The sequence below is a fragment of the Variovorax sp. LG9.2 genome (assembly GCF_035018885.1).
GTDB lineage: Bacteria > Pseudomonadota > Gammaproteobacteria > Burkholderiales > Burkholderiaceae_C > Variovorax.
Map to the genome: position 1 here is coordinate 400,576 of NZ_JASJXB010000001.1, position 55,773 is coordinate 456,348.

Annotated in this window: 53 protein-coding genes (1 of these 53 only partly in view); 31 read left to right on the forward strand and 22 right to left on the reverse strand. The window is 62.8% G+C overall.

Annotation, left to right across the window (positions count from 1 at the left end):
* From QN413_RS01805 to gmd, 5 genes are all read left to right on the forward strand, one after another.
* Window positions 1-237, forward strand: the end of a protein-coding gene (locus QN413_RS01805) for an ABC transporter permease (protein ID WP_323494958.1). Its footprint begins 567 nt before the window's first position; only the last 237 of its 804 coding nucleotides appear in the window; the start codon falls outside the window, past its left edge; the stop codon is at window positions 235-237.
* Between the two features lie 3 nt (window positions 238-240).
* Window positions 241-942 carry an ABC transporter ATP-binding protein gene (locus QN413_RS01810; protein ID WP_323494959.1) on the forward strand — a complete coding sequence of 234 codons (702 nt, stop codon included), beginning with the start codon at window positions 241-243 and terminating at the stop codon, window positions 940-942.
* A gap of 186 nt (window positions 943-1,128) precedes the next feature.
* Window positions 1,129-2,874, forward strand: a complete 1,746-nt coding sequence (locus QN413_RS01815; RefSeq protein WP_323494960.1) for a glycosyltransferase family 2 protein — start codon at window positions 1,129-1,131, stop codon at window positions 2,872-2,874.
* On the forward strand, window positions 2,871-4,628 hold the full coding sequence (locus QN413_RS01820) for a glycosyltransferase (RefSeq protein ID WP_323494961.1): 1,758 nt from the start codon (window positions 2,871-2,873) through the stop codon (window positions 4,626-4,628). Before QN413_RS01815 ends, QN413_RS01820 begins: the two co-directional genes overlap by 4 nt.
* Before the next feature lie 52 nt (window positions 4,629-4,680).
* Window positions 4,681-5,721, forward strand: a complete 1,041-nt coding sequence (gene gmd / locus QN413_RS01825) for a GDP-mannose 4,6-dehydratase (RefSeq protein ID WP_323494962.1) — start codon at window positions 4,681-4,683, stop codon at window positions 5,719-5,721.
* Between the two features lie 65 nt (window positions 5,722-5,786).
* Here gmd and QN413_RS01830 read toward each other — a convergent pair whose 3' ends face one another.
* The 6 genes from QN413_RS01830 to QN413_RS01855 all read right to left on the reverse strand — a co-directional run bounded on the left by QN413_RS01830 (window position 5,787) and on the right by QN413_RS01855 (window position 14,774).
* Window positions 5,787-8,720 carry a methyltransferase domain-containing protein gene (locus tag QN413_RS01830; protein WP_323494963.1) on the reverse strand — a complete coding sequence of 978 codons (2,934 nt, stop codon included), beginning with the start codon at window positions 8,718-8,720 and terminating at the stop codon, window positions 5,787-5,789.
* A 70-nt stretch (window positions 8,721-8,790) separates the two neighbouring features.
* The gene (gene rfbC, locus QN413_RS01835; protein ID WP_323494964.1) at window positions 8,791-9,336 is read right to left on the reverse strand and encodes a dTDP-4-dehydrorhamnose 3,5-epimerase; all 546 of its coding nucleotides are present in this window, start codon (window positions 9,334-9,336) and stop codon (window positions 8,791-8,793) included.
* Complete coding sequence (rfbA, locus tag QN413_RS01840) at window positions 9,333-10,220, reverse strand: glucose-1-phosphate thymidylyltransferase RfbA (protein ID WP_323494965.1); 888 nt, start codon at window positions 10,218-10,220, stop codon at window positions 9,333-9,335. Before rfbA ends, rfbC begins: the two co-directional genes overlap by 4 nt.
* A 28-nt stretch (window positions 10,221-10,248) precedes the next feature.
* Complete coding sequence (gene rfbD / locus QN413_RS01845; protein WP_323494966.1) at window positions 10,249-11,139, reverse strand: dTDP-4-dehydrorhamnose reductase; 891 nt, start codon at window positions 11,137-11,139, stop codon at window positions 10,249-10,251.
* A complete protein-coding gene (rfbB, locus tag QN413_RS01850) occupies window positions 11,136-12,227 on the reverse strand; it encodes a dTDP-glucose 4,6-dehydratase (RefSeq protein ID WP_323494967.1) in 1,092 nt (363 codons plus the stop codon). Before rfbB ends, rfbD begins: the two co-directional genes overlap by 4 nt.
* 717 nt (window positions 12,228-12,944) lie before the next feature.
* Window positions 12,945-14,774, reverse strand: a complete 1,830-nt coding sequence (locus QN413_RS01855) for a beta-galactosidase (protein WP_323494968.1) — start codon at window positions 14,772-14,774, stop codon at window positions 12,945-12,947.
* Between the two features lie 679 nt (window positions 14,775-15,453).
* On the opposite strand from QN413_RS01855, the gene QN413_RS01860 reads away from it, so the two are divergent.
* Genes QN413_RS01860 through QN413_RS01875 form a run of 4 tightly spaced genes read left to right on the forward strand, consistent with a single transcriptional unit; the run spans window position 15,454 to window position 17,797 of the window.
* Complete coding sequence (locus QN413_RS01860; protein ID WP_187054230.1) at window positions 15,454-15,900, forward strand: phasin family protein; 447 nt, start codon at window positions 15,454-15,456, stop codon at window positions 15,898-15,900.
* A 58-nt stretch (window positions 15,901-15,958) separates the two neighbouring features.
* On the forward strand, window positions 15,959-16,666 hold the full coding sequence (locus tag QN413_RS01865; RefSeq protein WP_323494969.1) for a TetR/AcrR family transcriptional regulator: 708 nt from the start codon (window positions 15,959-15,961) through the stop codon (window positions 16,664-16,666).
* 41 nt (window positions 16,667-16,707) lie between these two features.
* The gene (locus QN413_RS01870; protein ID WP_416352113.1) at window positions 16,708-17,505 is read left to right on the forward strand and encodes a hypothetical protein; all 798 of its coding nucleotides are present in this window, start codon (window positions 16,708-16,710) and stop codon (window positions 17,503-17,505) included.
* Between the two features lie 28 nt (window positions 17,506-17,533).
* Window positions 17,534-17,797, forward strand: coding sequence for an acyl-CoA-binding protein (locus QN413_RS01875; protein WP_323494971.1), 264 nt, complete (start codon window positions 17,534-17,536; stop codon window positions 17,795-17,797).
* A gap of 23 nt (window positions 17,798-17,820) precedes the next feature.
* Here the strand turns inward: QN413_RS01875 and QN413_RS01880 are convergent, their stop codons facing one another.
* The 5 genes from QN413_RS01880 to argE are packed head-to-tail and all read right to left on the reverse strand — an operon-like array spanning window position 17,821 to window position 23,981.
* Window positions 17,821-18,156, reverse strand: a complete 336-nt coding sequence (locus QN413_RS01880; RefSeq protein WP_323494972.1) for a polyhydroxyalkanoic acid system family protein — start codon at window positions 18,154-18,156, stop codon at window positions 17,821-17,823.
* Window positions 18,149-19,330, reverse strand: coding sequence for an aminopeptidase (locus QN413_RS01885; RefSeq protein WP_323494973.1), 1,182 nt, complete (start codon window positions 19,328-19,330; stop codon window positions 18,149-18,151). Before QN413_RS01885 ends, QN413_RS01880 begins: the two co-directional genes overlap by 8 nt.
* Window positions 19,331-19,348: 18 nt before the next feature.
* Window positions 19,349-21,433, reverse strand: a complete 2,085-nt coding sequence (locus tag QN413_RS01890) for a molybdopterin oxidoreductase family protein (protein WP_323494974.1) — start codon at window positions 21,431-21,433, stop codon at window positions 19,349-19,351.
* Window positions 21,434-21,484: 51 nt separating this feature from the next.
* Window positions 21,485-22,708, reverse strand: coding sequence for a DUF445 domain-containing protein (locus QN413_RS01895; protein WP_323494975.1), 1,224 nt, complete (start codon window positions 22,706-22,708; stop codon window positions 21,485-21,487).
* Between the two features lie 58 nt (window positions 22,709-22,766).
* Entirely contained in the window at window positions 22,767-23,981 is a 1,215-nt protein-coding gene (argE, locus tag QN413_RS01900) for an acetylornithine deacetylase (protein WP_187054222.1), read from the reverse strand.
* Window positions 23,982-24,081: 100 nt separating this feature from the next.
* Here argE and QN413_RS01905 point away from each other — a divergent pair, with 100 nt between their 5' ends.
* The 3 genes from QN413_RS01905 to QN413_RS01915 all read left to right on the forward strand — a co-directional run bounded on the left by QN413_RS01905 (window position 24,082) and on the right by QN413_RS01915 (window position 27,670).
* The gene (locus QN413_RS01905) at window positions 24,082-25,275 is read left to right on the forward strand and encodes a glycerophosphodiester phosphodiesterase (protein ID WP_323495018.1); all 1,194 of its coding nucleotides are present in this window, start codon (window positions 24,082-24,084) and stop codon (window positions 25,273-25,275) included.
* Between the two features lie 89 nt (window positions 25,276-25,364).
* Window positions 25,365-26,564 (forward strand): M20 aminoacylase family protein, encoded by a 1,200-nt coding sequence (locus QN413_RS01910; RefSeq protein ID WP_323494976.1) that lies wholly within the window; start codon window positions 25,365-25,367, stop codon window positions 26,562-26,564.
* Window positions 26,561-27,670 carry a M14 family metallopeptidase gene (locus QN413_RS01915; protein WP_323494977.1) on the forward strand — a complete coding sequence of 370 codons (1,110 nt, stop codon included), beginning with the start codon at window positions 26,561-26,563 and terminating at the stop codon, window positions 27,668-27,670. Before QN413_RS01910 ends, QN413_RS01915 begins: the two co-directional genes overlap by 4 nt.
* A 27-nt stretch (window positions 27,671-27,697) precedes the next feature.
* Here QN413_RS01915 and QN413_RS01920 read toward each other — a convergent pair whose 3' ends face one another.
* Both QN413_RS01920 and QN413_RS01925 read right to left on the reverse strand, forming a co-directional pair.
* Window positions 27,698-28,483, reverse strand: coding sequence for a type III pantothenate kinase (locus QN413_RS01920; protein WP_323494978.1), 786 nt, complete (start codon window positions 28,481-28,483; stop codon window positions 27,698-27,700).
* Window positions 28,484-28,508: 25 nt separating this feature from the next.
* On the reverse strand, window positions 28,509-28,946 hold the full coding sequence (locus QN413_RS01925; RefSeq protein WP_323494979.1) for a rhodanese-like domain-containing protein: 438 nt from the start codon (window positions 28,944-28,946) through the stop codon (window positions 28,509-28,511).
* A gap of 91 nt (window positions 28,947-29,037) precedes the next feature.
* On the opposite strand from QN413_RS01925, the gene QN413_RS01930 reads away from it, so the two are divergent.
* Genes QN413_RS01930 through QN413_RS01945 form a run of 4 tightly spaced genes read left to right on the forward strand, consistent with a single transcriptional unit; the run spans window position 29,038 to window position 33,712 of the window.
* A complete protein-coding gene (locus tag QN413_RS01930) occupies window positions 29,038-29,472 on the forward strand; it encodes a CopG family transcriptional regulator (protein WP_323494980.1) in 435 nt (144 codons plus the stop codon).
* 52 nt (window positions 29,473-29,524) lie between these two features.
* Window positions 29,525-30,745, forward strand: coding sequence for a PHB depolymerase family esterase (locus tag QN413_RS01935; RefSeq protein ID WP_323494981.1), 1,221 nt, complete (start codon window positions 29,525-29,527; stop codon window positions 30,743-30,745).
* Window positions 30,746-30,801: 56 nt separating this feature from the next.
* Window positions 30,802-32,160 (forward strand): glutathione-disulfide reductase, encoded by a 1,359-nt coding sequence (gene gorA / locus QN413_RS01940; protein WP_323494982.1) that lies wholly within the window; start codon window positions 30,802-30,804, stop codon window positions 32,158-32,160.
* A gap of 34 nt (window positions 32,161-32,194) precedes the next feature.
* Window positions 32,195-33,712, forward strand: coding sequence for an AMP nucleosidase (locus QN413_RS01945; RefSeq protein WP_323494983.1), 1,518 nt, complete (start codon window positions 32,195-32,197; stop codon window positions 33,710-33,712).
* A gap of 15 nt (window positions 33,713-33,727) precedes the next feature.
* On the opposite strand, the gene QN413_RS01950 is transcribed toward QN413_RS01945, so the two are convergent.
* From QN413_RS01950 to QN413_RS01965, 4 genes are all read right to left on the reverse strand, one after another.
* Window positions 33,728-34,504: a sulfite exporter TauE/SafE family protein gene (locus QN413_RS01950; protein WP_323494984.1), complete on the reverse strand. Its 777-nt coding sequence runs from the start codon at window positions 34,502-34,504 to the stop codon at window positions 33,728-33,730.
* Window positions 34,491-35,276: a helix-turn-helix transcriptional regulator gene (locus QN413_RS01955; RefSeq protein ID WP_323494985.1), complete on the reverse strand. Its 786-nt coding sequence runs from the start codon at window positions 35,274-35,276 to the stop codon at window positions 34,491-34,493. The genes QN413_RS01950 and QN413_RS01955 overlap by 14 nt, the downstream gene beginning before the upstream one ends.
* A gap of 103 nt (window positions 35,277-35,379) precedes the next feature.
* Window positions 35,380-36,333: a pyridoxamine 5'-phosphate oxidase family protein gene (locus QN413_RS01960; RefSeq protein ID WP_416352117.1), complete on the reverse strand. Its 954-nt coding sequence runs from the start codon at window positions 36,331-36,333 to the stop codon at window positions 35,380-35,382.
* 32 nt (window positions 36,334-36,365) lie between these two features.
* Window positions 36,366-37,046, reverse strand: a complete 681-nt coding sequence (locus tag QN413_RS01965) for a glutathione S-transferase (protein ID WP_323494987.1) — start codon at window positions 37,044-37,046, stop codon at window positions 36,366-36,368.
* A 116-nt stretch (window positions 37,047-37,162) separates the two neighbouring features.
* Between QN413_RS01965 and QN413_RS01970 the strand changes: the two genes are divergently transcribed.
* From QN413_RS01970 to QN413_RS01980, 3 genes are read left to right on the forward strand one after another with little or no spacing between them, the layout of a single operon-like run.
* Window positions 37,163-38,053 carry a LysR family transcriptional regulator gene (locus QN413_RS01970; RefSeq protein WP_323494988.1) on the forward strand — a complete coding sequence of 297 codons (891 nt, stop codon included), beginning with the start codon at window positions 37,163-37,165 and terminating at the stop codon, window positions 38,051-38,053.
* Window positions 38,054-38,076: 23 nt separating this feature from the next.
* Window positions 38,077-39,015, forward strand: coding sequence for an ATP-binding cassette domain-containing protein (locus tag QN413_RS01975; protein ID WP_323494989.1), 939 nt, complete (start codon window positions 38,077-38,079; stop codon window positions 39,013-39,015).
* A 2-nt stretch (window positions 39,016-39,017) separates the two neighbouring features.
* Window positions 39,018-39,857 (forward strand): ABC transporter permease, encoded by an 840-nt coding sequence (locus QN413_RS01980; protein ID WP_323494990.1) that lies wholly within the window; start codon window positions 39,018-39,020, stop codon window positions 39,855-39,857.
* A gap of 61 nt (window positions 39,858-39,918) precedes the next feature.
* On the opposite strand, the gene QN413_RS01985 is transcribed toward QN413_RS01980, so the two are convergent.
* Window positions 39,919-40,236: a hypothetical protein gene (locus QN413_RS01985; RefSeq protein ID WP_187054207.1), complete on the reverse strand. Its 318-nt coding sequence runs from the start codon at window positions 40,234-40,236 to the stop codon at window positions 39,919-39,921.
* A gap of 259 nt (window positions 40,237-40,495) precedes the next feature.
* Between QN413_RS01985 and QN413_RS01990 the strand changes: the two genes are divergently transcribed.
* Window positions 40,496-41,938 carry an NAD-dependent succinate-semialdehyde dehydrogenase gene (locus QN413_RS01990; protein ID WP_187054206.1) on the forward strand — a complete coding sequence of 481 codons (1,443 nt, stop codon included), beginning with the start codon at window positions 40,496-40,498 and terminating at the stop codon, window positions 41,936-41,938.
* A 131-nt stretch (window positions 41,939-42,069) separates the two neighbouring features.
* Here the strand turns inward: QN413_RS01990 and QN413_RS01995 are convergent, their stop codons facing one another.
* Window positions 42,070-43,362, reverse strand: a complete 1,293-nt coding sequence (locus QN413_RS01995) for a DEAD/DEAH box helicase (protein ID WP_323494991.1) — start codon at window positions 43,360-43,362, stop codon at window positions 42,070-42,072.
* Window positions 43,363-43,412: 50 nt separating this feature from the next.
* Between QN413_RS01995 and QN413_RS02000 the strand changes: the two genes are divergently transcribed.
* The 3 genes from QN413_RS02000 to QN413_RS02010 all read left to right on the forward strand — a co-directional run bounded on the left by QN413_RS02000 (window position 43,413) and on the right by QN413_RS02010 (window position 44,649).
* The gene (locus QN413_RS02000; RefSeq protein WP_323494992.1) at window positions 43,413-43,796 is read left to right on the forward strand and encodes a translation initiation factor Sui1; all 384 of its coding nucleotides are present in this window, start codon (window positions 43,413-43,415) and stop codon (window positions 43,794-43,796) included.
* 5 nt (window positions 43,797-43,801) lie between these two features.
* Window positions 43,802-44,038 carry a DUF3820 family protein gene (locus QN413_RS02005; protein WP_323494993.1) on the forward strand — a complete coding sequence of 79 codons (237 nt, stop codon included), beginning with the start codon at window positions 43,802-43,804 and terminating at the stop codon, window positions 44,036-44,038.
* A 176-nt stretch (window positions 44,039-44,214) separates the two neighbouring features.
* Entirely contained in the window at window positions 44,215-44,649 is a 435-nt protein-coding gene (locus QN413_RS02010; RefSeq protein WP_187054202.1) for an RNA recognition motif domain-containing protein, read from the forward strand.
* Between the two features lie 115 nt (window positions 44,650-44,764).
* Here the strand turns inward: QN413_RS02010 and QN413_RS02015 are convergent, their stop codons facing one another.
* Genes QN413_RS02015 through QN413_RS02025 form a run of 3 tightly spaced genes read right to left on the reverse strand, consistent with a single transcriptional unit; the run spans window position 44,765 to window position 48,359 of the window.
* On the reverse strand, window positions 44,765-45,703 hold the full coding sequence (locus tag QN413_RS02015; protein WP_323494994.1) for an alpha/beta hydrolase: 939 nt from the start codon (window positions 45,701-45,703) through the stop codon (window positions 44,765-44,767).
* A gap of 60 nt (window positions 45,704-45,763) precedes the next feature.
* Window positions 45,764-46,996 (reverse strand): formate-dependent phosphoribosylglycinamide formyltransferase, encoded by a 1,233-nt coding sequence (gene purT, locus QN413_RS02020; RefSeq protein WP_323494995.1) that lies wholly within the window; start codon window positions 46,994-46,996, stop codon window positions 45,764-45,766.
* Window positions 46,997-47,051: 55 nt separating this feature from the next.
* Window positions 47,052-48,359 (reverse strand): transposase, encoded by a 1,308-nt coding sequence (locus QN413_RS02025; protein WP_323494996.1) that lies wholly within the window; start codon window positions 48,357-48,359, stop codon window positions 47,052-47,054.
* A 188-nt stretch (window positions 48,360-48,547) separates the two neighbouring features.
* On the opposite strand from QN413_RS02025, the gene QN413_RS02030 reads away from it, so the two are divergent.
* From QN413_RS02030 to QN413_RS02065, 8 genes are all read left to right on the forward strand, one after another.
* On the forward strand, window positions 48,548-49,396 hold the full coding sequence (locus tag QN413_RS02030; RefSeq protein ID WP_323494997.1) for a 3-hydroxybutyryl-CoA dehydrogenase: 849 nt from the start codon (window positions 48,548-48,550) through the stop codon (window positions 49,394-49,396).
* A gap of 118 nt (window positions 49,397-49,514) precedes the next feature.
* Complete coding sequence (locus QN413_RS02035; protein ID WP_323494998.1) at window positions 49,515-50,330, forward strand: crotonase/enoyl-CoA hydratase family protein; 816 nt, start codon at window positions 49,515-49,517, stop codon at window positions 50,328-50,330.
* 14 nt (window positions 50,331-50,344) lie between these two features.
* Window positions 50,345-51,676 (forward strand): serine hydrolase, encoded by a 1,332-nt coding sequence (locus tag QN413_RS02040; protein ID WP_323494999.1) that lies wholly within the window; start codon window positions 50,345-50,347, stop codon window positions 51,674-51,676.
* Window positions 51,677-51,791: 115 nt separating this feature from the next.
* The gene (locus tag QN413_RS02045) at window positions 51,792-52,241 is read left to right on the forward strand and encodes a MarR family transcriptional regulator (protein ID WP_323495000.1); all 450 of its coding nucleotides are present in this window, start codon (window positions 51,792-51,794) and stop codon (window positions 52,239-52,241) included.
* Window positions 52,242-52,306: 65 nt separating this feature from the next.
* A complete protein-coding gene (locus tag QN413_RS02050; RefSeq protein ID WP_323495001.1) occupies window positions 52,307-52,732 on the forward strand; it encodes an organic hydroperoxide resistance protein in 426 nt (141 codons plus the stop codon).
* A 115-nt stretch (window positions 52,733-52,847) separates the two neighbouring features.
* Window positions 52,848-53,945 carry a DUF2855 family protein gene (locus QN413_RS02055; RefSeq protein WP_323495002.1) on the forward strand — a complete coding sequence of 366 codons (1,098 nt, stop codon included), beginning with the start codon at window positions 52,848-52,850 and terminating at the stop codon, window positions 53,943-53,945.
* 90 nt (window positions 53,946-54,035) lie between these two features.
* Window positions 54,036-55,094: a serine/threonine protein kinase gene (locus QN413_RS02060; protein WP_323495003.1), complete on the forward strand. Its 1,059-nt coding sequence runs from the start codon at window positions 54,036-54,038 to the stop codon at window positions 55,092-55,094.
* 50 nt (window positions 55,095-55,144) lie between these two features.
* Window positions 55,145-55,375, forward strand: coding sequence for a hypothetical protein (locus QN413_RS02065; protein WP_323495004.1), 231 nt, complete (start codon window positions 55,145-55,147; stop codon window positions 55,373-55,375).
* The last annotated feature ends 398 nt before the right edge of the window (window positions 55,376-55,773 follow it).

Below are 55,773 nucleotides of genomic sequence, written 5' to 3' on the forward strand. Positions count from 1 at the left end.
CAGATGGCGATGTTCTTGACGCCAGTCTTCTGGCTGCCTGAAAGCCTGCCCGGCCGTGCAAAGTACATCCTGTGGAATCCGCTGGCTCAGATGCTCGATTTGTTGCGCGCCCCGCTGATGGGCAACGTGTCGCCTATGTACAACTGGTACGGCATCCTTGGCTGGACAGCGTTTTGTGTTGTGGCGGCTGCATTGCTGTTCGCCAAATATCGTCGCCGCGTCGTTTACTGGCTCTAGTCCATGGCATCCATTTCCCTCAAAAACGTTTCGGTCAATTTCCCGATCTACGGCGCAGGCGCCAACTCTTTCAAGAAGACGCTGGCAGCGTCGGTCACTGGCGGGCGCTTCGGCAAAGAAACCGGCATTGCTGTAGTCCAGGCGCTGAGCGAGATCAACCTAGAACTCAAGAGCGGTGACCGCCTCGGGTTGATCGGGCACAACGGCGCCGGCAAGTCGACGCTCTTGCGCACACTTGCGGGCATCTACGAGCCGTCTTCGGGTGATTTCAGTCGCGTCGGGTCGGTAGCGAGCCTGATCGATCCGTCGCTTGGCATCGAGGCCGATGCAACGGGCATGGAAAACATCATGCTCCGCGGCCTGGTGATGGGTCTCAGCAAAAGGGAAGTCGACCAGCTTCTGCCCGGAATTTCGGATTTCAGCGGTCTTGGCGACTATCTCGCCATGCCGGTTCGCACCTACTCGACCGGCATGATGATGCGCCTGGCGTTTTCGATTTCGACCAGCGTCAAGGCCGACATCCTGCTGATGGATGAATGGCTTTCTGTTGGCGATGCCGAGTTCACGGAAAAAGCAGAGCAGCGCATGAAAGACATGGTCGCGGGTTCGGGGATCTTGATCCTCGCCTCGCACTCGCCGGACCTCATCGCCAAAGAGTGCAATCGCGTTGCGCGTCTAGAACACGGACGTTTGATCGAGGACTAAAACGCCTCTTGGTAAAGCGGATTTCAAGTGTCGACAAAGAAACCATTCCGCTCCGCGCTTAAACGCAAGGTGCGTGTGTTGCTGGCCCGCCATGCGCCTGACACGCTTCTGCGCCTGCAAAGCTTGCGCAGAATCAGCGATCCATCGAGAACGCTTAGCACCGTGTGGGAGCCGCGTCTTGACGCCTTGAACGCGCCCAGCATCCTGCACCCCGTGTTGGCCGATGCCAACTTGCTGATGCTCGAGCGGCCCGAAGGCCTCGATGCCGAATTCATCCGGCGCAATACGACGCCAGGCAACGAAGCGCTCGAGCACGTCGTCGATCTGAATCAGATGCGTCAGAGCGCCGCGTCCGTTTGCTTCATCGTGCCTGTGCAGCGCAACGACGCGACCGCACTGGAGCACACCGTGCAATCCGTGCTACGCCAGACCGACCCCGATTGGGAGCTGCTACTTTGCAGCGACGAAGACGCGGCCGACGACCTTGGCCGCTGGCTCGAAATCGACTGGCGCGTGCGCAGGTTCACGAGCAGCACGCCACTCGATGAAGCTCGCTTTTTGAAGCAAGCCGCAATTCAGGCGACCACCTCGTTCATCGGTCTGCTGTCGCAAGGCGATGTGGTCGACGACGACCTCGTCAAATCACTGGGCGAAAAGCTGCGCACTGCGACGACGGCCGACATCGTCTACACCGACGAGGCCCGTCGCATGCCCGACGACCGCGTCGGCCTGCCGTTCTACAAACCCGATTGGTCGCCAGAGCACCAGCAGTCTGTAAACATGCTCGGTCGCTTCGTTGCCATTCGCAAGTCGCTCTTGTTGACAGCGGCGGAGCCCTCGGGCATTCAACCGGAAGCGACCGAGTACGCGTTGAATCTCGCACTTGCCTCGAAGGCGCGTCACATCATGCACATTGACGAGCCGCTCTACATTCGCACTTCGGCGTCTCTGTCGACGCCTGTCGGCGGTTTCTTTTCGGCAGACGGCTTGAGCGAAGCTCGTGATGCCCTCGAGGCGCACGTGCGCACCGAGGCCGAACACGCCAGCGTGGTCGCGCGCCCGGACTCGGGCAGCCTACATGTTCGGTGGCCGACGCCGGCGGGCGCACCCATCACCCTGCTCATCCTGACCGGCATGCAGCGGCGCGAACTGCCGGGGCAAGGCGAGGTCGTGCTGGCGACCCACTTCGTTCGATCGATCATCGAGAAATCGAGTGCATCGAACTACAAGATCATCGTGGTCGACGACGGAACCGTCGATCCTGATCTGCAGGCGCTCCTAGACCAGCACGGCCACAGCACCCACACCTGCCCAAAGAGCGAGCCATTTTCTTTTGCCCGAAAAGCCAACTTTGCGACATCGCTGGTCGACTCCGGCATCGTGCTGCTCTTGAACGACGACCTCGAAGTCGTATCGCCCGACTGGATTCAGGAGCTTGCCGGCCAGGCTGCACGCCTCGGTGTCGGCGCGGTCGGCTGCCGCCTTTTGTTCGGCGACGGCACGTTGCAGCATGCTGGCATCGGACTCGGCTTCAACGGCTCTGCCGGCCACATGTTTCATCACTCGCCCGCCGATGGCAGCGAGTACGCCGGGTTTGCATCGATCGACCGCAACTACACCGCAGTCACCGGCGCAGTCATGGGCTATCGCAAAGAAGTGTTCGACTCGGTGGGCGGCTTCGACGAGCAATTTCGCACCGATTACAACGACCTGGACTTTTGCCTGAAGTGCATCGCCAAGGGCTTGCGCGTCGTGTACATCGGCGCTGCAACGCTCTATCACTTTCATAACTCCAGCATCAAGCGAACGCACGACAGCAGCCCGGAGCGTCAGGCGTTTTTGGCGCGTTGGTCCCGCGTCGTCAAGCGCGACCCTTATTTCAGCAAGAACTTTCAGGCGCAGTCGGATGAACTGCCGCTGGTTTCAGCATGAGCACCAAGACGCCTGATCCAGACACTTTCGATGGCGATGCAGATCGCGACGCAGATGTCGATACATCGGCCATGGCCGCGTTGTCGCCCGACGCGTATGGCGCCATGCTGGAAGCGTTGCGTGACCATGCAAAGCGCGAAGCCGCCCGCCTGAATCTCGACTGGGCCGCGCTGATGGAGCAAGGCCCCGACCAACACAGTGCCGCCAGGCAGGCGTTGACGTTGCTGCAACTCGGTCTGTTCGACGCAGAGTGGTACCTCGCGACCTATTCGGATGTCAAAGCCGCCGGCTTCGAGCCGATCGTTCACTACGTCAACTTGGGCGATGCCGAAGGTCGACGCCCCAATGCGTACTTCGATCCGGGCTTTTATCGCTCCCAGCTTACCAGCACGGAACTGCGATCGGTGTGCGCGCTGTACCACTACGCACTCATCGGCGAGCCGCTCGGGCTGAAGGCATCGGGCGCTTTTTCGGGACGTCGCTACCTGGTGTCGAATGCCGCGCTACAAGCGTGGCTGGACAAGCCGCTGACGCACTTTCTGCACCTGGGCAAACAGGGCGGCCTCATGGCCAACCTTCGCTCGCGTTTGTCGAGCACAGACCAAGTCCGGTTCGAAAAGACAGTGTCCCCCCCCTCACCCGGCAAAGTGGATCCTGCTGCGGGCATCAACGTGATAGGGCCGCTCGACCGCGTGTCGGGCCTGGGTGTCAGCGCACGCGGATACCTTGACGGCCTGCGCCGTGCGGGGTTCACAAACCTCGGTTGTCGTGCGCAACAAAACGAGTTTGCGATTCAAAAAAGCATCGCTGGAGCACCTACCTTTCCACCGTATCTGCCCGACGCCAAAGTCAACCTGGTCCATATGAACAGCGATACGCTCCCGGTCACGATCAAGGCGCAGGGCGACGACTTCTTGCGCGGCAAGTACAACATCGCCATCTGGTATTGGGAGCTGCCGACGCTGCGTCCCGAGTGGCAAGCATCGATGAAGTACTTTCACGAGTTCTGGGCACCGACACCGTTCATTGCGCGCGCTCTGCGGCAGTCGACTGACAAGCCGGTGCGCCTGGTGCCTCCTTACCTTGCCTACCTTGCAGACCTGAAAGCCGATGTTCACGAGGATGAAGGCCCGTCGCACTTTGTCTATTGCTTCGATGCCAACAGCATCTTGGAACGCAAGAACCCAGGCGTGTTGCTCGATGCGTTCCTTCAGGCGTTTCCGCCCTCTGACACCAGCGCACGGCTGACCTTCAAGGTGACCTATCCAAATCGAAAGCTGGCCGATGTCGATCGGCTGTATGAAGCTTCTGCCAACGATCCGCGCATTCAGGTGATCGACCGGATGATGTCCGATGCTGATCTGCACGCGCTCATCGGCTCGGCCACGGCCTATGTGTCACCCCATCGCTCCGAGGGGCTCGGGCTCACTGTGATCGAAGCAATGGGCGCCGGCGTGCCAGTGATCTCCACGCCGTTCGGTGGCGTCGATACGTTCGTGACATCGGATGCAGCGTTTCCCATCGACTGCCGGCTTGTCGAACTCGATGGCGATTACATTCCCTACCCGAAGGGTTTCGTTTGGGCAGACCCTGATCGCAACTCGCTAGCGACCCAGCTTTCACTTGTGCATGCTGATCACGGCAAAACGAAGCTTCGTGCGGATACCGCGCGTCAACGCGTCTCTGAGTATTTTTGCTCTCCCGCGCTGGTCAGCAAATACGGTGTCGAGTTGAGCAGGATCGCAAACCTGTAATTGCAGTGCGCGGTTATCGCGCAAAGCGTTTATTTTTTTAGAAGAGGTTCTTATGGCAAAGAAATGTGCGGTGGTTACCGGCATCACGGGGCAGGACGGTGCGTACCTGTCGGAACTCCTGTTGAGCAAGGGCTACAAGGTGTACGGCACCTATCGCCGGACCAGTTCGGTTAACTTCTGGCGCATCGAAGAGCTTGGCATTCAGGACAATCCTGACTTGCATCTCGTCGAGTACGACCTGACCGACCTTGGCAGTACGTTGCAACTTATTAAGGATGCGGCGCCCGACGAGGTTTACAACCTGGCCGCCCAGAGCTTTGTCGGCGTCAGCTTCAATCAGCCTGATGCCACGGCTCAAATTACAGCAATGGGCGCGTTGCATTTGCTCGAAGCGATTCGCCTAACAAATCGCGGTATTCGTTTCTATCAGGCCTCGACCTCTGAAATGTTCGGTAAAGTGCAGGCGATTCCACAGGTCGAAGACACGCCCTTCTATCCGCGCAGCCCTTATGGCGTGGCCAAGCTCTTTGCGCACTGGATGACTATCAACTACCGAGAGAGCTACGACATCTTTGGTTGCAGTGGCATCTTGTTCAATCACGAGAGCCCCCTTCGTGGACGTGAGTTCGTGACACGCAAGATAACTGACTCGGTCGCCAAAATCAAGCTCGGAAAGATCGGTGTTCTTGAGCTCGGCAATATGGGTGCAAAGCGCGATTGGGGTTTCGCAAAGGAATACGTCGAAGGCATGTACCTCATGCTGCAGGCGAAAGAACCGGACAGCTATGTGCTTGCTACTAACCGCACCGAGACTGTCCGAGCGTTTGTCGACATGGCGTTTAAAGCAGCGGGGTACGAGTTGCGCTTCGAGGGTTCAGAGGAGAACGAAGTCGGGATCGATGCCAAGACCGGTAAGACACTCGTTCGTGTGAACCAGAAGTTCTACCGTCCAGCGGAGGTCGATCTGTTGATCGGAAATCCGGCGCGCGCCAAAGAAAGGCTGGGTTGGGAGCCGACTACTACACTGGAACAACTTTGCACGATGATGGTCGATGCTGACCTGCGACGAAACACCGAAGGTCATTCTTTCTAAGCTACGACCAGTAATTAGCTAAGCGCAATTCCGGTGCAGACGCCTTTATCTCGACCAAACACCAATCACTTGAGGAATTTTCGATATAGCAACCGCGCGACACGGAAACTAAATGGGAATCTGTCGCGTAACTCCTCTACCCGTCGCACCAGACCATCGGCCGGTGATGGCAAAAGCGATGGCGACGCTGGCATCGGCCCGGGCGGCGCTACCGCCACTCCCGGCTGAAACTGATAAACGCGCGACATCACCACGGTTCGGGCGTCACAACGCTGAGAGTGGTCGAAGTTACGCGCGGCGCTGTCGACAATCGATAGGACCTGCCGCGCTACGGCCTCCCAATTCGTCGGCGACGTGGGCGCAAATTCTTGCCAGACCGGTGAATCTCCCAGAATGGCCAACAATTCATCGGTCGATTCGAACAGGTGAATATTGACGGCGATAGGCCCCAGCAGTGCTTTGAGCTCCAGGTTTAGCGCCGAACGCCTCGCAACAACAGGGCGCTTGAAATGTAGCGCCTCCATCAACGGGAGGCCAAACCCTTCGTAATACGATGGATATACCACGAACCTGCACGACGAATAGAGTCGCGTGATTTGCTGCTGAGACAAATTTCCCGATTTGTGTATCTGCAGGCGGCCGGAGACTTCTAGTTCCGAGTCAGTCAACACATCAAAATTTAAGGCGCGTATTGTGCCACTTCCCATCAGCAGGCCCATAGTGTGTCGGATATCTTTATGCGGGAATTTATTACCCACCACGAGAACTCGGGCTTCTGCAGTGGGCGACCCGTTAAGCGCCGACGGTCCGTAGTCAGACACATCAAGAGATGGATGGACCACATGTAAAGCCGCGCCCCGTACCGGATATCGGGCGCAAAACGTGCGACGCGAGGCGTCGCTTATAAAGATAATATTGCGATAGACGTGTGTCAGGTCGTTCCAGATGACCTCTGTTAGAGGACTGCGCAAACTTGGAATATCCTGGGCGATCGTGTCAAAGAAAATGTTGACCGAGCAAAGACTTTTTTCCAGCGAACGCAGCAAAATTCCTGGCTCAAACGGCTGGGCCACTCGCAGCAGATTGAAATGGGGCTTCGCATCGTCCGGATCATGGCAAAAGCGCAGTCGACTTAAGGAATGCAATTCTAAGAGGTCGTAAACGTCCTCTCGTATCAAGACTGTAATGACCCGCGCATCGCGGTCATTGCAGGTATTGAGCGCAATCAGCAGATCACGAGCATAAATTGTTGTGCCATTGAGCACTGGAGGAAAGCCATAGCAATCAATTAATATATCATCGCCATGGTGTAAGCGATTGGCAATGCGGTCGACCTGCTGCGCAGGCGACTTCATAAAATCGTGCACTAATGGCAAATAATACGGGTGGCGCTCCAGCAGCATGGCGTGGTGCTTTTCCTTAAGCGCGGAGGCCCTGTCCGAAAAGCTGGAACTGGTTGCATGATTCACCAAGACGTGGTTGGCTAAAGCAGCACGAAAACCTACGGCACCCGCACGCATCACAAAATCGTTTTCTTCCTCATAGCCTGGCGAGAACAATTCATCAAAGCCGTCTAACCGGTCGACCACGGCGCGCGTAATATAGAGGAAATAACCCACGGCCGTCGGCGTGAAATGAAAACGAGGTAGCGTCTTCCGGCGCAGTTCAGGGTCACGAGCCAATACTCCGGTCAAACCAAAGAGCGGATCGCTGTCCGCGCGCGGAAACACAAAACCAATTTGCGTATCTAGGCAACTGATCGCAAATATTTCTTCCAAAATATCTAAAGTGAACTTAACGTCAGAATTAATGCATGCCAAGTTCGTGCCGTGATTTTTAGCAAAACGGTACGCTTGGTTAATTGCCCGGGTATAACCCATATTCTCAATATTTTCCACCAGTTGAACCTTAGGTTCGTGGACCAAGAAGCGCAGACGCGCCGTCAAGGCAAGATCGTCAGGCGAATCGTTAATCAAAATTACCCTGTATACGAGCGGCGACGCAATCAATGCAGGCAAGACCTCGATTATGTTGTCGACCAAATGGGCGTTGCGAAAATAAGATATCCCAATGGTAACCTGCGCGCCGACCAGCAAAGGGCCTTCCAAAGTGGCTAGTTCCGTACACTTTTGCAGCACAAAATGACAATCCTGTCGCTCCAAACCATACCGAGTTTCGACAATCTCAAAAGCGTCGTTCATGTAGTACTGCAGGTCGGAAAAAATTCGGCTCCAGCCATTGGGCGAATAAGTATGCTTGTGAATGGCAAAGCGAAATGCGTTGGCTTTAGAATTGCCGCGTAGCAGATTGCGAAAATCAGGTTTCGCGAATCCGCCTGCGGTGGAAGCATTCGGATCATCGTGGAAGACTTGATGGTCGCCCGACGGATTGCTCAATTCAGGATGGCGCAGCAGCGACGACAAGGCCGCACGGTCGTGCTCTGCGTCATAAATGCCAGGGCTGGTGAATTCATCCACATGGTGCGCGAGTGGATACTCTTGCATCCATTCCTTGTCGACCAAGTAGCGCATGTCGGGTACGGCGATGTAGGCGAGGCCGCCGGGCTTTAGCAAGTCCAGCAGATGTCGCAAGGCGCCAATAACGCCGTCGGAATGCTCCAGCACGTGCGACAAGACGGCGAAATCGAATTGGCCCTTTAGCTCAAGTGGCACCTCGTCGTCGATCGAGTACCGAATGCGAACGTCGGAAGCGCCAAAGATGCTGCCACCGCCCTCAATGTCGGCATAGACCACCGATGCGCCGCCGAAAACAGGCGTGGGCGCGCTGCCCGCGCCAATTTCAATTCCGTTGCCGCGCAGCCAGCGCATTGAAAGATATTCGGCTGTGCTATTCGCCAAGGCGAATACTCGTTGTTCAGCACGTCCGATTTCGATGAAATGCGCCTTCAGCTGCTCGTCGCTCAGATCGCTGGCAGCTAGGTCGGCATTTGATTTTCGATAGACTTCCGCATTAAAACGCTCTGCATCGCGCTGGTTCATTGGAAAGGACCCTGTATTTGGTATCGGTGAATAGAACTGAAAGGCGGCTCAGTCAGTGAGCCGGCGGCGTTCACTCGAACAAGTCGGCAGTGGCCAAGGAATCACCTTTGGCGTCCTTGGCAGACAGTTGTGGCGTAACGCTCGAGGGCCAGCCGATGTTCAATTCGCCGTCGCTCCAGGTTATAGAGCGCTCGTGCGCCGGCGCATAGTAGTCGGTGGTTTTGTAAAGAAAATCAGCCGTCTCGCTAAGTACCAGAAACCCGTGCGCGAAGCCGGACGGCACCCACAATTGCTTGCGGTTTTCTTCGGTCAGTTCTGCCCCCACCCATTGGCCGAACGTGGACGACGATTTGCGAATGTCGACAGCCACGTCGAACACCGCGCCGCGCGCCACGCGCACTAGCTTCCCTTGCGGCTGCTTTAGTTGGTAGTGCAAGCCACGCAGCACGCCCCTTGCCGACCGCGAATGATTGTCCTGAACAAACTCGACATGCCGACCGACAGCCTCGTCGAAAGCCTTCTGATTGAAGCTTTCGAAAAAGAAACCTCGAGCGTCGCCGAACACCTTTGGCTCGATCACAAGCACATCAGGAATCGCAGTGGGCGTAACCTTCACGAGCGCACCTCATCGGCCAGCAGGTGGCTCAGATATTTGCCGTAGCCGTTTTTCTGCAATGGGGCGGCTAGTCGCTCCAATTGCGCGCGATCAATAAAACCCCTGCGCCAAGCGATCTCTTCCGGGCAGGCTATCTTCAAGCCCTGCCGGTGCTCCAGCGTCTGAATGAACTGCGCTGCCTCGAGCAAGCTCTCATGCGTACCCGTGTCGAGCCATGCGTATCCACGCTGCATGATCTGAACGTTGAGCTGCCCGAGGTCTAGGTAGGTTTGGTTGACCGCAGTGATCTCAAGCTCGCCGCGCGCACTCGGCTTCACAGCCTTGGCAATGTCGACTACCTGGTTGTCGTAGAAGTAAAGGCCGGTCACTGCATAGCTGCTCTTCGGCTTGAGCGGCTTTTCTTCAATACTGCTGGCCTTGCCCTTGGCATCGAAAGCGACGACTCCGTAGCGCTCAGGGTCTTGCACGTGATACGCGAACACTGTCGCGCCAGCATCGCTCTCATCCGCGTCGCTCAACAGTTGTTCGAAGTCGTGCCCGTAAAAGATGTTGTCGCCAAGCACGAGCGCGCTTGGCGCATTGCCCAGAAACTTGTCGCCGATGATGAATGCTTGCGCAAGACCGTCGGGGCTCGGTTGCACCGCGTATTGCAGGTTCATACCCCATTGGCTGCCATCGCCAAGCAGTTGCTCGAAGCGTGGCGTGTCTTGTGGCGTGCTGATGATGAGCACATCGCGAATGCCGCCAAGCATCAAAGTGCTCAGCGGGTAATAAATCATCGGCTTGTCATATACGGGCAGCAATTGTTTGCTAACGGCGAGCGTGGCTGGGTGCAGGCGAGTGCCTGAGCCGCCAGCGAGGATGATGCCTTTGCGGTGGGTCATGGATTTATCTCTTCCCTGTGTGTCTTGGTCAAAGGGTCTCGCGCAGCATCCGCGCCACACCCGCTTGCCAATGCGGCAATGTCAGCCCGAAGGTCGACTGCAGCTTGCTCGTGTCGAGCCGTGAATTCTGCGGCCGCCTGGCGGGTGTTGGAAAGGCGCTGGTCGGTACGGCATCGACGGTCGATGGTGACGCCTTCAGCTCGACGCCGGCTTCTCCCGTTTGCTCGATGACGAACTTTGCGTAGCCGTGCCACGAGGTTTCGCCGCCTGCGACGAGGTGATACAGCCCGGTCTTGCTCTCGTCTTCCAAGGTCGTCCGAATCGCGTGCGCAGTGATGTCAGCGAGCAGTTCAGCTCCAGTCGGCGCGCCGAACTGGTCGTCGATGACCGTCAGGCGATCACGCTCCTTCGCCAGCCGCAGCATCGTCTTGGCAAAGTTGCCGCCGCGCGCGGCATACACCCAGCTCGTGCGAAAGATCAGGTGCCTTGGGCAGTTCGCCGCAACCAGTTGTTCGCCTTCGAGCTTGGTGCGGCCATAGACGCTGAGCGGCCCGGTCGCGTCGTCTTCGTGCCAAGGCTTGCTGCCGCTGCCGTCGAAAACGTAGTCGGTCGAGTAATGGACCATCAGCGCGCCGATCTGTTTCGCGGCTTCTGCCACCACACCGGGCGAGGTCGCGTTGAGCTTGCGCGCGAAGTCTGGCTCGCTCTCGGCCTTGTCGACGGCGGTGTGGGCGGCCGCATTGACGATGACGTCGGGGCGCACTTTCAAGACAGTCTCGGCCAGCTGCTCAGGGCGGCCGAAGTCGGCGTTGAGGTCGGTGCTGTCGAAATCGAGCGCGACCAGTTCGCCCAGCGGAGCCAAGCTGCGTTGCAGCTCCCAGCCGACTTGGCCGCGCTTGCCCAGCAGCAGCACTTTCATGCGGCTGCCTTCGTCGACGCCTTGGTGGGTGCAGAGTCGTACTGCTTCTCGACCCATTCGCGATACGCACCGCTCTGCACGTTGCGCACCCACTCCCCGTTCGCCAGGTACCACTCGACCGTCTTGCGGATGCCGGTGTCGAAGGTGTCGGCGGGCTTCCAGCCGAGTTCCTTTTCAATCTTGCGTGCGTCTATGGCGTAGCGGCGGTCGTGGCCGGGGCGATCGGTCACGTAGGTGATCTGTTCGCGGTAACTCTTGCTGCCCGCCTTGGGACGCAACTCGTCGAGCAGCGCGCAAACGGTGTTGACGATCTCGATGTTCGGCTTCTCGTTCCAGCCACCGACGTTGTAGGTTTCACCCAGTCGCCCGGCTTCGAGCACGCGGCGGATAGCGCTGCAATGGTCCTTGACGTAGAGCCAGTCGCGCACCTGCATGCCGTCTCCGTAAACCGGCAGCGGCTTACCTTCGAGCGCGTTGACGATCATCAGCGGGATGAGCTTTTCGGGGAAATGGAACGGCCCGTAGTTGTTCGAGCAATTGGTCGTCAGCACCGGCAAGCCGTAGGTGTGGTGCCATGCGCGCACCAGGTGGTCGCTGGCAGCCTTGCTGGCCGAATATGGGCTGTTGGGCTCGTACTTGTGGTCTTCGGTGAAGGCTGGGTCGGTCGCCGACAAAGAGCCGTAGACCTCGTCGGTCGAGACGTGCAGAAACCGGAAGGCGGCTTTTTGATCGGCCGGCAAAGCAGCCCAGTGGCCGCGAACGGATTCGAGCAGCCTGAAGGTCCCGAGCACGTTGGTCTGCACGAAGTCTTCGGGCCCGTGAATCGACCGGTCAACGTGCGACTCGGCCGCGAAGTTGACGATCGCACGCGGCTTGTGTTCCGCGAGCAGGCGGTCGAGCAAGGCGCTGTCGCCGATGTCTCCCTGCACGAAGACGTGCTTGGCGTTGCCCTTGAGCGACGCAAGCGTCTCAGGGTTACCGGCGTAAGTGAGCTTGTCGAGATTGACGACGGCTTCGTCGCTTTGCGCGAGCCAGTCGAGTACGAAGTTGGCGCCGATGAAGCCAGCGCCGCCCGTAACCAGGATCATGGGGTCTCCCGTTGTTGTCGATGAACGCCCCTCTGGCGACCGTATGAGATTATCCCATCGGCAAATGCGCCGAGAGGCGCCAATGAATGATCTGCGAGACAGGTCTGCCATCGCATGAGTTCAATCAACGGTTTTCAAACGATCTCATGGACGCTTGACAACCATGTGGCAATGCCCAGCCCGCTGCGGTCACCGCCGCCGCCGTTAAAAGTCCGCGACTGGGAGGCTGCGTCGGCAAAGCATGGCGTCGCAAGTGACACCGTAGTTGACCTCATGATCCCACCGCAAGGGAGCCCGCAGTTGCTGCCTACGCCTGAGCTTTATGAGAGCCCAAACCTAGTCAAGCATTTTGGTCATGCCGAGTTGGAATTGGCCCAAGGGCACAGTTAACACCTTGCACGGTCTCCGTCCTGAAACCACGCCTGATGCTTGCGCGTAAAACAAGCTGCACGACTGCGACAAGGCAACGCGTATTGCGCTGAAATGCCCTCGGCATTCACAATGTGTGTTGTTGCTTACTACGCACTGGCGCGGTGGCCATGTAGCTAAAACCTCAGCATGTGGGCAACCAAACTCTAATCGCATATGTTGCGGTCTGGCCTGCCGAGACAAGATGGCTTATCCGATTCGAAGTGTTGCTTATACGAATCCTTCAGGGCCTACAACACTCAGTCCAGGAAAAGACAACTCTTGCTAGTTTTATCGCTATGATTTTTATCAGCGTCCCATCGCATCCTTGATGGACTGCAAGAATCCGTCCGAGCCATAGCGTGCATTGTTCTCTGAAAGGCGGAAGCGATCCAGATCACTACCGGATGGCAAACGGCTTGGGATAATTGAAAGGAAATAAGGAGACAGGAAAACCGCGTTGTTGTTCCGGTGCATTTCATACATGGATCGGTACTGGCCCGGGGAGAGCTTGACGACAGGATGCATCTCGTTTACTGAATATCGATTCCATCCCAGTTCCTTTTTCATGCGCGTAAACGCTTCGCTGAAGGCTGCACCTCCGTAGAGAGTGGTGCCCGGGTTGAAAAGAGCATCCGGCATCTTAGATGCATCCGCAGCGAGCAAGTCACCATTCCAACTGCCCGTCAATGCTGGAGTGATCTGGTGCGAAAAGATCTTTTCTCTAGGAATACAGGAATTGCCTGCGATCACTGCGAATTGTTCGATGTAATTGCGCACAATCACGTTTCGATACTCTAACCAAAGCTGCGCCAACGGGTTATAGAACGCGGAAGCGTTCTGCACTGGGCCATCCAAATATCCCAACAAATCGGGGTCTGAACTTATGGGCTCAGCATTTGTGTCACGGTGAGCAACATCCATTGTCGGCGACTGGATTCGATCAACAAATGAAAGTTTGCGCCGCGCCAATAGTTTAGGCGCTGTACCATTTACTCCGAGCACTATTTCCAACGTATGCACACCGATTTCAAGTTTGCGAAAATCTAAATCAAAGCGAAAGCCGATGCTTGGATCCTTAATGGCGGAGACGGCATCTGTCACATCGGTTCGACTTAGCCCCATTTTAGCCATACCAAGATCCTTTCCATCCAAAATTACATTCACCGTCAAGTCCCGTCGCTTGGTGTCGTTGATCCAACCATAAACCGGAATCTTTCCTGCGGAGTAAATGTCGATGTGGTCGAAAAAGGAACTGAGTGATTCGGTGTGAATGTCTTTTGATGGCGGCATGACACCGTCGAAAGACGCAAAGCTGGCGCCCAGATCATTGTTGAATTTATCAATTTTTCCGTACTTCTGGGTTAGCCACTCCTGGAAGCCGCGAACTGCGATTGGCGAGTAGTCGGTCGTATCGTAAGCCTTCACTCCAAAGCTTGGCCCCTGCACGAAATTTGGGAACAAGTCATGAGCCTCGCCCAACACCGCTATCGCAGCAATTTTTTTGCGACTCGCCTCGGGTAATTCGCAAATCGCTTGCACCGCAGCGCTGAATACCTGCTTTCTCATAAGCGTGATCGGCGCGGTCTGGTCGGACAGCGTCCAAGCGACAACCGGATGATTAAAATAATCATCTGGCACCAAAGGCCCTTTGCGAGTCCACATGAGGTTTCGTTGGTCTCGCGCGAGCTCGTTGCTGAGTTCAACTCCTCCATCAGTGAAGTGGTTGGCTGACAGATAAACCACAACCGGACGATCGACTTCGGTGATAACCTTAAGATTCGCTTTGAGCGTTTCGGCGTCCAATTGCCACACACTGTTGACCTTCTTGAAGTAGCGCATTAGCGGCAGCGAAAGCGTGTAGCCCAGCATGTACTGGCCCGACGGGCTGCTCTTCGGACCGATCTTGTCGAGTGCTGTGGAGATGCGAGATGCTCCAGTCTCACCTTTTGCACCGCAGAACCTAGCAGCGGCCTCCTCGTTCCGAATAGACTCGTTATTTACCGCCGCCTCACAAAAATTGGCCCCGTCAATATGTGGAGCGATTAGAAGCGAGTGGGAAGAATCGTTGGTGCCGCTCTCTTTTGTGCACCCAGTTAGGACTAACAGCATGATGGCGCCAATTGCGAAAGGTTTCATGTTGGACTTGGCGTGAACGTTGGACAATCGTATCAGTCAGCCTGAGTGACAGATCTGAAACAGTCTTTTACACAATGGCTCCGCTTGGAACCGGCCGAGCAGCCCCATCCGTTTCGCAACTCCGGCAATTGCGTCAAGCAAACTACGGGCGGTTCGCGCCAACGAGGTTGCCGGTTAGGTAGGCACCAATGGAATGTTCACAGGCTCGAAGACCGACGACATAGGTGGGGACATCAGTCATGGCATGACTGCCTACCGCTTTGTTTCAGTTACATGCCCAAGGTCTGCCCACCGCCGCGCTAGTGGCCTCGATGCCTCTATGCACTGTGTTGCGAAGGGGCGGATTTCGGTGCGCCTCATCAGCAACACATTGTTGTTGTCACCAATCCGTCCCGCGCATCCGAGATGTAACAGATCAGCGCTGTGTCTTTTGGCTGGATGGCCTCCTCCCCGGCAAGCATTGGAAAAGAAAGATTGCGGCAACCGAAGTCTGGTGTTGAGCGCGGCCCAGGAAACCCCATAACAGCTTAATCGACTCAATGGTAGCCCGATGACCGGCGAAGCGGTCAGCACCGCGTCCATGACCTTCAAGCACGCGCCGCACTTGGCATGCAGCCCTATACGGGCGACATACAACCTCGCTAAAGTCCTCGCATTCATTCAATCAGTGGAGGTCATCTTGCCCACCAAAGACGACGACAAATCCGCCGACCGCGTCAAGGATTCCGCCCAGCAGATCTGGCTTGCCGGCCTCGGCGCCTTTGCCAAGATGCAGCAGGAGGGCAGCAAGGCCTTCGAGGCGCTGGTGAAAGACGGCGCAGGCATGCAGAAGAAGACGCAGCAGGCGGCCGAAGAAACCCTGGCACAAGCGCAGGCACGAATGGCCGGGCTGGCGAGCGACATCGGTACCAAGGCGGCGGGCGGCTGGGGCAAGCTGGAGAACATTTTTGAAGAGCGCGTGGCGCGCGCGCTTGAAAAGCTCGGCCTGCCGTCGGCTGCGGAGTGGACTGCCTTGCAGGCGCGAGTAGCGGCGCTCGAAGCGCAATTGGCGCAATCCGAGCCTAGCCAGCCGACCGACGCCGCGGCAACGCCTCGCCCCGCACGCAAACCAGCGGGTCCGCGCTAACCCCTTTTTCCCGGAGTTGCGCTAGAGTGACCTCAGAGACAAAAACCGAGGCACCGTCATGGCCAAGAAGGCGCCACGCCGAACAGCGCAACGCATCCTCGAAGCAGCACTGGAGCTGTTCAACCGCTTCGGGGAACCGAACGTGTCGACCACGCTCGTGGCGGGCGAACTCGGCATCAGCCCCGGCAATCTCTACTACCACTACCCCGCCAAAGACGAGCTGATCAACCGGCTCTACGAAACCTACGAAGCCGAGCTCGACGAGCTGCTGCACGCCGGTGAGGGCGTGCACGACGTCGAAGACGCCTGGTTCTTCATGCACAGCCTGTTCGAGCTGATCTGGCGCTACCGCTTTCTGTACCGCGATCTGAACGATCTGCTCAGCAAGAACCGGCACTTGGAGACGCAGTTTCAGCTGGTGCTCAAGAACAAGGTGCGCGCCATGCGGGCGTTGCTCGCCGGGCTGAGCCGCGCGGGGCACCTCGACATCGACATGCGCGAGGTCGATGCGCTGGCGCAAAGCATGGTGGTGGTGCTGACCTACTGGCTGAGCTACGAATACGTTCGCAACCCGCGCGAGGCGCTCGAGCCGCAGCATGTGCAAGGCGCCCTGCTGCGCGGCGCACAGCACACGCTGCAGTTGCTCGCGCCGTATCTGGAGCTTGAGCAGCGCAAGCATTTGATGACGCTGACGGCCGCCTATTCGCCGAGCGCGTCGCGCACGCAAGACACGCCCGGCAGCTCGCCAAAAATGGCTGCAGCCTGAAGTCACCGATGCCTCCTCACGATTTCAGACCGATCTCGCTCATGACGCCCGGCACCGCACCGGTGGTCGGAGTCTGGGCACGCGTGCCGTACCCCGACGTACCGGCCTTCGACGCAGCTACCCTCCAAGTTCAATGGCGACAACTGCACGCGGGCCAAGCCCTGCAACAGCCGCCGCCTGGGCCGTTGCTCGAGGGCTGGGCGCGATATCACCGCGGCGATTTCGAGCAGGCCGTCAGCATCGGGCTGTTGCACGGCGGCCAGGGCCTGGCGCTGGCCAACCAGGCGACCGCCGTCTATGCCAACTACCTGGAGCGGCGCGAGTCGGTTCGGTTGGCGCTGTTTCGGCAGGTCGCCGAGCGCGCCGGTGCGCAGGCAACCGCCGAGCCGGACAACTGCCAGGCGCTCTACTGGCAGGCGTACGCATTGGGTCGCTACGCCGAAGGCATCAGCGTGGCGCGTGCTTTGGCTCAGGGCTTGGGCGGCAAGGTGAAGCACTCGCTCGAACGCGTGATCGCGCTGCAGCCCCACCATGCCGACGCCCACATCTCGCTCGGCGCCTTTCATGCGGAGGTGATCGACAAGGTCGGCCCCTTGGTGGCCCGTATGACTTACGGCGCGCGCGCAGAAACCGCCATCGAGCTGTTCGAACGCGGCCTTGAACTGCATCCCGATTCCGCCAGCGGCCTGATGGAATACGCTCGTGGGCTGCTCGCCCTGCACGGCGACAGCCGCATGGCAGAAGCCACACGGCTCTATGAAAAGGCGGCGGCTCTGAAGCCGGTCGATGCCCGCGAACGGCTCGACGTGGAACTCGCGCGCGCGGGGCTGTCAGACTGACGTCTTTCAATTTCCAGACACACGACGAATGTCCGACACGAACGATATCCAGGCTCGCTTCGAAGCAGCCGAGGCCCAGTCCAAGCTGCTGCCGGAACGCCCCGACAACGTCACGCTCTTGAAGATCTACGGCCTGTACAAGCAAGCCACGCTGGGCGACAACGGCGAAAAGAAGCCCAGCTTCAGCGACTTCGTGGCGCGCGCCAAGTGGGACGCGTGGACGGCGCAAAAAGGCTTCAGCGCGGATGACGCGAAGCAGAAGTACATCGACTTGATCGAATCGCTGCGCTGACCGCGTGGGTCGTGTTGGCCTTCTTAAAGCCAGCCCTTCCCGTACCCGTCGTCCTCTTCTTCCGCCGGCTTCGTCCCCAACACCTCATCGATATTGCGGGCGATCTTTGCGCTGATCTGGTCGCTGAACGCGCTGAACAAGAAGCCCAGCTCTGCGGTGAGGGTGAGCGAATCGGCGGTGACTTCTAGCGTGCCGTCGATGCCGGGACGGGTGAACTGCGCGACGTCACGGGCCTTGCCTTCGGTGTAGTCGCACTCGATCTCGAACTGTTCTCCGGCCTGTTCGATCCATTTGCGGGCGGCGGCTCGTGCGCCTTTCATGCCCAGCGTGTGGGTGCGTTCGATGTGAATGTCAGGCACCGCGGCCTCCCGTATTTTTTATGGTTGTGGTGGTTGGCGACGTGGCTGCCCGTGTCGCGGGAGCGATCATCGCAGCAGATGCGGCGAGTGCCTTGTCAGCCGGGGCGCCCAGAGCTTCGAGCGCGGCATTGCGCTGCGGCTTTTCCATCGCCGCCAGCCGTTTGACGGCCGCATAGAAGCGCGGCCAGTCGCGGCCCTGCTGCTCGAACAGCGCCTCGAAGTTGGGCACGAGGTCGTCGTACGCCGCCTGCGCGCCGAACATCGCGTTGTTGGCGCGCGCGACCCAGCCGTCGTATGCGCCTTGGCGCGGACCGGGCCAGCTCGCCCTGAGCGTCGCATAGCGCGCGCGGAACTCGTCGAGCGCGGCCTGCTTCATCGCGGAGACTGCAGTCCAGTCGCGCGACTGGGCTTCCTTCGAATCGTAGATCGCGGTCAGGGCGCGGCGCGTTTGCAGGGTCAGTGCGCGGAATTGCTGGCGGCGGCCGTCGAATTGCGCAAAGTCGGCGCGTGCCTGTGCGGTGTCTTCGCGCCGCAGCCACATCGCGCCGCCGATGCGCTCGACCGCGGTGGCGTACGACTCGTTGAACAGCGTGTCGTCGGGCACGTAGAGCACCTGGTGTGCCAGCTCGTGAAAGACGATGCGCGCGAGTTCGCCGTCGGGGTAGCCGATGAAAGTCGAGAGCAGCGGGTCGCCGCCGGCCCAGTTCATGTAGCCCAGCGTCGAGTAGGCGGGCACGGGGTAGACGGCGACTTCGAGCCCTTGCGCGGATTGCGCTGCGGCTTCTGTCTTGGCGGCGGCCTCGTCGTAGTAGCCGCGGTAGCCGACGCATCCTGCGATGGGGAAGCACCATGTCTTCAGCTGGAGCGAGTACTCGGGGGCAGCGACGACGTTCCAGATGGCGGCAGCCCGATGCAAATCGGCGTAGGCGGTGTAACTGCGGTTGTCGGGCAGGCCGAGGTCGGTGACGGCGAAGCGACGGATGCGCTGGGTGAGTTCCAGCTTGGCCTTGAGGGCCGGGGCGGTGGCGGGGTCGGCGAGCCAGGCGGGCACAGAGCGGGCGGCGCGCATGAGGTCGATGTGGCCGTGGGCGGATTGCCAGTAGTAGCCCAGGTCGGCGCAGCCGGTGAGGAGGGACAGGGCGGCGGCCAGGGCTATGGATGGGAGCGTTCTCACAGGTACGGTGCCCTCACCCTAACCCTCTTCAGGGGGGAGAGGAGATAACGCGGCGCGTTCTACCTGCACCAGGCAGTCGTAGAACGTGGGCCCGCGGCCGATGTCGGTGAGGCGCTGGCTGGTGAGCTGGTTGACGTTGGTGCCGTCCATGCCCAACTTGCGCCACCAGATGCCCATGCCATGCACGACGCCCGGACGGGTGCGGCGCGAGACTTCGGCGCGGCAGCGGTGCTCGCCGCGGCTGTTGAAGACGCGGACCGTGGTGCCGTCTTCGATGCCGCGCGCAGCTGCATCGTCGGCGTGGATCTCCAATAGCGGCTCGACTTCGATCGCGCGCAGGCTTCTCACATTGACGAAGGTCGAGTTGAGGAAGTTGCGCGCCGGCGGCGAAATCATGGCGAGCGGGTATTCGGTAGAGCTGCCGGCTGGTTCGTAGTTGGGCACATGGTCGGGCAAGCCGTCCTGGCCTTGGGCCTGCAGGCGCGCGCTGAAGAACTCGCAGCGGCCGGACGGCGTCGGAAAGTTGCCTTCGGCAAAAGGCGCTTCGGGCAACTTCACGCTGGTGAAGCCTTGCGCGAGCAACTGCGCGTAGTCGATCGCGCCTTCGGCGAACGCGCTGCGGCAGATCGCCTCGTCGTCGTCCGAAAAGCACGGTTCGTCGAACTCCATGCGCCGCGCCAGCTCGCGAAACACCCAGGCGTTGCTGCGCGCCTCGCCACGCGGCGCCACTGCCGGGCGATTCAGCAGCACATCGGTATGGCCGTAGCTGGTGTGAATGTCCCAGTGCTCCAGCTGGGTGGTGGCGGGCAACAGGTAATCGGCATAGTCGGCGGTGTCGGTCTGAAACTGCTCGAGCACCACCGTGAAGAGATCTTCGCGCGCGAACCCCGCGACCACCTTGCCCGAGTCCGGCGCGACCGCGACCGGGTTGCTGTTGTAGACCACGATCGCTTCGACCGGGTGGGCCGCATCGAGCAACGCATCGCCGATGGCGCTCATGTTGATGGTGCGCGGACGTGGGCTCGGCATCAAATCTGGCCGGTGCAGCGCGACGCGATCGACCGGGTACTGGCCGGAGCTGCTCAGCAGCAAGCCACCGGCGCGATGACGCCAAGCCCCGACAAGGGCCGGCAGGCAGGCCACGGCACGCGCCGCATTGCCGCCGCCGCGCACCCGCTGCATGCCGTAGTTCAAACGGATGGCGGCCGGCTTGGTCGTGCCATACGCCTGCGCCAAGGCAACGATCTGCGCCTCCGGCACGCCGCACACCGCGGCCGCACGCGAGGGTGGCCATTGCAGCGCGCGCTCGCGCAGCGCGCCCCAGCCCAGCGTGTGCTGCGCGATGTAGTCGTGGTCGAGCCAGTCGTTGACGATGAGCTCATGCATGAGCGCCAATGCCAGCGCTGCATCTGTGCCGGGCAGCAACGCGATGTGCTCGTCGCACTTGTCGGCGGTTTCGGTCTTGCGCGGGTCGATGCACACCAGCCGCGCGCCGGCGCGCTTGGCGGCCTGCGCATGGCGCCAGAAATGCAGGTTGCTGCCGATCGAATTGCTGCCCCAGATCAGGATCAGCTTGGCCTCTGCGAAGAACTCGACCCGCATGCCGACCTTGCCGCCCAGCGTGTAGACCATGGCCTCACCGCCGGCGGTAGAGCAGATGGTGCGGTCGAGCAACGACGCGCCGAGCTTGTGGAAGAAGCGCCGGTCCATCGACTCGCCCTGCACCAGCCCCATGGTCCCGGCGTAGCTGTACGGCAGGATCGCTTCAGGGTTCACGCTGGCGATGGATTTCAGCCGCGCTGCGATGTCGTCGAGCGCCACCTCCCACGTCACCGGCTCGAACTGGCCCGTGCCTTTGGGCCCGACGCGCTTGAGCGGTTGCACCAGCCGTTCGGCGTGGTCGTTACGCTCTATGTAGCGCGAGACCTTGGTGCAGAGCACGCCGCCCGTGTGAAAGTGATCGGCATTGCCTTGCAGCTTGATCGCCTTGCCGTCTTGCACGGTGGTGACCAGCGCGCAGGTGTCGGGACAGTCGTGCGGGCAGGCGCCCAGCACGGTGGAAGTTCTGGAATTTCCAGGAAACACAGGGGATGCGAGGGCCATCGCCCGAGTCTAAAACGCAAGCGCCGAAAAGATTGCGCACGCCGCAAAAGCTCAAGGCGACAGCATGCGGGTCAATGAATAGATCGCCAGCCCGACCAGCCCACCCACCAGCGTGCCGTTGACCCGGATGAACTGCAGGTCGCGTCCGATGTTGCGCTCCAGCTCGGCCGTCATCTCGTCGGCATTCCACTCCTGGACGCGCTCGACGATGTAGCGCCGGATGTCTTCGCGGTAGCGGTCGATGGCGGCGGGAGCGGCGGCCTCGATCTGCTCGTTGATCCAGCGGCGTATCGGCTCGTCGCGCTGCAGCCGTGCGCCGAGCGATCCCGCCATCGTGACGACACGCTGTCGGATGCTCGAATCGTCGCGCGCCAGGTCGGCATGCAGCCAGGCCAGCAACTCGTCCCACAGGCCGTGCGTGTATTCGGCCAACGCCGGGTGCGCCTGCAGCTCGGCACGGATCTGCTCGCCGCGCGCCTGAAATTCCGGGTCGTGCTTGAGCTTGACCACGAAGTCGTCGACGAACGCATCGAAGCGCTGCCGCAACGGGTGCGCCGGCTCGGCGGCCAGTTCGCCGATGGTGCGCGCCACGGCCGCGACGATCTTTCGCGTGGCGGCGCGGGCGGCCACCTGATCGAGCCCGACGTAGCGCAGCGTCTTGATCTCCCGTGCGATGGCTTCGGTGATGCGGCCCTGTAGCTCATCGCCTTCGATCAGCCCCGCGACTTGGTTCAGCACGTCGTCGAGCAGCGCCTGATGGCGGCCACCTGCGGTGAGTGCGTCCAGCGCCTGGCCGAGCAAGCGCGACAGGTCGATCTGCGCCAGCCCGGCGGTCACCGTACGACCGAGAAAGTCGCGCACCCGTGCGTCGTCCAGCGCGCCGAGGGCGTAGCGCGCCACCGTGACCGCGTGGTCGCCCAGCGCGCGGGCGTGCGCGGGGGAAGCCAGCCAGTCGGCAAGCCGCGCGGCGGCGTCGAACTCTTTCAACTTCGACAGCACCTGCGAGGTGCTCAGGAAGTTGTTGCAGATAAAGCCGGCGAGGTTGGCGCCGATGCGGTCTTTGTTGGCCGGGATGATGGCCGTGTGCGGAATCGGCAGGCCGAGCGGATGCCGAAACAGCGCGACCACCGCGAACCAGTCTGCAATGGCGCCGACCATCGCGGCCTCCGCAAAGGCGGCCACGTAGCCGAGCCACGGATGGCGCGGCTCGAAGGCTTTGGCCAGCGCGTACAGCAGCGCTGCGGCGCAGAGCAGGCCGAGCGCGATGCGTTTCAAGACGACGACTGCGGCAAATGCAGAGGCAAAAACGCCGGCAGTTTCAACGCCAGCAAGTTCAACGGATGTCGCGCGTGATCGACAGCCCCTGCAGGAACTGCTCGCAGCGCGCGAGTTGCGCCAAGGTGACGAACTCGTCCGGCTGGTGCGCCTGCATGATGCTGCCGGGGCCGCACACCACCGTCGGAATGCCGGCGCTCTTGAAGATGCCCGCTTCGGTGCCAAAAGCCACCAGCGTGGTGCGCTGCTCTTTCGACAGACGCTGGGCCAGCTTGGTGATCGGCTCGTTGGCGGTGCTCAAAAAGCTCGGCACCTCGCAGATCGTCTCGAAGGTGAAGCCGGCGTCGGGCGCAACGCGTTTCATGGCTTCTTCGGCGCGCGCGGCGTAGGCGACGACTTCTCTCTGCATGGCCGCCGCATCGGCAGTGGGCAGGTTCCTGAATTCGTAGCGGAACTCGGCGTCGCGCGGCACCACGTTATCGGCGATGCCACCATGAAACTGGCCGACGCTGGCGGTGCTGAACGGCACATCGAAGCCTTCGTAGCGGCGCTCGCTGTTCTCGAAGCCATCGGCCATGTCGCGCACCTTGTTGACCACGCGCGCCGCCATCTCGATGGCATTGACCGACTGCGGCGTGAGCGACGAATGGGCCTCCTTGCCTCGCACGCAACACTTGTAGCGGTACACGCCCTTGTGGGCGATGGCCGGCACCATGTTGGTGGGCTCGCCGATGATGCAGGCCACCGGCTTCACCAGCTGCTCCTTCATGTCGGCGATGAGTTCCCTGACGCCGAAGCAGCCGACTTCTTCGTCGTAGCTGAAAGCGAAATGCACCGCGTAGGGCGAGTCGCTCTCGATGAAGTGCTCGGCATTGGCCAGCGCGATCGCAATGAAGCTCTTCATGTCGGCAGAACCGCGGCCGTAGAGGCGGGGCTCGGCGCGCTCGACTTCGCCGTCGGCGCGCAGGCCTTCTTGCGGCCAGTCCTGCACCATGGCGGAGAGCGGATCGACCGTCCAGTCCTGGCCGTCCCACGGCACGGTGTCGGTGTGGCCTGAAACGATGATGCCGTTGGGCTTGCCTGCGCCCAGCGTGGCGAAGAGGTTGGCCTTTTTCTTGTCGGCGCTGTAGGTGAGGCGGCTGCGCACGCCCAGGCCGGCAAGGTGGTCGCGGGCAAAGTCGATCAACTCGAGATTGCTGTTCGCGCTGACCGTGTTCATGCGCACGAGGGTCTGGGCAAATTCGAGGCTGCGGGCAGAAAGTGTTTGCGACATGAATTTGATTGTCCGGGAAGTCGGATGCGCCGCGCATTCGACTGAAGCGTCATAGTGCCGGTGTAGGCTGCAGTTTTACTCTCACGGAGTCAGTTTGATGATGAAACCATTTGCAACGGCACTCACTGCCGCCGCAACGCTCGCACTCGTTGCATGCGCCATGCCCGCTGCCGATTCGGCCAAGGGCCTGATCACCCTCGACGGCAAGCAGCCGCTGGTTGTCGCGCACCGTGGTGCTTCAGGTTATCTCCCGGAAGAGACGATGGAAGCCTATTCGCGCGCCGTCGAGCTGGGTGCCGACGTCATCGAAATGGACCTTCTCATCACCAAGGACGGCGTGCTGGTCGCGCGGCACGACCCCAACCTGGCAATCAGCACCAATGTCGCGAGCCATCCCGAATTTGCCGCGCGCAAGAAGACGATGAAAGTCGACGGCGAAACGCAGACCGGCTGGTTCATTCAAGACTTCACCCTGGCAGAAGTCAAGACGCTGGGTGGTATCTCGACCGACGCAGAGCGGCCGCAGCAGTTCAACGGCAAGTTCAAGGTCGTGACCTTCCAGGAGATCCTCGACTTCCAAAAGCTGAAGACGCGCGAAACCGGCCGCGCCATCGCGATCTACCCGGAAACGAAGAACCCGACCTGGTTCCGCGACATGGGTTTGCCGCTGGAAGACAAGCTCATCGCGATGATCAACGCCGCGGGCCTGAACAGCAAAACTGCGCCCATCTACGTGCAGTCGTTCGAGCCCGGCAGCCTGAAATACATGAAGAGCAAGGGCTTGAACACCAAGCTGATCCAGCTCATCGACGGCGACGGCATCGACATGAAGACCGGCGCCATGACCTATGCGATTCCGGTCGACCGGCCTTACGAATGGGCCAAGGCCGGCGACGCGCGCACCTTCAGCGCGATGGTGACGCCGGCCGGCCTGGCTGAAATCAAGACCTACGCCGACGGCATCGGCCCGTGGAAGCGCTACATCATCAGCATCAAGGGCACGATGGGCGCCGACGGCAAGCCGGTCGACGTCAACAAAGACGGCAAGATCAACGATGCCGATGCCACCTCGCTCGCCCCGACGACGCTCGTTGCCGACGCGCACAAGGCCGGCCTCTTCGTGCACCCCTTCACCTTCCGCAACGAAAACCGTCGTTTGCCGATCGATTACGCGGGCGACCCGAAGAACGAGTACCTGGCGTACTACCGTTTGGGCGTGGATGGCGTGTTCACCGACTTCACCGACACCGCGATCGCTGCCCGCACAACGTACATGAGAGAAATCGGGCGCTGAGCAGCATTTCGGGGGGCAAGGAAGCCGCGCCGTGCCACCCGGCACGGTACTGGCTAGACTGGTGTTTTGACCGCCACGCCAGTCCCCCCATGAAACTCATCGACTCCCTCGTTACCCAGGCCGCCGGCATCGCCTCGATCCGGCGCGACATTCACGCGCACCCTGAACTCTGCTTCAAGGAAGTGCGCACCGCCGATGTGGTGGCAGCCAAGCTGACCGAATGGGGCATCCCGATCCATCGCGGGCTGGCGACCACCGGCGTGATCGGCATCGTCAAGAACGGCACCAGCGACCGCGCGATCGGCCTGCGCGCCGACATGGACGCCCTGCCGGTCACCGAGCTCAACACATTCGCCCACGCCAGCAAGAACCAGGGAAAGATGCATGCCTGCGGCCACGACGGCCACACGGCGATGCTCCTTGCTGCGGCCCAGCACTTGGCCAAGAACCGGAACTTCGACGGTACCGTCTACCTGATATTCCAGCCGGCAGAAGAAGGCGGAGGCGGCGCCCGCGAGATGGTCAAGGAAGGCCTGTTCGAAAAGTTTCCGATGGATGCGGTCTACGGCATGCACAACTGGCCGGGCATGAAGGTCGGCCAGTTCGCGGTGAGCCCCGGCCCTGCGATGGCGTCGAGCAACGAATTCAAGATCACGATCCACGGCAAGGGCGGCCATGCGGCGCTGCCGCACACCGGCGTCGACCCGCTGCCGGTGGCTTGCGAGATGGTGCTCGCGTTTCAGACCATCCTCACGCGCAACAAGAAGCCGACAGACACCGGCCTGATTTCGGTCACGATGATTCATGGCGGCGAAGCCAGCAACGTGATCCCAGACACCTGCCAGCTTCAAGGCACAGTGCGCACCTTTACCCATGAAGTGCTCGATTTGATCGAGTCGCGCATGAAGAAGATCGCGGAGCACATCGGCGCCGCGCACGACTGCGAAGTCGACTTCTACTTTCACCGCAACTATCCGCCGACCATCAATTCGACGGATGAAGCCAACTTCGCGCGCGGCGTGATGGCGAGCATCGTCGGCGAAGACAACGTGCTGGTGCAGGAAGCTGCGATGACAGCCGAAGACTTCTCCTTCATGCTGCTGGCCAAGCCCGGCGCCTATGCCTTCATCGGCAACGGCGACGGCGCGCACCGCGACATGCACCACGGCGGCGGTCCGTGCACGCTGCACAACGCCAGCTACGACTTCAACGACGATTTGATACCGCTCGGCGCGGCCTGCTGGGTCGAGCTGGCGGAGCAATTTCTCAAAGCGCGGAGCATCGCGTGATCGGGGTTGTCGAAGCCTTTTCCCCAACCTATTCGATCGCGCGTGCCAAGTTTCTGAAGGCGTGCGCCGCGGCGGGCCTTAAGGTCGACTCGCATGTGCATCCGCTCAAAGGCGGTGGAGGCGAAGAGATCGCGATGGACGTCGCGCTCGACGGAGCAGCCGATGCAAAGCAGCTGCTCATGGTCACCAGCGCATGCCACGGCGTCGAAGGCCATTGCGGCAGCGGCGTGCAGGTGTTCTCGCTGTACGACGACGAGTGGCGCGACAAGGCGCGCGCCGCCGGCGTCGCCGTGCTTTATGTTCATGCGCTGAACCCGCACGGCTTTTCGCACGGACGGCGCGTCACCAACGAGAACGTCGACCTGAACCGCAACTTCTCCGACTACACGAAGCCGTTGCCGGTGAATGCGGCCTACGCCGAACTGCACGCGCTGCTGCTGCCAGCCGCCTGGCCACCGACACCGGACAACCAGGAAGCCATCAACGCGTGGATCGCGACGCACGGCGTGGCGGCCTACCAGGCTGCCGTTACCGGAGGGCAGTACCAGTTCGAAGACGGCTTGTTCTTCGGCGGCAAGGCGCCGACCTGGAGCAACCAGACCTTCCGCACGGTGCTGCGCACGCATGCGCAATCGGCGCGTGGACTGGCATGGATCGACCTGCACACCGGCCTCGGACCCAACGGCCTCGGCGAACGCATCTTCGCGGCCCGCGACGACAAGGCCGCGTACGCGCGCGCCAACGCCTGGTGGGGCACGCCGGCGATGCCGGTGACCTCGATCTACGACGGCTCGTCGACCTCGGCCTTTTTGACCGGACTGATGTGCGGCGCGATATACGACGAATGCCCCGCGGCCGACTACACCGGCATCGCCCTCGAATACGGCACGCAGCCCATCATGGAGGTGACCGGCGCGCTGCGGGCCGACCACTGGCTGTACCAGCATCCCGAGGCGCCGGCTGAGCTGGCGTCATCGATCCGCGCGCGCATGCTCGAAGCGTTCTATACCGACACGGATGCGTGGAAGGGCCAGATCATCAGTCAGGCGCGGCAGGCGATGTTCCAGGCGGTGGACGGCCTCACGGCCGCCGATTCCGCTCGCTGATTCAACTAAGGCCGCGGCAGGCCGCGCTCAGGCCGCGCGTGCTTCGGCGACGACCAGCAGCCCGTCCATGATCAGGCTCTCGACCAGCTCGAAGTTCACGTTCATGGAAGGCGCCATCTTCCAGCCCGCACCGCCGGTGATGTAGCAGGCCGGCTCGGCCCCGCAGTGCGTTCGCACGTGCTGCACCATGCGCTCGACCGCACCTGCGATGGCGTAGGTGCCACCACTGGTCAGCGCATCGCTGGTGTTGGTCGGAAACTCCCGCACCTCGCCGGTCGGCACATGCAGCCCGGCGGTGCCCGACTCCAGCGCGCGCAGCATGATTCCGTGGCCCGGCAAGATGAGGCCGCCGAGGAACTTGCCTTCAGCGTCGATCGCCTCGACCGTGACCGCGGTGCCGATCATCACGACCACCATGGGGCGCGAGCCTTTGTCGAGTTCGCGCTGTTGCGCCAGCATGCGATGGCGCGCGCCGATCATCGCCACCCAGCGGTCGGCGCCGAGCCGCGTCGGATGGTCGTAGCCATTGACGACGCCCGCCTCCGCCGCGCTCGACACCACCCAGCGCGGCGAGCAATCGAAGCGCTCGTGGACCTGTTCTTCGGCGCGACGCCGCACCGCATCGCCCGCCACCACGCAGCCGAGCATCGAGACGGGCGCGATCGGCAGATCGGACCACGGACCGTCGGCCAGCTTCTCGATGTGATCGAGAAACTCGGCCCCCGAAGCCAGCGCGACGGCACCGGGACGTGCCATGTCGTAGAGGGCCCACTTGAGCCGGGTATTGCCGATATCGATCGCGAGAAACGCCATGCGCGGGATTATCAGCCTCGGCGCCTCAGTTCTGCTTCCACGGCAAGCCATGAAAGCGCCAGCCCCCAGTGCGTCCGCGATGGCCTTCGGCATCGGGGTTGCCTTCGAAGCCTTCCAGGATGTTGTAGGCCTCGATGCCCAGTTGCATCGCGCGTTTGGCAGCCGGAATGGAGCGCACGCCGCTGCGGCACAGCAGCACGGCCTTCTTGCCTTGCGGCACCGCCGCACGCATAGCGCTGTCGAAGCCTTCATTCATCGCCATGCCCGGCCACTGCTTCCATGCCAGTGGCACGGCGCCGGGCACGTAGCCGACCCATTCGCGCTCGGCATCGCTGCGCACGTCGATCAGCACGGCCGCATCGGTGGCGACCCATTGCGCTGCCGTTTGCGGCGTGATGTCACCGGCGTAGCCTTCGGCGGGATCAATGGCCGAAGGCGCGGATTTGTCAGATGGTTGGGTCATCCGGAAATTCTGCCAGTGCGCGCCTAGTTAAAGTTATTCGCCTAAAAATCAGCCCCGGACCATCCGTGTGGATGGTGTTAGGATGCTTTTCATGAACCAGACCGCCACCGCCGTCGCGTTGCAGCCCGCCAAAGCCAAGCCGCTCGACTCCGAGAAGATCACCATCAACCTCGGCTATGTCGACCTCGGCCACATCGATCTGCTGGTCAGCGAAGGCTTCTATTCGAACCGCACCGACTTCATCCGCACTGCCATCCGCAACCAGCTCACCGCGCATAGTGAAGCGCTCAAGCAGGTGGTTGCCCGCAAGATGCTGGTGCTCGGGCTGCAGCAGTTCGACGCGGCCGCGCTCGAGGCAGTGCGCGCGGCCGGCCAGACTTTGCAGATCCGCGTACTGGGGCTCGCGGCCATCGGCCTCGACGTGACGCCGGAGCTCGCACTGGCCACCATCGATTCCATCACCGTGCTGGGAGCGCTGCATGCAAGCGCAGCGGTCAAGACCGCGCTCGCCGGCCGCATCCGCTAGACCCTGAACATCCGAACAGCCGAACAGCCGAAGACCCGACCCGAAAGACGTCATGAACAACCTCTTCCAAAAATTGATGACCGAAGCGACGAAGCTGACCCACAGCGGGCAGTTGCAGGCCGCGACGGATGCGATCCAGCGGGCGTTGCGTGGGGCCACGGAGGCGGCGCAAACCGCTGCTTCAAAAGCAACTTCGGCCTTCGAGTCCTCGACTCGCGCCAAACCCGAGCCCAATGCCACTGCGCGCACGACGACGCCCGACAACACCAGCGTCGTGCTCGATGGCTGTACGCGAATGGTGGACACGCCGGCTGGTGCCCCCGCCGAAGCCGACATGGCGTATGTCGCCCCGGACGTCGACACCGAAGCCCTCCCCGAGCAATGGACCGACGGCAGCTTTACCCACCAAGGCCGCACCCTCGACTACAAGCTGTACGTGCCACCGAGCGCCGCCGGTGTCGCCATCACGCCGCGACCGCTGGTGCTGATGCTGCACGGCTGCACGCAAGACCCGGCCGACTTCGCCGCGGGCACGCAGATGAACACGCTGGCCCGCGAGCTCGGCGTGGTCGTCCTGTACCCGGCGCAGACGCAGCATGCCAATGCGCAGCGTTGCTGGAACTGGTTCAAGCCGCAGCACCAGCAGCGCGACCGCGGCGAGCCCGCGTTGCTGGTCGCGCTGACCGAATCGGTCATGGCCGAGAACCACGTCGATCCGGCGCGGGTCTACGTCGCGGGGCTGTCGGCCGGCGGTGCCATGGCGGACATCCTCGGGCGCTGCTATCCCGATGTCTTCGCGGGCGTCGGCGTGCACTCCGGCCTGCCCAGCGGCGCGGCGACCGATGTGATGGCGGCGCTGTCGGTCATGCGCAGCGGCGCGGGCGCGACGCCCCACGCCGCCGCTTCCTCTACCTCTTCCACCAACACGGCCTCCATGCCGCCGCTCATCGTGTTCCACGGCGATGCCGACAGCACTGTCAACCCGCGCAACGGCGATGCCGTGGTCGACGCCGCAGTCGGCGCCAATCCGTCGACGCCGCGCATCGCCGAAGGCAGTTCGACGGCAGGCCAACGCTTTACGCGCACCGTCTACGCGGCCGCGCCGGGACGCAATACGGTCGAACACTGGCGCCTGCACGGCGGCGGCCACGCTTGGTCGGGCGGGAGCTCGCAAGGCAGCTTCACCCAGCCGAACGGGGCGGACGCCAGCGCAGAAATGCTGCGCTTTTTTCTTGCGCATCCACTGCGGTGCGAGCCGGTAGCCGTTCAATAGGCCTCGCCACCAGCGTATATCGACAGCCGGCTACAGTCGTCGTCAAGGAGGCTTCCATGCCCACATACGACTTCGATTTATTTGTCATCGGCGGCGGCAGCGGCGGCGTGCGCGCATCGCGCATGGCAGCGCAACGCGGTGCCCGTGTTGCGCTGGCCGAGGCGGCCGAACTCGGCGGCACCTGCGTCAACGTCGGCTGCATTCCCAAGAAGCTCTACAGCTACGCGGCCGGCTATGCGGAAGCCTTCGCGGAAGCGCCCGGCTTCGGCTGGACGCTGTCGGAGCCGCCTCGCTTCGATTGGGCGCACTTGAAGACGCAGCGCGCAAAGGAGATCACGCGGCTCAACGGCGTCTACGCCTCGTTGCTGAAGACTGCCAACGTCACGCTGTTGAACGGCTGGGCGCAACTGGTCGACGCCCACACCGTGGATGTCGACGGCACGCGCTACACCGCCAAGAATTTGCTGATCGCCACCGGCGGCACGCCCTGGGTGCCCGAACTGCCCGGCCGCGAGCACATCGTCACGTCCGACGCCATGTTCGATCTCGATCCTTTTCCCAAGCGCCTGCTGGTGGTCGGCGGCGGCTACATCGCATGCGAGTTCGCGTCGATCTTCAACGGTCTCGGAGCCAAGGTCACCCAGGTACATCGCCGGGCGCACCTGTTGAGCGGCTTCGATGACGACGTGCGCCAATTTCTCGCAAGTGAAATGGGCAAGGCAGGGGTCGACATCCGCCTCAGCAGCGAAATCGACTCCATTTCGCGTGGCCCGGGCGGGCTGAACGTGATGCTCGCGCGTGGGGCCACCATCGAGGTCGACACGGTGCTCTTCGCAACCGGTCGTGTGCCCAACACGCGGGCGCTCGGGCTGGAGGCGGCGGGTGTGACCGTCGACGAGCATGGCGCCATCGCGGTCGACGCGCACTACAAGACATCGGTGCCATCAATCTACGCCGTGGGCGATGTGTCGAGCAGCGTGCAGCTCACGCCGGTCGCACTGGCCGAGGCCATGGTCGTCGTCGATGCGCTGTTCGGCGATCGAGTGAGAAAGCTCGACTACGAGTTCATCCCGACGGCGGTGTTCACCCATCCGAACATCGGCACCTGCGGCTATTCGGAAACCGATGCGCGCGCGAAGTTCGGCAAGGTCACCGTGTTCTGCACCGAATTCCGCGCTCTGCGCCATACCTTGTCGGCGAGCACCGAACGCACCTTCATGAAGCTGGTGGTCGACAAGGCCAGCGACCGCGTGGTCGGGCTGCACCTGGTCGGTCCCGATGCCGGCGAGGTGGTGCAGGGCTTCGCCGTGGCCATGCGCGCCGGCGCGACCAAGGCGCTGTTCGACAGCACCATCGGCATCCATCCGACCGTTGCCGAAGAATTCGTGACGATGCGGGAGCCTGTGGCCGGCTGATTCGCAATGCTTTCGGGCGCTGCACAATGTCCGCATGCCCTACATGCCAGCCTTCATCGCACCCGCCCGCTTCACCAATGCCGCCGAAGCACTCGAACAGGTTCGCAGCATCTACAACGGCGGCTTGCAGCATCTGCGTGACGCCATGCAGCGCTTCGTCGATGGGGACAGCCTGCCGGGCCGGGTGCGGGCGTGCTACCCGTTCGTGCGGGTGCACACGCACACCGTCTCGCGCAACACGCCACCCGCCAACGCCAGCCTGAGCTACGGCTTCGTGGCCGGGCCGGGGCGTTACGAGACGACGTTGACGCGGCCCGACCTCTTCAACCGCTACTACCTCGAACAGTTTCGCCTGCTGCTTGAAAACCATCAGGTCGAACTCGAGATCGGCACCAGCACGCAGCCGATTCCCATCCACTTTTCGTTCACCGACAACGACCATGTCGAGGTGTCGATGAGCCTCGACCGCCGCGCGCTGATGCGCGACGTGTTCGACCTGCCCGACCTGCACGCGATGGACGACGGCATCGCCAACGGAACCTTCGAAGCCAAACCCGGCGAGGCCCAGCCGCTGGCGCTCTTCACCGGCGCCCGCGTGGACTACTCGCTGCACCGCTTGCGCCACTACACGGGCACGGTGCCGGAGTGGTTCCAGAACTTCGTGCTGTTCACCAACTACCAGTACTACATCGACGAGTTCGTGCGGCTGGGTCATGAAGCGATGACCGACGAGAAGAGCGAGTACGTCGCCTTCATCGAGCCGGGCAACGTGATTACGCGGCGGCGCGGTCTGGCTGCGGGCGCCGACACGACCTATCGCGAGTTGCTCGACGGCAGCCAGGGCACGGCGCCACCGCGCTTGCCGCAGATGCCGGCCTATCACCTGGTGCGTGAAGACCGAAGCGGTATCACGATGGTCAACATCGGCGTCGGTCCGGCCAATGCCAAGACCATCACCGACCACGTCGCGGTGCTGCGCCCGCATGCCTGGATGATGCTCGGCCACTGCGCCGGACTGCGCCCGAGCCAGCAACTCGGCGACTACGTGCTGGCCCACGCCTACGTGCGAGAAGACCACGTGCTGGACGAAGAGTTGCCGCTGTGGGTGCCGATTCCAGCGCTGGCCGAAATCCAGTTGGCGCTGGAGCGCGCAGTCGAACAGGTCACGAAAGTGAGCGGCCCCGATCTGAAGAAGTTCATGCGCACCGGCACCGTCGCCAGCACCGACAACCGCAACTGGGAACTGCTGCCCGGCAACCAGCCGCAGCGCCGCTTCAGCCAGAGCCGCGCCGTGGCGCTCGACATGGAAAGCGCGACCATCGCCGCCAACGGTTTCAGGTTTCGGGTGCCCTACGGCACGCTGCTGTGCGTGAGCGACAAGCCGCTGCACGGCGAGATCAAGCTGCCGGGCATGGCCAATCATTTCTATCGCGAGCGCGTCGAGCAGCACCTGCGCATCGGCATGGCGGCCATCGACATCCTGCGCAGCGAAGGGTCGAGCAAGTTGCACAGCCGCAAGCTGCGTAGCTTTGCCGAGGTGGCGTTTCAGTAAAGTTTCAACGACGTTTCAATAGGCTGCCCGCGCGGCCATGTGAGCACCGAGCAAACCGAGGCCGATCAGGAAACAGCGCCTGAAAAGGGCCGGCGACAGGCGTTCGCGCAGCCATTGCCCCGCCGCCATGCCGACCAGCGCAGGCAACAGCATGGCCACCGACAGGGCGAGTGTCATGGCGAAATAGCTGCCGCCATGACCCATGTCGAAGACCAATGCGACGGCCAGCGCCACGGTCGACGTGGTGAACGAGATGCCCATCGCCTGCACCAGCGCATCGCGCTGCAAGCCGAGCGCCTGCAGGTAGGCCACGGCCGGTACCACGAAGACACCCGTCACCGCAGTGACCAGCCCGGTGAGTACACCGATCAGCGGTCCGAGCCAGCGCTCGTGGCGCGGCGCGATCACGAAGCTCCGGCCCAGCAAGCCCCACGCCGCATAGACCATCAGGGCGACGCCCAATAGCATCGACGCCCACGCGCCCGCCGGTGCGCCGAACAGCAGCGCGCCGGCCCAGGTGCCCACGCAAACGCCGACCTGCATGCCAGCGATGCGGCGCCACATCGCTGGCACAGAGGACCACGGGCGGATCTGCCAGAGGTTGGTGACCAGCGAAGGCACGATCAACAAAGCCGCAGCCTCGACCGGTGCCATCCAGAGCGCCAGCAGCGCCATCGACACGGTGGGCAAGCCGAGGCCGATCACACCCTTGACGACACCGGCAGCGACGAAGACACCGGCGACCGCTGCCATGGCCGCCGCGGCCGGCACGCTCCACTCAGCGGCGAGCATGGGTCGACGGCGCTGCACGCGCCGCGAGTGGTTGTGTGCTCAGGCCGAACAGTTCCGGCATCTCGCGCTCGGCCTTCAACGTCACGGTGAGCGCACGGCCATCGAGAGCCTGCCGCACCCAGCCGCGCCGCAGCGCGAGTTGCAGGCACGCCGCGCCCAGAGCGCCACCGAGATGCGGCCGCCGCTCGCTCCAGTCGAGGCAGGGGCACGCGAAGCGTCGTCGCGATCGTCGTGCGGCATCGACGTCGAGGCCCAGGCTTTCAAGCGCGACGGCGCCATCGGTCGTGAGTTCGTACGAGCCGCTTTGCAGTCCGCTCAACCAGCCCTGCGCGTGGAGGCGATCGTGCAGTGCGACGCCGGCTGTGCCTGCCATGTGGTCGTAGCAAGTGCGGGCGCTGCGCAAACGCGTCGGCGTGTTGGGCTCGAGGGCCGGGAGCGCTGCAGGTGCCGCCGCACCTGATCGCGGTGCGCCGGCCACCACGAGCAGGCTTTCAAGCGCGGCAGCGACATCGCCGCCGGCCAACCGGAAGTAGCGGTGACGGCCTTGCGCGATCGATTCGATGAGCCGCTCTTCTTTCAGCCGCGCCAAGTGGGCGCTGGTCGTCGACGCTGCAACCTCGGCGACGACGGCGAGTTCGGTCGCGGTGCGCGCGTGCCCGTCCATCAGGCAGCACAGCATCCGGGCACGCGCAGGCTCGGCGATGGCGCCGGCGAGCCGAGCCAGTTGCACGTCGGCATTCTGGGACGAATCAGGAGCGGCATCGGATTTCATCGGTCGATGCTACGGCGGCGCCACATCGGACACTTCGTTCGCCAGCGAAGTGTCGAAAGCGCCTCTGCCCGCAGTGCCCCGAGGTTGGCTATTGCACCCGTTGCTACTGCACCCGGCCCCAATGCAGCGGCAACGCCGCGGGGCGCCGAAGCATGCGATCGACACGGAGCCGAACGAGCCGCTCGGCGCCAGGAAGCGCATCCACCTCCGGGCCGGTCCAAACGATCTCCGCCGTGACGGCGAGCTGCAGCAGATCGCCGCTGTCGTAGTCGATGAATAGCAGGCCGGCGCGCGGGTTGAGGGCGAGGTTGCCCAGCGTGTTGAAGAAGCGGTTGCCGCTGTAATCGGGAACCGTGAGAACGCGATGGTCGTCGATGCGAACGAAGCCGGCCGGCCCGCCGCGATGCGACACATCGACGCCATGCGATGGGGTGTCGTCCGTGCCGCTCTGCGGGTGCGCGGTGGCGATAAAAAAGGTGTCGGCTTTGGCGATCAAGCGAAGCGCTGGCTCGTCCAGCGCTTCGAGTCGAACTGCTCCGGAAGACGCCGCCATCGCGCTCGACGCATTCGATGTGGCCGATGCCGCAGCGCCCATCGCAGGCTCGAAGTTGGCATGCCGCCGCACGATGTACTTGGGGCAATTGCCGAAGCTCTGTCCCACTGCGATGCCGAAGCCTTCTGCATCGACTTGATCGAGCCACCCGTTCATGCGATTGCGGCGACGCGTGTGAGGCTCGATGCCCAGAAATCCGATCGGCGCACCGACCTTCAGCGCCTGGGCCAATGGATCGTCCGCGGTCGGCAGCGCATCGACGCGCAAGTGCCGCGCATCGTCCGCGTGCGCAAAGCCGGGCGGCCCAGCCAACACGCTCGCCCACGGCTGGCCGCTCGTGTCGACGCTGCCGAAAACCAGGAAAGGCAATTGCGCGAAGAAGGCGCGATGCTGGTCCGGCATTGCATCGCGCATCACGAGCGGCCCGATCTCGGCCAGGCTTTCGCGCAAACCGACACGCGCCTGCAGCGCTTGCTCGCCCAGATGAAAAGCTTCGTCGGTTATTGCGTTCACGGCAGTCATCCCATTCATGGCATTCAGGCCAACGATGCCGCCGACGAAGCAGCAAGCCCGACCGGCGTGCGCAGCATCGGCACGAAACCCGGCAGCGCCTCGACACGTTCGAGCCACGCGCACAGTGGCGGGTACGGTTCAAGCGATACGTTGCCTTCTGGCGCACAGGCCACGTAAGCGTAGTTGGCGAGGTCGGCCAGCGTGGCCGTCGCGCCGGCAAGAAACACTTCCGTGCCCAGTTGCGCCTCCATGACCTGCAGCAGCGCATGCGAGCGTGCGACCGTCTCGGTCGGATCGGCCGGACGGTTGAACACCACCAGAACGCGCGCCGCCGCCGGACCGTTCGCCAGCGGTCCAGCCGCGACCGACAGCCAGCGCTGCACGTGCGCCGCACCGAGCGCATCGCGCGGCATCCAGCGCGCCGGGTCGGGCGCATAACGTTCGTTCAGGTAGACCAGGATGGCGTTCGAATCGGCCAGCACGACATCGCCATCCTCGATGACCGGCACCTGGCCGAAGGCGTTGAGCGCCAGAAACTCCGGCGTGCGGTGCGCGCGCTGCATGAAGTCGATCTCGCAGCAGTCGAATGGCAGCCCGAGGATCGACAGGAACAACCGCACGCGATGCACATGTCCTGAGATGACGTTGCTGTAGAGCTTGATGGGTTGCGCTGGCGGCGGATTGTTGCGGGTCGAGTTCGACATGGTCGGCTTTCAAGTGAATGCAATGACCCGATTCTTTTCTCCTGCAGCCCAAGCATGAATAGCGATTCGCACATTTGACTGCTGCACTTTTCGGTTTAATCGGTTTAATCTGCACCATGGACCGACTCAAAGCCATGCAGACTTTCGTGCAGATCGCCGATCAGGGCAGCCTCACCAAAGCAGCCGATGCCATGGGCAGTTCGTTGCCTGCGGTGGTGCGGTCGCTGGCCGCACTCGAAGCGCATCTGGGCGTACGGCTTTTTCATCGCACCACGCGGCGCAACTCGCTCACCGAAGAAGGCCAGCGTTATCTGGAGAGCGCACGCGATGTACTGGCCGCCGCCGACGCGGCCGACCTGGCACTGACCGCCGAGGCACGCGAGCCGGCAGGCCGGCTCACCGTGACCGCACCCGTGCTGTTCGGCCACATGTACGTCGCGCCGGCGATCACCCGCTTTCTAGCGCGCTACGACACCATGCACTGCAGCGTGCTGCTTCACGATCGTCAGGTCAACCTGCTGGAAGAAGGCGTCGACGTCGGCATCCGCATCAGCCCGCTCGCCGACTCGTCTCTGGTCGCGCAGCGGCTCGGCACGGTGCGGCACGTGGTGGTGGCGAGCCCCGACTATCTGGCGCGCCACGGGACGCCCGGGCACCCGCGCGAACTGGCACATGCCAACTGCGTGCGCGTGCATCCGAACAGCACCGCGCCGTGGGGGTTCGAGCATCAGGGCAAGCCGTTCTCCGTCGCGACGCGAGGCAACCTGGACTTCAATCACATCGCGCCAGCCATCGAGTCGTGCGCAGTCGGTATGGGCTTCGGCTTGTTCTTTTCTTACCAGGTGCTGCCGCACGTTGCGCAAGGCCGGCTCAAGATCGTGCTCGATGCCTTCGAGCCGCCACCCACGCCGGTCAACGTGATCTATCCGCATGCGCGCTTGTTGCCTGCACGCACGCGGGCCTTTGTCGACTGGATGAAGGCGGAGTTCACCGGCCTCGCGCTGTGACGGCGCGGGCCCACAATGGGTCGGTGACAGCCTCCACCCACTCTCTCTTCAAAGCCCGCAACCTCAGCAAGCGCTACGGCAGCAACACGGTCGTCGACGATCTCTCTTTCGACATCGCGCCCGGCGAATGCCTGGGCGTGATCGGGCCGAACGGCGCCGGCAAGACCACCACCATCCGCATGTGCCTCGGCCTCACGGTCCCCGACAGCGGAACCATCGAGGCGCTCGGGCTGTCGATGCCGCGCGACGCGCTGGCCATCAAGGCGCAGCTCGGCGTGGTCACCCAGTTCGACACGCTCGACCCTGATTTCAGCTGCGCCGAAAACCTGGTCGTTTACGGCCGCTACTTCGGCTTCAGCAAGCGCGAGATCTTGCCGCGTGTGCCCAAGCTGCTCGAGTTTGCGGCGCTCTCGCACAAGGCCGATGCCAAGCCAGGTGAACTCTCCGGCGGCATGCGCCGGCGGTTGTCGCTGGCGCGTGCGCTGGTCAACGATCCCAAGCTGCTGCTGCTCGACGAGCCCACGACCGGGCTCGACCCGCAAGCACGCCACCTGATGTGGGAGCGCTTGCAGGTGCTGCTGCAACAAGGCAAATCGATCTTGCTGACGACGCACTTCATGGACGAAGCCGAGCGCCTGTGTTCGCGCCTTTTGGTGCTCGACCATGGCCGCAAGATCGCCGAAGGCAAGCCGCGCGATCTCATCGCCGAACATCTGGAACCCGACGTCGTCGAGGTGTACGGCAACGGCGCCGTCGCACTGGCCGAGGTGCCCGAACTGAAGGCGATAGCCGCGCGCGTCGAGGTCAGTGGCGAGACGGTTTTTTTCTACACGCAGGATGCGCGTGCGTTGCTGGCGGCGCTGAGCGCCCGGCAAAGCGGGCTGCGCACCTTTCACCGGCCGGCCAACCTCGAAGACTTGTTCCTCAAGCTCACCGGCCGCCAGATTCGCGAGGACGGCTAGGCATGACCACGACCACTGCAAAGAGCACCATAGCGGCGAACTCCGCGGCCCCATCGATCTGGCGGCCGCCGGCACTCTCGATGCGCTGGTGGCCGGTGTTCCTGCGCAACCTGCTGGTGTGGCGCAAGCTGGCGATCCCGAGCCTCATCGGCAACATCGCCGAGCCGTTGATCTGGCTCGTCGCCTTCGGCTACGGCATGGGCGCGCTGGTCGGCCAGGTCGCGGTCGATGGCGTCAAGGTACCGTACATCCTGTTCCTGGCGAGCGGCTCGATCTGCATGAGCGCCATGAACGCGGCGAGCTTCGAGGCGCTCTACTCGGCCTTCTCGCGCATGCATGTGCAAAAGACGTGGGACGGCATCATGAACGCGCCCGTCGGGCTCGACGACATCGTGCTGGCCGAGATGCTGTGGGCCGCGTTCAAGTCGATCTTCACGGTCACCGCCATCCTCTTGGTGATGCTGGCGCTGGGCATCAGCCACAGCCCCAAGCTCATCGTCGCGTGGCTGGTGCTCATCGCCTCGGGCATCACGTTTTCGAGCATCGCGCTGGTCTTCAATGCGCTGGCGAAGGGCTACGACTTCTTCACCTATTACTTCACGCTCTTCATGACGCCGATGATGTTCCTGAGCGGCGTGTTTTTTCCGCTGGAGCAATTGCCTGGGGTGGTGCGCGTCATCGCGGCCTGGTTGCCGCTGGCCAACGCGGTAGCGTTGGTACGGCCGCTCTTCATGGACCAGTGGCCAGCCGACTGGGTACGCCACGCGGTGGTGCTGGCGGTGTATGCCGTGGCAGCGTTCTGGATCGCGCTGGGGCTGACGCGCAAACGGTTTCGAGGCTGAGCGCGCGACGTCGGCAGGACAGCCGAGAGCGGCCCATCGGCCAAGGACGGCCGGGTCGGTGTCAGATGTCGTCCGGCAGCCGGGGGATGTCGCCGAGAGCCTCGTCATTGCGCAGATCGCCCGCTGCCTTGAGCAGGCCGATCGACAAGCCATCGCGTTGACCGGCAAAGCCTTTGGCGATGCCTTCCAGCGCGGTGGACAACGGCACATCGCCATCGTCGCGCGCGTCGATGCTGATATTCAAGACGCGTGCCGCCATCTGCCGGTACGTGACCACGCCGGCCTTTTCAAGCACCGCCACCAGGTCGAGGTAAAGAGCGAGGTTGAGGTCGAAAACCAACTTGGCTGTCGGGTCGAAGTTGTCGTCGGTGTCTGCCACGGTGCGCTCCTTTTTTCTGCGTGTCTTCCGACACTCTAGCCAAAAAGAAAGTGCGTCCATTCGGCCGCGCGTAGGAGGAGCGCCCGAACCTCGATGCCGTCCCGCTGCGACCCCACGCACGAGGCGGTCGCCGGTCGTTGGTAAAGTTGTTGCCCTTGCTGCTGTCGCTCCGCTTGGCCTGGCGTCGCTTTGGCCAACTTCAGATTCAGCGCGGCCACTTTCATCCCACCCTCACTCCTCCTCAGGAAAAGGCACCTTCATGACAACCAGCTATACCGACACCCGACTGCTCATCAATGGCGAATGGACCGACGCCAAGAGTGGCAAGACCATCGACGTGATCAACCCGGCCACCGGCAAGCCGATCGGCAAGGTCGCGCACGCCGGCATCGCCGACCTCGACCAGGCGCTTGCGTCTGCCCAGCGCGGCTTCGATGCGTGGAAGAACACGTCGGCTCCCGAGCGCGCCAACGTCATGCGCAAGGCCGCCGGCCTGCTGCGCGAGCGCGCCGACGCCATCGCGCGCCTGCTCACGCAAGAGCAAGGCAAGCCGCTGATCGAAGCCCGCGGTGAGGTGATGGCTGGTGCCGAAATCATCGAATGGTTCGCCGACGAAGGTCGCCGCGTGTACGGCCGCATCGTGCCGTCGCGCAACCTGGCCGCGCAACAGCTCGTGCTCAAGGAGCCGGTCGGTCCGGTCGCCGCTTTCACGCCGTGGAACTTCCCGATCAACCAGATCGTGCGCAAGCTCGGCGCGGCTCTGGCCACCGGTTGCTCGTTCCTGGTGAAGGCGCCGGAAGAAACGCCGGCATCGCCTGCCGCGCTGCTGCAATGCTTCGTCGATGCCGGCATCCCGCCCGGCACCGTAGGCCTGGTGTTCGGCGACCCGGCTGAAATCTCCAGCTACCTGATCGCCAGCCCGATCATCCGCAAGGTCACCTTCACCGGCTCGACGCCCGTTGGCAAGCAACTGGCCGCGCTCGCCGGCTCGCACATGAAGCGCGTGACGATGGAACTCGGCGGCCACGCGCCGGTGATCGTTGCCGAAGACGCGGATGTCGCGCTCGCGGTAAAGGCGGCGGGTGCCGCCAAGTTCCGCAATGCCGGCCAGGTCTGCATTTCGCCGACCCGCTTTCTGGTGCACAACAGCCTGGTCGACGAGTTCTCGAAGGCACTGGTCAAGCACGCTGAAAGCCTGAAGCTCGGTGACGGCCTGACCGCCGGCACCACCCTCGGCCCACTCGCCAACGCACGCCGCATCACGGCCATGGCCAAGGTGATGGACGATGCGCGCGCCAAGGGCGCCACCATCGCCACCGGCGGTGAACGCATCAGCGGCGAAGGCAACTTCTATGCACCGACCGTCATCACCAACGTGTCGCTCGACGCCGACGTGTTCAACAACGAGCCTTTTGGCCCGGTCGCAGCGGTCCGCGGTTTCGACACGCTCGAAGAAGCCATCACCGAAGCCAACCGCCTGCCCTTCGGTTTGGCTGGCTATGCCTTCACCAAGTCGATCAAGACGGCGCACATCCTCGGCCAGCGGCTCGAACTCGGCATGCTGTGGATCAACCAGCCTGCCATGCCATCGGCCGAGATGCCTTTCGGTGGCGTCAAGGATTCGGGCTACGGCTCGGAAGGCGGCCCGGAGGCGCTGGAGTCGTACCTGGTGACGAAGTCGGTATCGATCCTCGGCGTTTGATACCGAACGAGACCGCGCAGTAGGTGCCGCCCCGCGGCATGCACTGCGGCAGACCGTGATGGTCTGCAAATCAGGAAAGGCATGGGCACTGCGCCCATGCCTTTTTTTTAGCCGCCTGCCTGGCGTGCCCGTCAGTCTTGCGGTGCGTCGACGACGGGAGCGCCCGCTGCCTGCGCTGCCGCGGCGCGCAGCTTGTCCTTCTTGCTCGGCCGCTTGCCCTTGATGCCGCCCGTGCTCGACGTTGGCGCAGCGATGGCCACTGCCTCCAAGACCGCGACCGCTGCTTCGGTCGGCTCGAAGCCCTCGATGCGCTCTCGCGGCAAGCTCAAGCCTTGCCGTTTTTCGATCAAGCTGAAATGCGCCGCGCTCTCCGCCGTGACGAAGCTGATCGCGACCCCGGTTTCCCCTGCGCGGCCGGTGCGCCCGATGCGGTGCGTGTAGTCGACCGGTGAGCGCGGCAGGTCGTAATTGATCACGACGGGCAAGTCGGCGATGTCGAGGCCGCGCGCAGCCAGATCGGTGGCGACCACCACGTCCCAGCGGCTGTCCTTGAACTGCGCCAGGATGTCGGTACGCGTGCCTTGGGCGATGTCGCCGTGAAACGGCACGGCGTAGATGTGGTTCTTGTAGAGCTTTTCGGCCACCGTTTGCGCGGCGTGCTGCGTCGCGACGAACACCAGCACGCGCTCCCACTTGCTCTCCTTGATAAGGTGTCGCAGCAACTGGGTGCGGCGGTTGGCGTCGACCTCGATCGCACGCTGCACGATGGCCGGCTCGGTGCCGGGCGCGCCTTGCACTTCGACGCGCACCGGGTCGCGAAGCAGGCTGTCGGCCAGGCCCTGGATCGCGGCGGGAAAAGTCGCCGAAAACAGCAGGTTCTGCCGCTCGGCAGGCAGCATCGCCAGGATGCGCCCGAGCTCTTCGGCAAAGCCGAGATCGAACAGACGGTCGGCTTCGTCGAGCACCAGCGTCTCGACCGACGCCAGCTTCAACGCGTTGTGCGCCACCAGGTCGAGCAGCCGCCCCGGCGTCGCGACCATGATGTCGGCGCCGCCGCGCAAGCCCATCATTTGCGGATTGATCGAGACGCCGCCAAAGGCGATGGCAATGCGCAGCGGCTCGGGCAGATGCTGCGCCAGGCTGCGCAGCGCCTCGCCGACCTGGGCCGCGAGCTCCCGCGTGGGCACAAGTACCAGCGCACGGACACGGCGCGGCGTGTGAGGCTGTCCGGCTGCCAGGCGTTGCAGCATCGGCAAGGAAAATGCGGCCGTCTTGCCCGAGCCGGTTTGGGCCGAACCGAGCACGTCGCGGCCCTGCAAAATCGGCGGGATCGCAGCCGACTGGATCGGGGTCGGCGTGGCGTAGCCCGACTCGGTCGCGGCGCGCAAGAGAGCGGGAATCAAGCCCAGTGAAGAAAATGGCATGAGGTCAGCGTGCTGATAAAAATATAAACGTCACAAATAAAATCGTCGAAATGATCAAGCGCACCGTCACGCCCGGAGCATCCTCCAGCCGGCTGGTCTATTCCACCGACGCTGGGCGCATCTGCCCCGATTGCCGTCAGCCGGTCGCTTCGTGCGTGTGCTGCGGCCAAGTCAGGGCGCCCGCGCCGCCCACCGACGGCATTGTGCGTCTATCGCACGAGACCAAGGGCCGCAAAGGCAAGGGCGTGACGCTGATCAAAGGCCTTGGGCTCGATGCCGATGCGATGGCATTGCTGGCAAAACAACTCAAGGCATCCTGCGGCTCCGGCGGTACGGTGAAGGACGGCGTCATCGAAATCCAGGGCGATCATCGCGATGTCGTGACCACGGCGCTGGTGAAGCAAGGCCGCAGCGTGAAACGCAGCGGCGGCTGAAGCACATGAAGCCCGAAGACCTGGAACGCCTCGTCACGCTGGAAATGCCATTTGGCAAACATAAGGGCAAACTGATCGCCGATTTGCCCGGCAACTACCTCACATGGTTCGCGCGCGAGGGTTTTCCCTCGGGAGAAATTGGCCGCCTGCTCGCGCTGATGCATGAAATCGACCATAACGGGCTTTCGGACCTGCTCAAACCGTTGCGAAATCGCTCGGCGCCACGCCGGATCGATCAATAAAACACGATTTCGTACCCAAACTGCAAATCAGGCGGATAATAGTCAGACGTGCCAGCAATTTATCTTTGTGAGCACGTGATCCGGTGATCGGTCAGTTTCGCGCCACAGCGCATTTGTTTGTTGTGATTCTGGGACTCCATCGCTTTGTTTTGTTGGTCTGAATTAGGAGTCCCTCCATGGGCAAGAAACTTTACGTAGGCAATCTGTCCTACAACATCCGTGACAACGACCTCGAGCAGGCCTTCGGCCAGTACGGTTCGGTCGCATCTGCCAAGGTCATGATGGAACGTGACACCGGCCGCTCGAAGGGCTTCGGCTTTGTCGAAATGGGTACTGACGCTGAAGCGTTGGCAGCCATCGAAGGCATGAATGGCCATTCGCTCGACGGTCGCGCCCTGACCGTGAACGAAGCCCGTCCGATGGAACCGCGCCCAGCTGGCGGCGGTTTCGGTGGTGGTGGCGGCCGTAGCGGCGGCGGCGGTGGATACGGCGGCGGCGGCGCCGGCGGCGGCGGTGGCGGCTACGGTGGTGGCGGCGGCGGCGGTGGTCGCAGCGGTGGCGGCGGCGGCTACGGTGGTGGCGGCGGCGGCGGAAGCCGCGGCGGTTACTAAGCTCTAGCAGCTCGGTTGCTCACGCAATAGATAAAAAGGCTCCCTCGGGAGCCTTTTTTGCGTCTGGCGCGATGTGGGCCAGCGCGCCGGGCCTGCCCGCGGTTAGCCCGCGCGGTTAACCCAATACGCGCCGAAGTTCGGCCGCACACAAAGCCACCGCCGTGTTCGCCTCGTCGAGCACGCGGCCCATCGTGATGAAGCCGTGAATCTGCCGCTCGAAGCAGACGCAGGTCGCTCGGTTGCCGGCCTCGGTCAGTGCGCGGGCGTAGTCCAGGCCTTCATCCCGCAATGGGTCGTAGCCAGCCGTGATTACCAGTGCCGGCGGCAATCCTGCCAGATCGGTGTGCAGCAATGGCGATGCGCGCCAATCGAGATCGTGCGCGGGGTCAGCGATGTAGTGGTCGTGAAAGTAAGCGAGCGTGTCGCGTGTCAGCACATAGCCGTCTCCGTTGGTCGTGTGCGAAGGATGCCCGCGGCGCATGTCGGTGGCTGGGTAGATCAGCAACTGGAACGCGATCGGCAGATCGCCGGCATCACGGGCCGCCAGCGCGACCACAGCGGCCAGATTGCCGCCGGCACTGTCGCCGCCCACTGCGAGACGGCCGGGATCGAGCCTCAACGCACCAGCCTGCTCGCGCACCCAGCGGGTGGCAGCCAATACATCGTCGACTGCAGCCGGAAAGCGATGCTCCGGCCCCATGCGGTAGTCGACAGCGACGACCGCACAACCGGCCGCGTTTGCCAGCTCGCGGCACAGCGTGTCGTGCGTGTCGAGGTCGCCAATGACCCAGCCCCCGCCGTGGTAATAAACCAGCACCGGCAACACCGTTGTGGCGTCAGAACCCAGCGGCCGATACAGACGAAGCGGGATGTCGCCCTGTGGCGTAGTAGCCGTCAGCTCGCGCACTGCCGCGACTTGCGGCGGTTCAGGCTGCGTAAAGGTGCGCCGCTCACGGTAGAAAGCGCGCGCCTCGGCGGGTGACAGCGTATGGGTCGGTGGCACGCCGCGCTCGGCCATCAGGTCCATCAGTGCGCGGGCTTGGGGGTGCAACATTCGAATGTCTCCGGTTGGTTTTTTGATCGCTATTTGAATCGCCTCTTTGAGGCCTCTGCATCAGGCCTTGCGCGGCTTCACCCGCGAAGCCGCATCTTTCGCCCGCGACCGCGCCGTGTCCACATCGGCCGCATGCACCAGCGCCACGCCCATGCGCCGCTTGACGAAGCTCTCGGGCTTGCCGAAGAGACGGATGTCCGACCCCGGCACTTGCAGCGCATCGGCAATGCCGTCGAACACGATGCCGGTGGCGTCGACACCGCCGTAGATCACCGCGCTGGCGCCCGCGCTTTTCAGCGTGGTGTCGACCGGCAATCCGAGGATGGCGCGTGCGTGCAGCTCGAACTCGTTTTGCCACTGCGTCGCCATCGTCACCATGCCGGTGTCGTGCGGTCGCGGGCTCACTTCGCTGAACCAGACCTCGTCGCCCTTGACGAACAGCTCGACGCCGAACAGGCCCTGACCGCCGAGGTCGGACGTCACGGCTTCGGCGATCTGCTGCGCCTTCAGCAAGGCCGCAGGCGCCATCGGGTGCGGCTGCCAGCTTTCGACGTAATCGCCGCTTACCTGCACATGGCCGATCGGTTCACAGAACTTCGTCTCGACGGCGCCTGCTGCGCCGCGGGCCCGCACCGTCAGCAGCGTGATCTCGTAGTCGAAGTCGATGAAGCCTTCGACGATCACTCGCCCGTGACTGACACGGCCGCCGGCCATGGCGTACTCCCACGCTTTTTGCACGTCGGCCGGCCCGTCGATCTTGCTCTGGCCCTTGCCGGAACTGCTCATGACCGGCTTGACGATGCAGGGGTAGCCGATGCCCTTTTCGCCCTTGTCTTTGTCTTTGTCGTGACCATCGATGGCAGCCTGCAACTCGGCGAGCGAATCGCAAAACTTGTACGGGCTGGTCGGCACACCGAGCGTTTCCGCAGCGAGGCGACGAATGCCTTCGCGGTCCATCGTGAGCCGAGCCGCGCGCGCGGTAGGAATGACGCGCACCACACCAGCGTCTTCGAGCTCCTGCAGCATGTGCGTGGCGATCGCCTCGATCTCGGGCACGACGAGGTCGGGCTTCTCGGCCTCGATCAGCGCCTTGAGCGCCGCGGGGTCGCTCATCGTGATGGTGCGCGCGTGGTGCGCGACTTGCTGGCCCGGTGCGTCGGCATAGCGATCGACCGCGATGGTCTCGACGCCGAGGCGCTGCAAGGCGATCAGCACCTCCTTGCCGAGCTCGCCGGAGCCGAGCAGCATGACGCGGGTTGCAAAAGGAGAAAGAGGCGTGCCGATGATGGTCATGCGACAACTTTAATTGACATCCTCCCCGCCCTGAAGGGCGAGGATTCCTACTGCGTCATGCATGCTCAGCCTGCTGAGCGGGCACGATCGCCTCGGTGAGTTCCTGCTTCACGGCGGCTGGTCTAGCCTTGCGCTTACGCACAAGGCCAGAGCCGTCCCCTCCACAGGCATCGGACATCGCTGTCCAGACCGCGTGTCCCGCGGCCAGAATGTTTTTTGCGGCATTGGTGTCCGCATGTTCTGCATGGCCGCAAACCACGCAGACGAAGGACGCTTGCGTCTTTCTGTTGAGCTTGTCCACGTGCCCGCAACAGCTACACGTCTGGGAGGTGTAGGCGGGGCTGACCTTCACCAGCGCACCGCCGTTGCTCTCCAGCTTGTACGCGAGCTGCCGGGCGAACTCAGACCAGCCCTGGTCGAGGATGGCTTTGTTGAGCCCTGCCTTCTGGCGCACTTTCGCGCCAGGGTGCTCGACCGCCCCCTTGGCGCTGGCGCTCATGTTCGCGACGCGCAGGTCTTCGATCGCGATCACCGCATGTTCTCTGGCCAAGCCCGTGGTGAGCTTGTGCAGCCAGTCGCTGCGCTGGTTGGCGATCTTCTTGTGAAGGGCGCGCAGCTTGATCACCGCCTTCTTGCGATTGCATGAGCCTTTCACTTTCCGGCTCACGCTGCGCTGGTACCGGCGCAGCCGGACGGCCTGGGCCTTCAACGCATTGAGCGGCTCGACCATGCGTCCACTGCTGTCCGCCGCAAAGGTGGCTATGCCGACATCAATGCCGAGCGATGGGGACAGGCCGCCGGCCGGCAGTACGCCAGCGTGGCGGGTCTGGATCGCAACGGTCCACTTGCCTGCGTCGCGGCGTACGGTCGCGTTCCTGATCTCACCGGCCACCGCCTGGCTTTGGCGAAGCCGCACCCAGCCTAATTTGGGAAGCTTGAGGCGCCCGTTAGCTTGGTCGAGCAGCGGGGCCACGGGAAAGCGAAGCCCCGGATCGTCCCCGTATTTTTTAAAGCGGGGGTAGCCCAGCTTCCTGCGGGCTTTAACGGGGGCGAAGTAGCGCTGGAACGCGGCGTCCAGTCTTTTAAGCACCTGCTGCTGCGCGTGCACAGGCGACTGGGCAAGCCACACGGTCTCAGGCGCTGTGCGCCACGCAGTGAGCCACAGGGCCATGGCGTTGTAATTTGCGTGCGGCTCCTTACGCACATCCCTTGCCTGATGCTCGGCCAGCGCGTGATTCCAGACCCAGCGGGCCTGCCCGCTGAACCGACGCAGCAGCGCCTCCTGCGCGGAGGTCGCACGCAGCACGAACTTCCACGCCCGCATGTGCGGCTCGGGTTGTTCGATGGCGTTCGGGAGGGACATAGCTTTAGCGCGTGGACGTCTTGATCCAAGATACGCGCTTCGCGCCTGATTCGCTAGACCCCGGGCTGAACCCCGGTGAGTGTCGCTCACAACCTGATCACCGCGTGTTTCACAATAAGGTCCATCGGCGCGCCCTTCCTGGGCGCTTCCTTCAGACATTTTTTCCAAACACATCGAGGAGTTTTCAAATGGCGATTCAGACCGTCGGCATCATCGGCGCCGGCACCATGGGCAACGGCATCGCGCAGGCCTGCGCTGTGGCCGGCGTGAAAGTCGTCATGGTCGACATCGCGCAAGCCGCGGTCGACAAGGGCATTGCGGCGGTGGCGGGCAGCCTCGACCGGCTCATCAAGAAAGAGAAGCTGACGGCTGCGCAAAAAGACGTCGCGCTCGCGCTCATCAAAGGCTCGAGCGATTACGCGGAACTGAAGAGCGCGCAACTGGTAATCGAAGCCGCGACCGAAAACGAGGCGCTCAAGTTCAAGATCCTGAAGCAGGTCGACGAACTGCTCGCGCCCGAGGTGATCATCGCGTCGAACACCTCGTCGATTTCGATCACGCAGCTGGCGGCCGCCACGTCGCGCCCGGATCGCTTCATCGGCATGCACTTCTTCAACCCGGTGCCGATGATGGCGCTGGTCGAAATCATTCGCGGCTACCTCACCAGCGACGAAACGCACGACGCAGTCAAGGCACTCGCCGTGAGGTTGGGCAAGTCACCGATCACCGTCAAAAACGCACCCGGTTTCGTGGTCAACCGCATCCTGGTGCCGATGATCAACGAAGCTTTTTTCGTGCTGTCAGAAGGACTCGCGAAGGCCGAAGACATCGACGCCGGCATGAAGCTGGGCTGCAACCAGCCGATCGGGCCACTGGCGCTGGCCGACATGATCGGGCTCGACGTGTGCCTGGCGGTGATGGAGGTGTACCTCGCGCAATTCGGCGACTCCAAGTACCGGCCTTGCCCTCTGCTGAAGGAAATGGTCGCTGCGGGACAGCTCGGTAGAAAAACAAAACGCGGCGTGTACACCTACTAACCCCCGAGTCGTCGCGCACTTCGTGTCGCTTCCGCCACCCCCTTGCAAGGGGGCAACACCAGCGGCCCGGCGAAGCCGGTTCCGCGGTGTTCACCAATAATTCAAAGAGACAACCGCCATGAACATTGTTGCCACAACGCCGCCCGTAGAAGGCTGCATCGACACGCAGGTCATCGACCATGTCTTGCTGATCGGCATCAACCGGCCGGCCAAGCGCAACGGCTGGACGCCGCCCATGTTTCGGCAACTGGCCGAGGCCTACACGCGGCTCGACGACGACCCCGCCTTGCGCGTCGGCGTGCTGCACGCCTTCGGCGATCACTTCACCGCCGGGCTCGATCTGCCGCTCATCACCGAGTACGTGAAACGCGGCGAGAAGGCGGTGCCGGAAGGCCTGGTCGAGCCGCACGACTTCGGCCTGCCGGGCTACCGACGGCGTACCAAGCCGATGGTGGTGGCGGTCAAGGGCATCTGCTTCACGGTGGGCATCGAGCTGATGCTCGGCGCCGATATCGTGGTTGCGGCGGACAACTGCCGCTTCTCACAACTCGAAGTGCAGCGCGGGATCATGGCGACCGGCGGCGCCACGCTGCGCATGGCCGAGCGGGCCGGCCTGGGCAACGCGATGCTGCATCTGCTCACCGCCGACGAGTTCGGCAGTGCAGAGGCTTATCGCCTCAACTTCGTGCAGAAGGTGGTGCCTGCAGGCCAGGAGCTCGACGAAGCGCTGGTGATTGCGCAACGCATTGCAGCGCAGGCACCGCTCGCCGTGGTCGCCACGCGTCTCAACATTCTGAAAGCGGTCGAAGAAGGTCCGGCGGCTGCGGTCGCCGAATTCATTGAGACGCAGAAGCGGCTGTCGAACAGCGAAGACGCCGCGGAAGGCGTGCGCTCGTTCGTCGAGCGGCGGCCGTCGCGCTTCAGCGGACGCTGAAACGGAGACGCTTCATGTTCACTCCTCGTCGCTCCGGGCTCGCCGCCCTCACGCTCGCTGCCCTGTCCGGGATTTTTATCGTGATTGAAGCCACCGCCCAACCTGCGCCAGCACTACTCCCCGATCCGGCGGCCACGTCGGTCGGCGCGCTCGGCTGGATGCAGGGATTTCCGCCCGCGCCCGACAAGCTCATCACCTTCGACGACCCTCAAGGGGGTGCTTTTCCGCGCAACCGCTGGAGCTTTTCGCATGTGCGCGAGTCGGTGCCGACTGCGAACGTCTGGCGCGGCAGCGGCGCGCCCAGCCCGTTGCCCGCAGCGCCACGCGACCTCGACGGCATCGCCTTCACCGCGCTGGGTGGCGAGCCGATGACCTTCGGCCAGATGCTGCCGCGCACCTACACCGACGGCATCCTTGTGCTGCACAAAGGCGACGTCGTCTACGAAAAGTATTTCGGTGCGCTCACGCCCGAGCGGCCGCACCTGGCGATGTCGGTGACCAAGTCGTTCGTCGACACGCTGGCCGCCATCCTGGTGGCAGAAGGCAAGCTCGATCCGGCTGCGCCGGTGACGAAGTATTTGCCGGAAATGAAAGACACGGCGTACGGCGACGCGACCGTGCGCCAGGTGATGGACATGACCGTCGGCGTAAAGTACTCGGAGAACTACGCCGACCCGAAAGCCGAGGTTTTCGACTATGCACGTGCCGGCGGCATGATGGTTCAGGGCCCCGGCTACGCCGGCCCCAGGAGCTTCTACGACTTCCTGAAAACTCTGCAAAAAGAAGGCCTGCACGACGAAGGCTTCGCCTACAAGACGGTGAACGCCGAAATGCTCGCGTGGGTATTGCGGCGCGCTTCCGGCCAGTCGCTGGCCGACCTTCTCTCCGAGAAGATCTGGCGCCGCATCGGGGCCGAGCAAGACGCCTACTTCATGGTCGACCGCATCGGCACCGAGTCGGGCGGCGGCGGCCTGAACACCACGCTGCGCGATCTGGCGCGCTTCGGCGAAACCATGCGCAACGGCGGTCGCGCCAACGGCCAGCAAGTCATTCCGCAGTCGGCCATCGCCGAGATTGCGGGCGGTGGTGACAAGGCGAAGTTTGCAAAGGCTGGCTACGCCTTGCTGCCGGGCTGGTCGTACCGCGACATGTGGTGGTCGACGAACAACGACCACGGCGCCTACATGGCGCGCGGCATCCACGGCCAGAGCATCTACGTCGACCCGAAGGCCGAGATGGTGATCGTGCGCTACGCAGCGCACCCCATCGCTGCCAACGCGGGCAACGACCCTCTGACGCTGCCAGCGTTCCATGCTGTCGCCAACGCGTTGATGACGACCCGATAAGCAGTCTTTTCAGGCGCTTCGGGCGCTTCGAAAATTCAGCCGGTTTCAAATTCTTTCAATTAACGGTGCTGCAACTAGATTGCACACAATTTAATTGTTCGATATAGTTTGGTTCATGCACTCCAAACTTGCCACCGTCGACATGCAACATCTGGACAACCAGCTGTGCTTCGCGGTGTATTCGGCGTCGCTGGCGATGACGCGACTCTACAAGCCACTGCTCGAAAAGCTCACCCTCACCTACCCGCAATACATCGTCATGCTCGCCCTGTGGGAGCAGGATGGCGTCATGGTGTCGGCGCTGGGCGAGCGTGTGTCGCTCGACTCCGGCACGCTGACGCCGCTGCTCAAACGGCTCGAAGCCAGCGGCTATGTGGCGCGTGTGCGCGACGTGGCCGACGAGCGCCGCGTGCGCGTCACCCTCACTGCCTCCGGTCGCAAGCTCAAGGCACGCGCCGCCGCGGTGCCGGGCTGCCTGATGGCCGCGACGCAGTGCTCTGTGTCCGAACTGGTCGCGCTCACGCAGCAATTGCAAACGCTGCGCGACCGCATCAAGGCCGCTTGAAATTTCTTTGTTCTCCCCTCACCCCTTTCTCTACCCCAACCCCAACCTCAACCCAAGGAAATCACATGACCACCAAACTCGACAAAGTGCTCTACACGGCTGAAGCCCACACGGTCGGCGGCCGCGACGGCTCTGGCAAATCCAGCGACGGCGCAGTCGACGTCAAGCTCAGCTCGCCTGGTTCGGGCAAGCCCGGCACCAACCCCGAGCAGCTGTTCGCGGTCGGTTACGCCGCCTGCTTCATCGGCGCCATGAAGGCCGTCGGCCCGAAGATCAGCGTCAAGGTGCCGGAAGATGTGTCGATCGACTCCAGCGTCGCCCTCGGCCCCACGAACGGCGGCGCTGCCTACGGCGTGTCGGTCAAGCTTGCTATCACCCTGCCGGGCCTGGACGAAGCACAGAAGAAACTGCTGGTCGAAACGGCCCACCAGGTTTGCCCGTACTCGAACGCGACGCGCGGCAACATCGACGTCGAACTCGTGATCGCCTGATCGTCAGACAGATCGGGTCGCACGACCCGATCGACCGAGCCCCGGCACGTCGCCCACGCGACGACCCGGGGCTTTTTTTCGTGCGCGCATTACGACCCTGCGCTATGGTTTGCCGATGAGCACCACCGACCTCCTGATCCGCAAAGACGCCCTGGGCACGACACGCCTGCGCAATTCCAGCGATGCACCACTGGCCGATGGCCAGGTCCGCGTGCGCATCGACACCTTCGCGCTGACGTCCAACAACATCACCTACGGCGCCTTCGGTGACGCGATGAGCTATTGGCAGTTCTTCCCGAGCGGCGAAGAAGGCTGGGGCCGCATTCCGGTCTGGGGCTTTGGCAGTGTCGCGCAGTCGATGCAACCGGGCGTCGCGGTCGGCGAGCGCGTTTACGGCTACTTTCCGATGGCCGGCCAAGTGGTGTTGCAACCCGACCGGCTCAGGCCCGATGGCTTCACCGACGCAGCCCCGCATCGGAGCGAATTGCATGCCGTCTACAACCGCTACATGCGATGCGGCGCCGACCCGCTCTACACAGCAGATACCGAAGACATCCAGGCGCTGCTGCGGCCGCTCTTCATCACCTCGTGGCTGATCGACGACTTCCTTGCGGACAACGACTTCTTCGGTGCTGACACGGTGTTGCTGTCGAGTGCATCGAGCAAGACCGCCTACGGCACGGCTTTTCAGCTGGCACAGCGGCCCGGCATCGAAGTGATCGGCCTGACCTCGCCCGGCAACAAGCTGTTCTGCGAGAGTCTGGGCTGCTACAGCCGCGTGGTCGGTTACGACGAGCTGGAGCTGATTCCGGCCGATGCCTCGTGCGTGTATGTCGACTTCGCAGGCAACGCGGCGTTAAGGCTGGCGGTCCACACACGCTTCGTCAACCTGCGCTTCAGCAGCTCGATAGGGGGCACGCACGTCGAGCACCTGGGGGGCGCAAAGAACTTGCCCGGACCTCGCGCCACCCTGTTCTTCGCACCGGCCCAAATCAAGAAGCGCACCGACGAATGGGGCGCCGCGGTGATGGGCGAGAAGTTGCTAACGGCGTGGAAGTCTTTCACCGCGCAGGTGACCGACCCGGCCGCTCCGTGGCTGGTGCCCGACCAGCATCACGGGCCGGAAGCCGTGCAAGCCGCTTACGCCGAAGTGCTGGGCGGCCGCAGCCATCCACGCATGGGGCACATGCTGTCGTTCCATAAGGCGCTGTAGGTTCGCCGCCCGGCCCCGGGGCTGCATTGGCCCTGCGAGCGACCCTGATGCTGCCGGCCTCTGCTGGCGCCGCGAGGACGACAATGCCTCATGCAACCTCACTCGCCAGCAGGCGCCAACGCCGGCTCTTCAGAGCCCTCGCTCCATCCCTACGAGACGCTTACACCGGACGTGGTGCTCGATGCGCTCGCCACGCTCGACCTGCACGGCGACGGCCGACTGCAGGCCCTCAGCTCCTATGAAAACCGGGTCTACCAGATCCACCTCGAAGACCGCAGCGCCGTGGTCGCCAAGTTCTATCGGCCCGGCCGCTGGAGCGAAGTGCAGATCCTCGAAGAGCACGCCTTTTCGGCGGAACTCACCGCGGCCGAAGTGCCGGCCGTGGCCCCGCTGGAACTGAATGGCGCCACGCTGCACCACCACGCCGGCTTCGCTTTCAGCGTGAGCCCATACCGCGGTGGACGCCCTCCCGAGTTGGACGATTTCGAGGTGCTCGAATGGATCGGCCGCTTTCTCGCGCGCATTCACACGGTCGGCGCAAAGCGGCCTTTCGAGTCGCGCCCGGCGCTCGACCTGCAGAGCTTCGGCACGGCGTCGCGCGACTGGTTGCTGGGCAACGAGAAAATTCCGCTCGACGTACAGCGCCTGTGGGAAACGACGTGCAACGAGGCGCTCGACATGATCGCAAAGACCGCGCTCGCGACGGATGCGCAAGGCCGCTTCGGCAGCGAGTTCAAGAGCCTGCGGCTGCATGGCGATTGCCACCCCGGCAACATCCTGTGGACCCCGACCGATCGCCCCGGCGGCGGCCCGCACTTCGTCGACCTGGACGACGCTCGGACCGGCTTCGCGGTGCAGGATTTGTGGATGCTGCTGTCGGGCGACCGGGCGCAGCGCACCGGCCAGTTGAGCGGCCTGCTCGAAGGCTATGAGCAATTCCGCTCGTTCGACCGGCGCGAGCTGGCGCTGATCGAACCGCTTCGCACGCTGCGACTGATCCACTACAGCGCCTGGCTCGCACGGCGCTGGGAAGACCCGATCTTCCCGATCAACTTTCCGTGGTTCGGCTCGAGCGACTACTGGAAAGGCCAGGTGCTCATGCTGCAGGAGCAGTGCGAGCAGATGGGCGAGGAGCCGCTGTACGCCTGACGTGCGGGTAGCGCGCGGTAGCTCTCACAGTAAGCGCCGAGGTAAGCGCCATGTCCGGCAATGTTGATCGCGAATGCCCGACGTTCCCGGCCGACTTCGACAAGGCAATTCAGGATAGGTCCAATCGGAAGTGGGCGGAGAACTGGCACGAAGTCACTGGCAAGACGGATTTGAACGTGTGCAGCACCCGGGCGCTCATTGGTGTGGCTGGCCTCAACTATCTTGGCCACCGCATTACCGCTTCAAAAATGCTACTCGCGCTGACCTGTTGCCATACGTAATTTGCTACCCGTTGTGTTTTCCAGCGGAAGCGCAACGTGAAAAGGCAAGTCAGCATGACAACACGCAAGGAGTTGGTCGAGGCGCTGCGGGAGCGGTATCGCAGCGCAGCGTTAGGCGACCGGATTAAGGTCCTCTATGAATTCGTGGCACTGACCGGTGACCGGTTATGACCGCAGGCATGCGATTCGGGTACTACGCGGGGAAGAGAGCTGGCCCCGGAAATCTGAACAATCCGATAAGTGTGGAAACTGCTCCTGCTGGCGAGGACCTTGCCTGTGAAGATTGGAGCAAAGATGAGCAGAAGACCCCGCCGCGCGCATTCAGCGGCATTCAAAGCCAAGGTGGCGCTGGCGGCCGTTCGAGGCGACAAGACGCTGGCCGAACTGGCGCAGCAGCA

Bases quoted from the DNA above. Each gene is read 5' to 3' on its own strand.
- QN413_RS01810 (WP_323494959.1), top strand. From the start codon at position 241: ATGGCATCCATTTCCCTCAAAAACGTTTCGGTCAATTTCCCGATCTAC.
- QN413_RS01820 (WP_323494961.1), top strand. From the start codon at position 2,871: ATGAGCACCAAGACGCCTGATCCAGACACTTTCGATGGCGATGCAGAT.
- gmd (WP_323494962.1), top strand. From the start codon at position 4,681: ATGGCAAAGAAATGTGCGGTGGTTACCGGCATCACGGGGCAGGACGGT.
- QN413_RS01830 (WP_323494963.1), bottom strand. From the start codon at position 8,720: ATGAACCAGCGCGATGCAGAGCGTTTTAATGCGGAAGTCTATCGAAAA.
- rfbA (WP_323494965.1), bottom strand. From the start codon at position 10,220: ATGACCCACCGCAAAGGCATCATCCTCGCTGGCGGCTCAGGCACTCGC.
- rfbD (WP_323494966.1), bottom strand. From the start codon at position 11,139: ATGAAAGTGCTGCTGCTGGGCAAGCGCGGCCAAGTCGGCTGGGAGCTG.
- rfbB (WP_323494967.1), bottom strand. From the start codon at position 12,227: ATGATCCTGGTTACGGGCGGCGCTGGCTTCATCGGCGCCAACTTCGTA.
- QN413_RS01855 (WP_323494968.1), bottom strand. From the start codon at position 14,774: ATGAAACCTTTCGCAATTGGCGCCATCATGCTGTTAGTCCTAACTGGG.
- QN413_RS01865 (WP_323494969.1), top strand. From the start codon at position 15,959: ATGGCCAAGAAGGCGCCACGCCGAACAGCGCAACGCATCCTCGAAGCA.
- QN413_RS01870 (WP_416352113.1), top strand. From the start codon at position 16,708: ATGACGCCCGGCACCGCACCGGTGGTCGGAGTCTGGGCACGCGTGCCG.
- QN413_RS01875 (WP_323494971.1), top strand. From the start codon at position 17,534: ATGTCCGACACGAACGATATCCAGGCTCGCTTCGAAGCAGCCGAGGCC.
- QN413_RS01890 (WP_323494974.1), bottom strand. From the start codon at position 21,433: ATGGCCCTCGCATCCCCTGTGTTTCCTGGAAATTCCAGAACTTCCACC.
- argE (WP_187054222.1), bottom strand. From the start codon at position 23,981: ATGTCGCAAACACTTTCTGCCCGCAGCCTCGAATTTGCCCAGACCCTC.
- QN413_RS01905 (WP_323495018.1), top strand. From the start codon at position 24,082: ATGAAACCATTTGCAACGGCACTCACTGCCGCCGCAACGCTCGCACTC.
- QN413_RS01910 (WP_323494976.1), top strand. From the start codon at position 25,365: ATGAAACTCATCGACTCCCTCGTTACCCAGGCCGCCGGCATCGCCTCG.
- QN413_RS01920 (WP_323494978.1), bottom strand. From the start codon at position 28,483: ATGGCGTTTCTCGCGATCGATATCGGCAATACCCGGCTCAAGTGGGCC.
- QN413_RS01925 (WP_323494979.1), bottom strand. From the start codon at position 28,946: ATGACCCAACCATCTGACAAATCCGCGCCTTCGGCCATTGATCCCGCC.
- QN413_RS01930 (WP_323494980.1), top strand. From the start codon at position 29,038: ATGAACCAGACCGCCACCGCCGTCGCGTTGCAGCCCGCCAAAGCCAAG.
- QN413_RS01935 (WP_323494981.1), top strand. From the start codon at position 29,525: ATGAACAACCTCTTCCAAAAATTGATGACCGAAGCGACGAAGCTGACC.
- gorA (WP_323494982.1), top strand. From the start codon at position 30,802: ATGCCCACATACGACTTCGATTTATTTGTCATCGGCGGCGGCAGCGGC.
- QN413_RS01945 (WP_323494983.1), top strand. From the start codon at position 32,195: ATGCCCTACATGCCAGCCTTCATCGCACCCGCCCGCTTCACCAATGCC.
- QN413_RS01950 (WP_323494984.1), bottom strand. From the start codon at position 34,504: ATGCTCGCCGCTGAGTGGAGCGTGCCGGCCGCGGCGGCCATGGCAGCG.
- QN413_RS01955 (WP_323494985.1), bottom strand. From the start codon at position 35,276: ATGAAATCCGATGCCGCTCCTGATTCGTCCCAGAATGCCGACGTGCAA.
- QN413_RS01965 (WP_323494987.1), bottom strand. From the start codon at position 37,046: ATGTCGAACTCGACCCGCAACAATCCGCCGCCAGCGCAACCCATCAAG.
- QN413_RS01970 (WP_323494988.1), top strand. From the start codon at position 37,163: ATGGACCGACTCAAAGCCATGCAGACTTTCGTGCAGATCGCCGATCAG.
- QN413_RS01980 (WP_323494990.1), top strand. From the start codon at position 39,018: ATGACCACGACCACTGCAAAGAGCACCATAGCGGCGAACTCCGCGGCC.
- QN413_RS01990 (WP_187054206.1), top strand. From the start codon at position 40,496: ATGACAACCAGCTATACCGACACCCGACTGCTCATCAATGGCGAATGG.
- QN413_RS01995 (WP_323494991.1), bottom strand. From the start codon at position 43,362: ATGCCATTTTCTTCACTGGGCTTGATTCCCGCTCTCTTGCGCGCCGCG.
- QN413_RS02000 (WP_323494992.1), top strand. From the start codon at position 43,413: ATGATCAAGCGCACCGTCACGCCCGGAGCATCCTCCAGCCGGCTGGTC.
- QN413_RS02005 (WP_323494993.1), top strand. From the start codon at position 43,802: ATGAAGCCCGAAGACCTGGAACGCCTCGTCACGCTGGAAATGCCATTT.
- QN413_RS02010 (WP_187054202.1), top strand. From the start codon at position 44,215: ATGGGCAAGAAACTTTACGTAGGCAATCTGTCCTACAACATCCGTGAC.
- QN413_RS02015 (WP_323494994.1), bottom strand. From the start codon at position 45,703: ATGTTGCACCCCCAAGCCCGCGCACTGATGGACCTGATGGCCGAGCGC.
- purT (WP_323494995.1), bottom strand. From the start codon at position 46,996: ATGACCATCATCGGCACGCCTCTTTCTCCTTTTGCAACCCGCGTCATG.
- QN413_RS02025 (WP_323494996.1), bottom strand. From the start codon at position 48,359: ATGTCCCTCCCGAACGCCATCGAACAACCCGAGCCGCACATGCGGGCG.
- QN413_RS02030 (WP_323494997.1), top strand. From the start codon at position 48,548: ATGGCGATTCAGACCGTCGGCATCATCGGCGCCGGCACCATGGGCAAC.
- QN413_RS02035 (WP_323494998.1), top strand. From the start codon at position 49,515: ATGAACATTGTTGCCACAACGCCGCCCGTAGAAGGCTGCATCGACACG.
- QN413_RS02040 (WP_323494999.1), top strand. From the start codon at position 50,345: ATGTTCACTCCTCGTCGCTCCGGGCTCGCCGCCCTCACGCTCGCTGCC.
- QN413_RS02045 (WP_323495000.1), top strand. From the start codon at position 51,792: ATGCACTCCAAACTTGCCACCGTCGACATGCAACATCTGGACAACCAG.
- QN413_RS02050 (WP_323495001.1), top strand. From the start codon at position 52,307: ATGACCACCAAACTCGACAAAGTGCTCTACACGGCTGAAGCCCACACG.
- QN413_RS02055 (WP_323495002.1), top strand. From the start codon at position 52,848: ATGAGCACCACCGACCTCCTGATCCGCAAAGACGCCCTGGGCACGACA.
- QN413_RS02060 (WP_323495003.1), top strand. From the start codon at position 54,036: ATGCAACCTCACTCGCCAGCAGGCGCCAACGCCGGCTCTTCAGAGCCC.
- QN413_RS02065 (WP_323495004.1), top strand. From the start codon at position 55,145: ATGTCCGGCAATGTTGATCGCGAATGCCCGACGTTCCCGGCCGACTTC.